Annotated in this window: 43 protein-coding genes (2 of these 43 running past the window's edge); 5 read left to right on the top strand and 38 right to left on the bottom strand. The window is 62.6% G+C overall.

What is annotated here, in order from left to right:
* The 3 genes in view from WQQ_RS00965 to WQQ_RS00955 are tightly spaced (each overlapping or abutting the next) and all read left to right on the top strand, a layout consistent with a single transcriptional unit that may run on beyond the window.
* On the top strand, positions 1–749 hold the 3' portion of the coding sequence (locus WQQ_RS00965) for a PepSY-associated TM helix domain-containing protein (RefSeq protein ID WP_007183161.1). It extends 409 nt beyond the left edge of the window; the window shows 749 of its 1,158 coding nt (coding positions 410–1,158); its start codon lies beyond the left edge, outside the window; its stop codon occupies positions 747–749.
* Entirely contained in the window at positions 746–937 is a 192-nt protein-coding gene (locus WQQ_RS00960; RefSeq protein WP_007183160.1) for a hypothetical protein, read from the top strand. Before WQQ_RS00965 ends, WQQ_RS00960 begins: the two co-directional genes overlap by 4 nt.
* Positions 934–1,950: a PNPOx family protein gene (locus tag WQQ_RS00955; protein ID WP_007183159.1), complete on the top strand. Its 1,017-nt coding sequence runs from the start codon at positions 934–936 to the stop codon at positions 1,948–1,950. Before WQQ_RS00960 ends, WQQ_RS00955 begins: the two co-directional genes overlap by 4 nt.
* Positions 1,951–2,028: 78 nt before the next feature.
* Here the strand turns inward: WQQ_RS00955 and WQQ_RS00950 are convergent, their stop codons facing one another.
* The 7 genes from WQQ_RS00950 to prpB form a co-directional block, all read right to left on the bottom strand.
* Positions 2,029–2,433, bottom strand: a complete 405-nt coding sequence (locus WQQ_RS00950) for a YMGG-like glycine zipper-containing protein (protein ID WP_007183158.1) — start codon at positions 2,431–2,433, stop codon at positions 2,029–2,031.
* Between the two features lie 265 nt (positions 2,434–2,698).
* Positions 2,699–3,469 carry a DUF6683 family protein gene (locus WQQ_RS00945; RefSeq protein ID WP_007183157.1) on the bottom strand — a complete coding sequence of 257 codons (771 nt, stop codon included), beginning with the start codon at positions 3,467–3,469 and terminating at the stop codon, positions 2,699–2,701.
* A 144-nt stretch (positions 3,470–3,613) separates the two neighbouring features.
* Positions 3,614–3,775: a hypothetical protein gene (locus tag WQQ_RS24100; RefSeq protein ID WP_007183156.1), complete on the bottom strand. Its 162-nt coding sequence runs from the start codon at positions 3,773–3,775 to the stop codon at positions 3,614–3,616.
* 206 nt (positions 3,776–3,981) lie between these two features.
* Complete coding sequence (gene prpF / locus WQQ_RS00940) at positions 3,982–5,169, bottom strand: 2-methylaconitate cis-trans isomerase PrpF (protein WP_040452737.1); 1,188 nt, start codon at positions 5,167–5,169, stop codon at positions 3,982–3,984.
* Positions 5,170–5,246: 77 nt separating this feature from the next.
* Positions 5,247–7,859 carry a Fe/S-dependent 2-methylisocitrate dehydratase AcnD gene (acnD, locus tag WQQ_RS00935; protein ID WP_007183154.1) on the bottom strand — a complete coding sequence of 871 codons (2,613 nt, stop codon included), beginning with the start codon at positions 7,857–7,859 and terminating at the stop codon, positions 5,247–5,249.
* A 148-nt stretch (positions 7,860–8,007) separates the two neighbouring features.
* Positions 8,008–9,174: a bifunctional 2-methylcitrate synthase/citrate synthase gene (gene prpC, locus WQQ_RS00930; RefSeq protein ID WP_007183153.1), complete on the bottom strand. Its 1,167-nt coding sequence runs from the start codon at positions 9,172–9,174 to the stop codon at positions 8,008–8,010.
* Between the two features lie 60 nt (positions 9,175–9,234).
* Positions 9,235–10,119 (bottom strand): methylisocitrate lyase, encoded by an 885-nt coding sequence (prpB, locus tag WQQ_RS00925; protein ID WP_007183152.1) that lies wholly within the window; start codon positions 10,117–10,119, stop codon positions 9,235–9,237.
* Between the two features lie 241 nt (positions 10,120–10,360).
* Here prpB and prpR point away from each other — a divergent pair, with 241 nt between their 5' ends.
* Entirely contained in the window at positions 10,361–11,983 is a 1,623-nt protein-coding gene (gene prpR, locus WQQ_RS00920; RefSeq protein ID WP_007183150.1) for a propionate catabolism operon regulatory protein PrpR, read from the top strand.
* Positions 11,984–12,001: 18 nt separating this feature from the next.
* Here the strand turns inward: prpR and WQQ_RS00915 are convergent, their stop codons facing one another.
* Positions 12,002–12,493 (bottom strand): methylated-DNA--[protein]-cysteine S-methyltransferase, encoded by a 492-nt coding sequence (locus WQQ_RS00915; protein ID WP_007183149.1) that lies wholly within the window; start codon positions 12,491–12,493, stop codon positions 12,002–12,004.
* Positions 12,494–12,571: 78 nt separating this feature from the next.
* A complete protein-coding gene (locus WQQ_RS00910) occupies positions 12,572–14,971 on the bottom strand; it encodes a TonB-dependent receptor (RefSeq protein ID WP_202800591.1) in 2,400 nt (799 codons plus the stop codon).
* 198 nt (positions 14,972–15,169) lie between these two features.
* Between WQQ_RS00910 and WQQ_RS00905 the strand changes: the two genes are divergently transcribed.
* On the top strand, positions 15,170–19,573 hold the full coding sequence (locus WQQ_RS00905) for a DEAD/DEAH box helicase (RefSeq protein ID WP_007183147.1): 4,404 nt from the start codon (positions 15,170–15,172) through the stop codon (positions 19,571–19,573).
* 77 nt (positions 19,574–19,650) lie between these two features.
* Here WQQ_RS00905 and WQQ_RS25160 read toward each other — a convergent pair whose 3' ends face one another.
* The 29 genes from WQQ_RS25160 to WQQ_RS00765 all read right to left on the bottom strand — a co-directional run.
* Positions 19,651–19,971, bottom strand: a complete 321-nt coding sequence (locus WQQ_RS25160; RefSeq protein WP_083844378.1) for a MoaD/ThiS family protein — start codon at positions 19,969–19,971, stop codon at positions 19,651–19,653.
* Positions 19,972–20,325: 354 nt separating this feature from the next.
* Positions 20,326–21,327: a GTP 3',8-cyclase MoaA gene (gene moaA, locus WQQ_RS00900; protein ID WP_007183333.1), complete on the bottom strand. Its 1,002-nt coding sequence runs from the start codon at positions 21,325–21,327 to the stop codon at positions 20,326–20,328.
* Positions 21,320–21,928, bottom strand: coding sequence for an NTP transferase domain-containing protein (locus WQQ_RS00895; protein WP_007183332.1), 609 nt, complete (start codon positions 21,926–21,928; stop codon positions 21,320–21,322). Before WQQ_RS00895 ends, moaA begins: the two co-directional genes overlap by 8 nt.
* 68 nt (positions 21,929–21,996) lie before the next feature.
* Positions 21,997–24,729, bottom strand: a complete 2,733-nt coding sequence (locus WQQ_RS00890; protein ID WP_007183331.1) for a nitrate reductase — start codon at positions 24,727–24,729, stop codon at positions 21,997–21,999.
* 2 nt (positions 24,730–24,731) lie between these two features.
* Positions 24,732–25,979 (bottom strand): NAD(P)/FAD-dependent oxidoreductase, encoded by a 1,248-nt coding sequence (locus tag WQQ_RS00885; protein WP_007183330.1) that lies wholly within the window; start codon positions 25,977–25,979, stop codon positions 24,732–24,734.
* A gap of 4 nt (positions 25,980–25,983) precedes the next feature.
* On the bottom strand, positions 25,984–26,352 hold the full coding sequence (nirD, locus tag WQQ_RS00880; RefSeq protein ID WP_007183329.1) for a nitrite reductase small subunit NirD: 369 nt from the start codon (positions 26,350–26,352) through the stop codon (positions 25,984–25,986).
* A gap of 46 nt (positions 26,353–26,398) precedes the next feature.
* Entirely contained in the window at positions 26,399–28,966 is a 2,568-nt protein-coding gene (gene nirB / locus WQQ_RS00875; RefSeq protein ID WP_007183328.1) for a nitrite reductase large subunit NirB, read from the bottom strand.
* 77 nt (positions 28,967–29,043) lie between these two features.
* A complete protein-coding gene (locus WQQ_RS00870) occupies positions 29,044–30,387 on the bottom strand; it encodes an MFS transporter (RefSeq protein WP_007183327.1) in 1,344 nt (447 codons plus the stop codon).
* A gap of 672 nt (positions 30,388–31,059) precedes the next feature.
* Entirely contained in the window at positions 31,060–31,848 is a 789-nt protein-coding gene (locus tag WQQ_RS00865; protein ID WP_007183324.1) for a 4'-phosphopantetheinyl transferase family protein, read from the bottom strand.
* Between the two features lie 13 nt (positions 31,849–31,861).
* Positions 31,862–33,241 carry a hypothetical protein gene (locus tag WQQ_RS00860; protein ID WP_007183323.1) on the bottom strand — a complete coding sequence of 460 codons (1,380 nt, stop codon included), beginning with the start codon at positions 33,239–33,241 and terminating at the stop codon, positions 31,862–31,864.
* Complete coding sequence (locus tag WQQ_RS00855) at positions 33,225–34,031, bottom strand: outer membrane lipoprotein-sorting protein (protein WP_050997542.1); 807 nt, start codon at positions 34,029–34,031, stop codon at positions 33,225–33,227. Before WQQ_RS00855 ends, WQQ_RS00860 begins: the two co-directional genes overlap by 17 nt.
* Positions 34,009–36,384 (bottom strand): efflux RND transporter permease subunit, encoded by a 2,376-nt coding sequence (locus WQQ_RS00850; protein ID WP_007183321.1) that lies wholly within the window; start codon positions 36,382–36,384, stop codon positions 34,009–34,011. Before WQQ_RS00850 ends, WQQ_RS00855 begins: the two co-directional genes overlap by 23 nt.
* Positions 36,369–37,709 (bottom strand): protoporphyrinogen/coproporphyrinogen oxidase, encoded by a 1,341-nt coding sequence (locus tag WQQ_RS00845; RefSeq protein ID WP_007183320.1) that lies wholly within the window; start codon positions 37,707–37,709, stop codon positions 36,369–36,371. Before WQQ_RS00845 ends, WQQ_RS00850 begins: the two co-directional genes overlap by 16 nt.
* A 12-nt stretch (positions 37,710–37,721) precedes the next feature.
* Complete coding sequence (locus WQQ_RS24095) at positions 37,722–38,393, bottom strand: class I SAM-dependent methyltransferase (RefSeq protein WP_040452812.1); 672 nt, start codon at positions 38,391–38,393, stop codon at positions 37,722–37,724.
* Between the two features lie 17 nt (positions 38,394–38,410).
* Positions 38,411–42,382 carry an SDR family oxidoreductase gene (locus tag WQQ_RS22740; protein ID WP_007183318.1) on the bottom strand — a complete coding sequence of 1,324 codons (3,972 nt, stop codon included), beginning with the start codon at positions 42,380–42,382 and terminating at the stop codon, positions 38,411–38,413.
* Positions 42,383–42,881: 499 nt separating this feature from the next.
* Entirely contained in the window at positions 42,882–46,064 is a 3,183-nt protein-coding gene (locus tag WQQ_RS00830) for a type I polyketide synthase (RefSeq protein WP_157534467.1), read from the bottom strand.
* A 251-nt stretch (positions 46,065–46,315) separates the two neighbouring features.
* Positions 46,316–47,332, bottom strand: coding sequence for an FAD:protein FMN transferase (locus tag WQQ_RS00820; protein ID WP_007183316.1), 1,017 nt, complete (start codon positions 47,330–47,332; stop codon positions 46,316–46,318).
* A gap of 32 nt (positions 47,333–47,364) precedes the next feature.
* A complete protein-coding gene (locus WQQ_RS00815) occupies positions 47,365–48,258 on the bottom strand; it encodes a PepSY-associated TM helix domain-containing protein (RefSeq protein WP_157534466.1) in 894 nt (297 codons plus the stop codon).
* A 42-nt stretch (positions 48,259–48,300) separates the two neighbouring features.
* Positions 48,301–48,897, bottom strand: coding sequence for an FMN-binding protein (locus tag WQQ_RS22735; RefSeq protein ID WP_007183314.1), 597 nt, complete (start codon positions 48,895–48,897; stop codon positions 48,301–48,303).
* Positions 48,898–49,135: 238 nt separating this feature from the next.
* Positions 49,136–49,606: a group I truncated hemoglobin gene (locus tag WQQ_RS00805; RefSeq protein ID WP_157534465.1), complete on the bottom strand. Its 471-nt coding sequence runs from the start codon at positions 49,604–49,606 to the stop codon at positions 49,136–49,138.
* 73 nt (positions 49,607–49,679) lie between these two features.
* Positions 49,680–50,759 carry a DUF3034 family protein gene (locus WQQ_RS00800; protein WP_007183312.1) on the bottom strand — a complete coding sequence of 360 codons (1,080 nt, stop codon included), beginning with the start codon at positions 50,757–50,759 and terminating at the stop codon, positions 49,680–49,682.
* Between the two features lie 336 nt (positions 50,760–51,095).
* Positions 51,096–51,218, bottom strand: a complete 123-nt coding sequence (locus WQQ_RS25055) for a hypothetical protein (protein ID WP_272942414.1) — start codon at positions 51,216–51,218, stop codon at positions 51,096–51,098.
* A 68-nt stretch (positions 51,219–51,286) separates the two neighbouring features.
* On the bottom strand, positions 51,287–52,288 hold the full coding sequence (locus WQQ_RS00795) for an AgmX/PglI C-terminal domain-containing protein (protein ID WP_007183309.1): 1,002 nt from the start codon (positions 52,286–52,288) through the stop codon (positions 51,287–51,289).
* A 138-nt stretch (positions 52,289–52,426) separates the two neighbouring features.
* Complete coding sequence (locus WQQ_RS00790; RefSeq protein ID WP_083844376.1) at positions 52,427–52,933, bottom strand: ExbD/TolR family protein; 507 nt, start codon at positions 52,931–52,933, stop codon at positions 52,427–52,429.
* Positions 52,930–53,508: an ExbD/TolR family protein gene (locus WQQ_RS00785; protein ID WP_007183307.1), complete on the bottom strand. Its 579-nt coding sequence runs from the start codon at positions 53,506–53,508 to the stop codon at positions 52,930–52,932. Before WQQ_RS00785 ends, WQQ_RS00790 begins: the two co-directional genes overlap by 4 nt.
* 7 nt (positions 53,509–53,515) lie before the next feature.
* Positions 53,516–54,097: a MotA/TolQ/ExbB proton channel family protein gene (locus WQQ_RS00780; protein ID WP_237714994.1), complete on the bottom strand. Its 582-nt coding sequence runs from the start codon at positions 54,095–54,097 to the stop codon at positions 53,516–53,518.
* 129 nt (positions 54,098–54,226) lie between these two features.
* Positions 54,227–54,508 carry a hypothetical protein gene (locus tag WQQ_RS00775; RefSeq protein ID WP_007183305.1) on the bottom strand — a complete coding sequence of 94 codons (282 nt, stop codon included), beginning with the start codon at positions 54,506–54,508 and terminating at the stop codon, positions 54,227–54,229.
* Complete coding sequence (locus tag WQQ_RS00770; RefSeq protein WP_007183304.1) at positions 54,505–55,185, bottom strand: tetratricopeptide repeat protein; 681 nt, start codon at positions 55,183–55,185, stop codon at positions 54,505–54,507. Before WQQ_RS00770 ends, WQQ_RS00775 begins: the two co-directional genes overlap by 4 nt.
* Positions 55,169–57,671, bottom strand: partial view of a tetratricopeptide repeat protein gene (locus WQQ_RS00765; protein WP_007183303.1) — the 3' portion only. The gene runs 365 nt beyond the window's last position; only the last 2,503 of its 2,868 coding nucleotides appear in the window; its start codon lies off the right edge, out of view — the gene reads right to left on this strand; it ends in the stop codon at positions 55,169–55,171. Before WQQ_RS00765 ends, WQQ_RS00770 begins: the two co-directional genes overlap by 17 nt.

Here is a 57,671-nt window from a genome sequence, read left to right as displayed (position 1 = left end):
GCCTTCTGCTCGAGCTGCATGCGCAGTGGTTTCTCGGGCCGGCGGGCGAGCTGCTCGGCGCGCTGATCGCGCTGTTCGTGCTGCTGTCCCTGCTGTCCGGGCTCGTCGTCTACGCGCCTTACGTCAAGCGCATCGCCTTCGGCGTCCTGCGTCGTGGCAAGGATGCGCGTCTGCTGCAGCTGGACCTGCACAACTTCATCGGCATGGTGGTGCTCGGTTGGGCGCTGGTGGTGACGATCACGGGTTTTCTGCTCGGCTTTTCGACGATCGCGATCGGGGTCTGGCAAGCGACCGAGCTGCACGACTTGCAGCGCATGGCCGATGCGGCCGAGCCGGTCGACGTGCTGAATCCGCCGATCGACCTCGATCGCGTATTCGCGGCGGCACGCTCCACGGCCGAAGCGGGCTGGCACGTGGAGACGGTGATCTTTCCGGGCACCACGTTCTCGACGCCGCGCCACTACACCGCGCTGCTCGTCGGCGACGAAGGCATTCAGCAGCGCTTGTTCCGCGTCGCGGCGATCGATGCGGCAACCGGCGAAGTCGCCGCCGCCGTGCAGCCGCCCGCATATCTGAAAGCCATCGTGCTGTCGCAGCCGCTGCACTTCGGCGACTACGGCGGCTTGCTGCTCAAGCTGCTGTGGACGCTGTGCAGCTGGCTGACCCTGTTCATCACCGCGAACGGCGCCTGGCTCTGGTGGGATCGGCGTCGCAGGCGCGTACCGAAAGCGGCCGGAGCGCCGGCATGAGCGCGCGGTCCCGTCTGTTGCCGCTGCTCGCGCTTTCGCTGCTGAGCGCGGGCGCCATCATCGGCATGCTGCTCGTTGACGGCGTCTGGGACTATGCGCTTCTGCTGTTCGCGGCTTCGCCGCTGATCGTGGGCGCGGAACGCGCCTGGTTGCAGCGCAAGGCGCGAGCGAAGGAGTCGAAAGCATGAGCACGGACATCGCCGACGTCGCCGGTCTCGAAGCCTGCATCGGCAAGACGCCAGGGCCGATGCATCTCAAGGTCATCGATCATCTCGACGCCGGTGCGCAGCGCTGGGCGGCGAGCTCGCCATTCTGCTTCGCCGCATTTGGAAATCGCAGTGGCGAAAGCGATCTGCGCATCAGCGCATGCGGCGGTGAGCCTGGATTCACGCATGCGATGGACGCCTCGACGCTGGCCTTGTCGCGGGCCGCGATGGACGATGCGGGCATCGCGCGGATCGGGCAGGGTTTCGGCGCCTTGTTTCTGACGCCCGGCATCGGCGAAACCTTGCGCGTCAATGGCCGCGTCGCAGGCATCGATCGCGACCGCATCGAGATCGCGGTCGAGGAATGCTTCGTGCATTGCGCGAAAGCCTTGATTCGCTCGGGCTTCTGGTCGGCACGGCCGGCGACGCCAGCGACGAACGGCGACGAGGCGTTTCTGTTCGCAAGCCGCTTCATGGCGCTCGCGACGATGGATGCGCAAGGCCACGCCGACGTGAGCCCGAAGGGTGATCCGCAAGGCGCCCTGCTGCGTCTGCACGAAGGCGCGGTCTGGTATGCGGACAGGCCCGGCAATCGTCGTGCGGATGGCTTTCGGAACATCCTCACGCAGCCGCGCATCGCCGCGGTGGCGCTGATCCCGGGCTCGACGCGGATTGCGCTCGTAAGCGGTATCGGGCGCATCGGCACCGATGCACGCATGCGCGAGCTGTTCGCTGTGGAAGGCAAGACGCCCATCGTGGCGACGCGCGTCGAGCATCCGCGCATCGAATTGCGTGAGAGCCAGGCCGTGGCGCGTGCGCGCTTGTGGCCGGTCGGAGAGGTCGCCCAAGGCATCGATCCGGCGGCGCTGATGGTGGCGCACGTCAAGCACAGCAAGCATAAAGGCCTGCAGGCGAGTCTCGTGCGTGCCGCGATCTCGATTCCGGGCTTCATGGAGAAAGGCCTGGCGATCGACTACAAGCGCAATCTGTACTGAAGGCTTCGCCGACAGCGGCCCAACAAAAACGCCGCCCTTGCGGGCGGCGTCTGCATCTGCATCGGTTCGAGTCGGGCTTCAGCGGTGATAGCGCACCTGCTCGTAGCGGTCATGCTTGTGATCATGCTGGTGGTTTTTTCGATGATCGTAGCGACGGTTGTCGCGGTGGTCGTGACGATGGTCATGGCGATGATTGTCATAGCGCGAATAGCGATAGTCGCGGTTGCGCTGATCGTAGTAGCGAGCCTCGTTGCGACGATCCTTCTTGTCGTCGTAGTGATCGCCAACCGCCACGCCCAGGCCCGCGCCGGCCACCGCGCCGATCGCAGCGCCCTGGTTGCCGCCGACGCTGTGGCCGACGACACCGCCCAAGACCGCGCCGATCACGCCGCCTGTGGCCTTGTCGCTGGCGGAGCTGGGGGCCGACACCCCGGCCATCAGAACGGCGGCCAGGACAATCGCGGGCTTGAAGATCTTGTTCATGACGTTGCTCCTTTCTGCATTGAACCTCTCTTGAGGTCGAGTCCAGACTAGGCCTGGACTGCGCAGACAATGTGCAGCGAATGTGGAATCGAGATGCGGGGTGCGGACAGCCGAGATTCAGTGGCGAACTGTCGGGGATAGACGGGCAGGCATTGCGACGATGCAAGGTTTTGACTGCCCGATCATGTCCGTTCGCATCGGCTTGTCAGGAGCGTATCGCCGTCGAGCCGGCAGCTGCGTACACGATCGGGGTCTTGGCCCGGTTTCAGCGCTGCGTGAATCCACGCGCGGTGATGAACAGTCTTTTGAGATCCACGCCCTGCGCCATCAGTGATTCGTAGACCGCGCTCTGCAGGGCCAGCAGGCCGATCTGGTCGCCCTGTATCGTCAGCGACTGGCGGTTGGCGTTGGTCACCGCAGTGACGATGCCGAGCGTCTCGGACGAACGCTGTTTTTCGATATCGGACATCAGCATGATTTCGGGGCTGCGCGATAGCGAGCGCGCCACTTGGTTGCGCACTGCGCGCCAGCGATCAGGCGTGACCACCGACTGGTTCACGATCTCCCAGGAGCCGATGTAATACGAGGTCAGCACGTCGGCGACGTTACGGCCTGAGTAGCCGAGCCGATTCAGCAGCGCATCGTAGTCGCGCCAGATCGCCCCGCTGAGCATCAGCGATTGGATGCGCGGCGCCTGCTTGGGATCGTAGCGCATCATGCGGCCGGCGATCTGCTCGTGCAGCGTGCGGCTGATGCTGTCGTTGGCCATGTAGAACAACTGCGCCGAAGCCACCGGCGCCAGTCCCATGGCCTGAACCGTCGAGGCCGAGGCCGGGGCACTGTTGCCGAGCACGCTGCGCTGTCCGGCTGCGAGCATCGGTCGTCCGACTTTCTCCAGCAGATCCTTCTGGCAGGAAGCCGACAGATAAAGCGCCGCCTGATCGGTCAGCTCGGGCTGGTTGAACGGTGAGGGTGCAGACCTTGCGGGGCCGACGACGAGCGCGGCGACGACAGCCAGCACATACGAAATTTTCATGGTTCTTCAGCGGCGGCGCTTGGGGGATCATCGCCATTGACGATCCTCGAAGTTTCAATGCAAGCGGTTTGCCGACTCGTGACGGCCCGGTGCTCGCCGGTGATCGGAGCCGGATTTTAAATGCTGAGGCCGCTGGAGGGCGATTCAGGCGGCTGCGAAGCTCGACATCAGGCCGCACAGCAGGGCCGCGAATACGATGGCTCGGGGGAATCGTCTTTGATTCAATGCCTTGCGGCGCACCGGAATGGCGACCGTAACGGTTCCCTGCACGCCGCTGACGATTTGGACGGTGGTCAGACCGATCATGGCCGTTCGCTCCCTTCGGCTTCGAAATCCGGGCCGCCCGAGGCGGCGTCGCGTGGTGATGCCCAGATGCTGTAGCCCCGACGCTCTGAATTCAAGCTGACCTCCAGCCAAAGCCGAGCCCACTCCGTCGAATCCGCGCCGCCGCGTCCAGAAAAAAGCCCGGTACGAGTCCGGGCTTTTTTTGCGGCTGAAGGGTCTGGCGCGGCTTAGAACGAATCGCCCGGCACGCGCACCCAGCCTTCCATCAGCACGCGCGCGGAGCGGCTCATGATGGCTTTCTTGACGACCCACTGGCCGTTCTCCTTCACCGCCGCCGCGCCGACGCGCAGCGAGCCCGACGGATGGCCGAAGCGCACCGCCTCGCGCTCGCCGCCGCCCGCCGCGAGATTCACCAGCGTTCCCGGAATGGCGGCGGCGGTGCCGATCGCCACTGCGGCCGTGCCCATCATCGCGTGGTGAAGCTTGCCCATCGACAGCGCGCGCACGTTGAGGTCGATGTCCTCGGCATTCACCTGCTTGCCGCTCGACGACAGGTAGCTCGCCGGCGGGGCCACGAACGCGACCTTGGGCGTGTGCTGACGCTTGGCGGCTTCGGACACGTCCTTGATCAGGCCCATGCGCAGCGCGCCATAGGCGCGAATCGTCTCGAACTTGAGCAGCGCCTCGGGACTGGTGTTGATCGCCTCGCGCAGCTCGGTGCCGGTGTAGCCGATCTCCTCGGCCTTGATGAATACGGTCGGGATGCCCGCATTGATCATCGTCGCCTTGAGCGTGCCGATGCCGGGCACTTCGAGATCGTCGACGAGGTTGCCGGTCGGGAACATCGAGCCGCCCTCGTCGCCTTCTTCGGCCGGATCGAGGAATTCGATCTGCACTTCGGCGGCCGGGAAGGTCACGCCGTCGAGCTCGAAATCACCGGTTTCCTGCACTTGTCCGTCGGTGATCGGCACGTGCGCGATGATGGTCTTGTTGATCTGCGTCTGCCAGATGCGAACGATGCAGATGCCGTCCTGCGGAACGCGCGCCGCGTCGACCAGACCGTTGCTGATCGCGAACGATCCGACCGCCGCCGTGAGGTTGCCGCAGTTGCCGGACCAATCGACGAAGGCCTTGTCGATCGATACCTGGCCGAAGCGATAGTCGACGTCGTGATCGGCCTTGTTGCTCTTGGACAGGATCACGGTCTTGGACGTCGAAGACGTGGCGCCGCCCATGCCGTCGATCTGCGCGCCATACGGATCGGGCGAGCCGATCACGCGCAGCAGCAGCTTGTCGCGCGCTTCGCCGGGGACTTGCGCCGCTTCGGGCAGATCGCTGAGCTTGAAGAAAACACCCTTGCTGGTGCCGCCACGCATGTAGGTGGCGGGGATTTTGATCTGGGGGACGCGGAGCATTGGTCTGTCCTCAATTCTCAAAGAAAAGAGGCGGCGCGTTGCCGGGCCGCCTCGGGAATCACCACTGTGGGGCCAACTCAGGCGGCCTTGTTCGAAGCCAGGAAGTCCACCGCGAAGCGTTGCAGCACGCCGCCGGCTTCGTACACCGACACTTCTTCGTCCGAATCCAGGCGGCAGGTCACCGGAATCTCCACCTTCTCGCCGTTCTTGCGCGTGAACACCACCGTCAGCGTGGCGCGCGGCGTGAGCTTGCCGATCACGTCGTAGGTTTCGGTGCCGTCGATGCCGTAGGTGTTGCGGTTCTGGCCCGGCTTGAACTCCAGCGGCAGCACGCCCATGCCGATCAGGTTGGTGCGGTGAATGCGCTCGAAGCCTTCGGCGACGATCGCTTCCACGCCCGCCAGGCGCACGCCCTTGGCCGCCCAGTCACGCGAGCTGCCCTGGCCGTAGTCGGCGCCGGCGATGATGATCAGCGGTTGGCCGCGATCCATGTAGGTTTCGATCGCTTCCCACATGCGCATGACGGTGCCTTCCGGCTCCACGCGAGCGAGCGAGCCCTTCTTCACCTTGCCGTCGACCACGGCCATCTCATTCACCAGCTGCGGGTTGGCGAAGGTCGCGCGCTGAGCGGTGAGGTGATCGCCGCGATGCGTGGCGTAGCTGTTGAAGTCCTCTTCCGGCACGCCCATCTTGTGCAGGTAAGCGCCGGCGGCGCTGTCCATCATGATCGCGTTCGACGGCGACAGATGGTCGGTGGTGATGTTGTCGGGCAGCACGGCCAGCGGGCGCATGCCCTTGAGCGTGCGCGGACGCGCGGCGAGCGCGCCCTGACCTTCCTTGTCCCAGTACGGCGGACGGCGGATATAGGTGCTCATCGGGCGCCACTCGTACAGCGGGCTGACCTTGTCTTCGATGACCTTGAACGTGAACATCGGGTCGTAGACCTGGCGGAACATCTCGGGCTTCACGCTCTTGGCGATGATCGCGTCGATCTCCTCGTCGGTCGGCCAGATGTCCTTGAGCGTCACCGGCTGGCCGTTGCCGTCGAGGCCCAGCACGTCCTTCTCGATGTCGAAGCGCACGGTGCCGGCGATGGCGTAAGCCACCACCAGCGGCGGGCTCGCGAGGAAGGCTTGCTTGGCGTACGGATGGATGCGGCCGTCGAAGTTGCGATTGCCGGACAGCACGGCCGTCGCGTACAGATCGCGGTCGATGATTTCCTGCTGGATCTTCGGGTCCAGCGCGCCGCTCATGCCGTTGCAGGTGGTGCAGGCGAAGGCGACGACGCCGAAGCCGAGCTGCTCCAGGTCGCCCAGCAGATTGGCTTCCTTCAGGTACAGCTCGACCGCCTTGGAGCCGGGCGCCAGCGAGGTCTTGACCCACGGCTTGCGCGCGAGGCCCTTGGCGACCGCGTTGCGCGCCAGGATGCCGGCGGCGACGACGTTGCGCGGGTTGCTCGTATTCGTGCACGAGGTGATCGCCGCGATGATCACCGCGCCGTCGGGCATCTTGCCATCGGCCGGCAGCTCCCACGGTGCGGCGATGCCGCGCTCGGCCAGGGCCGAAGTGGGCAGGCGCTTGTGCGGGTTCGACGGGCCGGCCATGTTGCGCACGACCGTCGACAGATCGAACTTGAGCAGGCGCTCGTATTCGGCGGTTTTCAGCGCATCGGCCCATAGGCCGGTGTGCTGCGCGTAGGTCTTCACGAGCTTCACCTGCTCGGCTTCGCGGCCGGTCAGCGTGAGGTAGTCGAGCGTGTTCTGGTCGATGAAGAACATCGCCGCGGTGGCGCCGTATTCGGGCGCCATGTTGGAGATGGTGGCGCGATCGCCGAGCGTGAGCGCCGCGGCGCCGGGGCCGTAGAACTCCAGGTAGTGGCCGACGACTTTTTCCTTGCGCAGGAATTCGGTCAGCGCGAGCACCACGTCGGTGGCGGTGATGCCGGGGTTCGGCTTGCCGCTGAGTTCGACGCCGGTGATGTCGGGCAGGCGCATCCACGACGCGCGGCCGAGCATGACGTTCTCGGCTTCCAGGCCGCCGACGCCGATCGCGATCACGCCGAGCGCATCGACGTGCGGCGTGTGGCTGTCGGTTCCGACGCAGGTATCCGGGAACGCGAGGCCGTCCTTGGTGTAGATGACCGGCGACATCCGCTCCAGATTGATCTGATGCATGATGCCGTTGCCGGGCGGGATCACGTCGACGTTCTTGAACGCGCCCTTGGTCCAGTTGATGAAGTGGAAGCGATCGTCGTTGCGACGGTCTTCCACCGCGCGATTCTTGGCGAATGCATCCTTCTCGAAACCGCCGTGCTCCACCGCGAGCGAGTGATCGACGATCAGCTGCACGGGCACCACCGGATTCACCTTCGCAGGATCGCCGCCCATGTCGGCGATCGCATCGCGCAGGCCGGCGAGGTCGACGAGCGCGGTCTGGCCGAGGATGTCGTGGCACACCACGCGCACCGGGAACCACGGGAAGTCGAGATCGCGCTTGCGCTCGATCAGCTGGCCCAGATAAGCGTTGAGCTGCGCAGGATCGGCCTTGCGGACGAGGTTCTCGGCTTTGACGCGCGAGGTGTAGGGGAGCTTGTCGTAAGCGCCCGGCTTGATGGCGTCGACGGCGGCGCGCGCATCGAAGTAATCGAGCGTCGTGCCGGGAAGGGATTTGCGAAAGGCGGTGTTGGTCATGGCTTGCACTTTAAGCTGGCAACAACAGTGAATGACGCATGGTGAGTCGCAGCGCTGGTGCCTCTCTACGCGAGGCACCAGCGGCGCAGACTCGCGACGCTAGGATCCCAGCGCTTGCGCGCTGGGGCCCTCCACGCTGCTCGCTGCGCTACTTGCGATCCTTGATCGGCACGAACTTCAGATCTTCCGGGCCCACGTAGTTGGCCGAAGGACGGATGATCTTGCCGTCGATGCGCTGCTCGATGATGTGCGCGCTCCAGCCGGAGGTGCGGGCGATCACGAACAGCGGGGTGAACATGTCGGTCGGCACGCCCATGACGTGGTAGCTGACGGCGGAAAACCAGTCGAGGTTCGGAAACATCTTCTTGATGTCCCACATCACCGTTTCGAGACGCTCGGCGATGTCGAACATCTTGGTGCTGCCGGCTTCCACCGATAGATCCTTGGCCACCTGCTTGATGACCTTGTTGCGCGGATCGGCGATCGTGTAGACCGGGTGGCCGAAGCCGATCACGACTTCCTTCTTCTCGACGCGGGCCTTGATGTCGGCTTCCGCTTCGTCGGGGTTGTCGTAGCGCTTCTGGATTTCGAAGGCGACCTCGTTGGCGCCGCCATGCTTGGGACCACGCAGAGCGCCGATGCCGCCGGCGATGCACGAGTACATATCCGAGCCGGTACCCGCGATTACGCGCGAGGTGAAGGTCGACGCGTTGAACTCGTGTTCGGCATAGAGCACCAGCGAGGTGTGCATCGCCTTGACCCACGAAGCCTTGGGCTTTTCCTGATGCAGCAGCTCCAGGAAGTGACCGCCGATGGAGTCTTCGTCGGATTCGTCGACTTCGATGACCTTGCCGTTGTAGGCGTAGTGATACCAGTACAGCAGCATCGAACCGAGGCAGGCCATGAGCTTGTCGGCGATGTCGCGAGCGCCGGCGTGGTTGTGATCGTCCTTCTCGGGCTTGACGCAGCCGAGTACGGAGACGCCCGTGCGCATCACGTCCATCGGATGCGAGGACGGCGGCAGCTGTTCGAGCGCGGTCTTGACCGCGGCGGGCAGGCCGCGCAGCGACTTGAGCTTGGTCTTGTAGGCGGCCAGTTCGGCCGTGGTCGGCAGCTTGCCGTGCACGAGCAGGTGGGCGATCTCTTCGAATTCGCACTGGGCGGCGACGTCGAGGATGTCGTAGCCGCGATAGTGCAGGTCGTTGCCGCTGCGGCCGACGGTGCACAGCGCGGTATTGCCCGCAGCGGTGCCGCTCAGCGCGACGGACTTTTTGGGCTTGAAGCCGCCTGCGGCGGGTGCGGTGGTTTCGCTCATCTTGATCTCCGTTGGATGTTTGTCTTTACGGTGAAAGCGCAAAGCGGTGCTGCAGAGTCCTTACTTCTTCTTGGCGGCGAACAGCGCGTCGAGCTTGTTCTCGAAGGCGTGATAGCCGATGCGGTCGTAGAGTTCGGCGCGCGTCTGCATGAGGTCGAGCACGTCCTTCTGATGGCCCTGCGTGCGGATCGAGGTGTAGACCGCTTCGGCCGCCTTGTTCGCGGCGCGGAAGGCGCTCAGCGGATACAGCTGGATCGCGACGCCGACGCTGGCGAGTTCGTCGCGCGTGAACAGCGGCGTGGCGCCGAATTCGGTGATGTTGGCGAGCACCGGAACCTTCACCGCATCGACGAACTTCTTGTACGTCGGCAGATCGTAGGCGGCCTCGGCGAAGATCGCGTCGGCGCCGGCTTCGACGCAGGCGATGCTGCGCTCGATCGCCGCATCCACGCCTTCGGCCTGGATCGCGTCGGTGCGCGCGATGATGAAGAAGTCCGGATCGGTCTTGGCGTCGGCGGCGGCCTTCACGCGATCGACCATTTCGTCCTTCGACACGATCTCCTTGCCCGGACGATGGCCGCAGCGCTTGGCGCCGACCTGGTCTTCGATGTGGCAGGCGGCCGCGCCGGCCTTGATCAGCGTCTTGATCGTGCGCTCGATGTTGAACGCGCTCGCGCCGAAGCCGGTGTCGATGTCGACGAGCAGCGGCAGGTCGCAGACATCGGTGATGCGACGCACGTCGGTCAGCACGTCGTCGAGATTGTTGATGCCGAGGTCGGGCAGGCCCAGCGAGCCCGCGGCGACGCCGCCGCCCGACAGGTAGATGGCCTTGAAGCCGGCGCGCTTGGCGAGCAGGGCGTGATTGGCGTTGATCGCACCGATGACCTGCAAGGGTTTTTCGGCGGCGAGGGCGGCGCGGAAGGCTGCGCCGGCGGAAGTCGTCATGAGCGGCTCCGATGGTTGAGGGGCAAGGCGGCCGGCCGGACCGTGCGGGTGGGTGACCGCAGGTTCGCGGGTGCCGTCGGGTTTCAAGGCTTGTGCCACGCCCGGCCCGCGATATCCGCGACTGCTAACTGACTGAATCTGAAATGACTTTGTCCTCGCGCAAGTCCATCGGACATTCAGCTGGCGTTTCATTCTGAGTTTCATGAAACAATGAAACGTCGATTGCGACATAATCCGAAACATGCAAACCCAGGACAGCAGCCTGCCCATCATCTGGACGGTCAGCGTGACCCGGCTTTCGAGCCTGCTGCGCGACGTCACGCCCGAGTTCGACGGACGGGCTCAGATCGACACGATCAATCTCGGCTTCGAAGAGGCCGTCACGCTGATTCGCGAGCGCCTGCGCACCGAAGACTGCGACGTGCTGCTGTCCGCCGGCGCCAACGGCGAATACCTGCGCAATCGCATCGACAAGCCCCTCGTGCTGATCCAGCCCGATGGCTTCGACCTGATGCAGGCGCTCGCGCGGGCAAGACGCCACTCGAATCGCATCGGCGTGGTCGTCTACGGCACCGATCTGCCGGCGTTCACCGCGTTCAAGCAGCAGTTCGGCCTGCAGATCGAGCTGCGCTCGTATACGAACACCGAAGAGGCGCGCGACCTGGTGGCCGAACTGATCGCGCTGGGCTGTGGCGCGATCGTCGGCACCGGCTTCATTTCCGAGCTCGCCGAGCGGCTCGGCGTGGTCGGGATCCTGATGTATTCGGCCGATTCGATCCGCAAGAGCTTCCAGCAGGCGATCGATCTCGCGCGCATGCTCTCGGCGGCTCGCAGTGGTCCGCGTCGCGCGCTCGCGGCGAAGCCGGCCGACTCGAAATTCAGCCTGCGCCGGCTGATCGGCAACAGCGAATCGACCACGGTGCTGCGCGACCAGATCCGCCTGTATGGGGCGAGCGATCGCACCGTGCTCGTGACCGGCGAAACCGGCACCGGCAAGGAACTCGTCGCCCAGGCCCTGCATGGCGCGAGCGCGCGTCGTTCGTCGCCGTTCGTGGCCGTGAATTGCGGCGCGATCGCCGAATCGCTGCTCGAATCCGAGCTGTTCGGCTACGAGGAAGGCGCGTTCACGGGCTCGCGTCGCGGCGGGCGCGTCGGCCTCATCGAAGCGGCCAACGGCGGCACTTTATTCCTCGACGAGATCGGCGAAATGCCGCTGGCCTTGCAGACGCGTCTGCTGCGCGTGCTCGAAGAGCGCGAGGTACTGCGCGTCGGCAGCGTGCGACCGACGCCGGTCGACGTGCGCGTGATCGCGGCCACACATGTGGAACTCGATGCACGCGTCGCCGACGGGCGTTTTCGTCGCGATCTTTACTACCGTCTCAACGTGCTGCGCATCGCGCTCGCTCCGCTGCGCGAACGGGTCGACGACATCCCGCTGCTGCTGATGAACTTCCTGCGCGCGGCCGGCGCCGGCGCGATGGTGCTCGACGGTCCCGCGCATGCTTTGCTGCAGCGCCACGGCTGGCCCGGCAACCTGCGCGAGCTGCGCAATCTCGCCGAGCGCCTCGCCGTGCTCGCACATGCCGAATCGCCACTGTCCGCGATCACGCGTCCGCTGCTGCTGCGCTGCGCGCCGGAGCTGTTCGGAGGCGCGCAGACGATCGCGGAGCCGGCCGGCTCGCTGTCGAACGACACGGCGCGCCTGCAGGCCCACGCACTGTCCTCGCGCGTCGTCAGGCCCGACGCCGCGAGCTTGCAGCGTGCGCTCGCCGCCGTCGGCGGCAGCCGCGAAAAGCTGGCCGACCAGCTCGGAGTTTCGCGCACCACGCTGTGGCGTTGGCTGCGCGAGCGATCGCTGGGATAGGCCGCTTACGAAGCGCGATCAGAACAGCTGGGCTTCGCCGCTTTCGTGCGCGAGCAGCCAGCGCTTGCGCTCGATTCCGCCACCGTAGCCGGTCAGCGAGCCGGTGCTTCCGACCACGCGATGGCACGGCACGATGATGCTGATCGGATTGCGCCCGTTCGCGAGCCCGACCGCGCGTGAGGCCTTGGCATCGCCGAGCGTTCTGGCGAGTGAACCGTAGCTCACGGTCTCGCCGTACGGAATCCTCAGCAGCTCATCCCAGACGCGTTTCTGGAACGGACTGCCGACCACCGACAGCGGCAGATCGAAATCGCGCAGCTCACGGCCGAAATAGGCGCGCAACTGCTGCTTGGCCCGGGCAAAGCGGGCCTCGTCGTGTTGCCAGTCGGCCGCGATGGGCGGATAGCGGCGGTACTCCATGTAGAGCGCGCGCAGCCCGAACTCGTCGGCGAGCAGCAGCAGGTCGCCGACCGGGCTTTCGAGCGTCGATGCGAACAGGGCGCTGCTCATTTGCGGACCCCCAACAAAAAAACCGGGGCGCAGGATGCCATAGCGGCATCCCGGCCCCGGTGGGGTCAAGCGAAAGACTTAGAAGCGGGCGCGGATCGTCAGACCGTAGGTCTGCGGGTCGCCGGGCTGGCCGACGTACAGGCCGGTGCTACCCGAAGCGGCGGCCAGCAGTTCGAAGTAATCCTTGTCCGTGAGGTTGCGGATCCAGAACGAGAATTCCCAGCCGTCGTTGGCGCGGAAACCGGCGCGGGCGTTGTACAGCGTGTAGCCGCCCACGTTCAGATAAGCCGACTCCGTTGCCGCCGACGAGAAGTCGGAACGCGAGCTCGCATCGGCCCCGATGTAGTAGTCGCCAGCGCGACCGAGCAGGCCGCCCGTGATCACGTATTCGCCGCCGAGCGACCCCGCCCACTTCGAAATGCCGGGCAGGCGCGTGCCGGAGGCATCGACGACCTGGGTCAAGGGGTCGCTGCCGCCGCTGCGCTCCAGCGGGGCCGGCGCATCCTTGAACGAGCGGTACTCGCCGTCGGTGTAGGCCGCGTTCGCGAACAGGCTGAAGGCGCCGAGGCGGGCGCTGCTGTCGAACTCGACGCCGCGCACGCGCACCTTCTTGGCGTTGGCGAGGTAGCCGCGCAGCGCGCCGACCGCGTTGTTCTGTACCTGCGCCTGGAAGTCCTCGATGTCGGTGTTGAACACCGACAGGTTGGCGGTCACGCCGGGCAGCGGCTGGGTCTTGATGCCGACTTCGTAGTGGTTGACGTCTTCGGGCTTGACCGTTGCCGCGCTCAGCACCGGAACTGTTTCACCCGTTTGCGCATCGGTGACGGTCGGCAGGGCCGCACTGTTCATTCCCACCGACTTGTAGCTCTTGGCGTAAGTCGCATAGGTATTGATGGTGTCGGTCACCGAATAGGCGAGCGTCAACTGGCCCGAAACGTTGGTGTCGTCGACATCGGCTTTATAGGCCTGCGGCGACAGCACGCCGAGAAGCAGTGTGCGCTCGGCAGGCGTCGGGTTGGCCGGGCCACCATAGGTGGTGGCCGCGAAGTCCATCTTCTTCTTGTCGTAGTTGAGGCGCAGGCCGGGCAACAGGTGCAGCTTCTCGGTGATGCTCCAGTCGAGCTGGCCGAACAGCGCGGCGCTCTCGGTATCGAAGTCGATCTTGGTGTTCTGACCGTAGCCGGTCAGCAAGTCGGCGCGATAGCCCGCGGCGCCTGGGTTCAGCAGGAAGCGCGCAGCGGCGGCGCCCTGCTCCTGCACGTGGACCGGGTCGGACTTGATGTTCTGGTAGAAGCCGAACACGCCGACGACGTAGTTCAGGCTCGGCGTGATGTCGCCGGTGAGGCGGACTTCCTGCGTCCACTGTTCCTGGGTCGACGGAGCGGCCGAGATCGTCGTGATCGGCAGGCCGAGGTAGTCGCGGTCGTTGGACGGATCCCAGTTCCAGAAGCGCCAGGCGGTGATCGAAGTCAGCTGGCCGATGGCGGTCTTGTAGTCGGCGGTCAGCGAGATTCCGCCCATGTCCTGGCGCGAGCGCCAGGCGGTGTCGGTGTCGGTCAGGCGATCGAACGGGTTGGTGCTCGGCACCGTGTAACCGAGATCGGCGGTGATCGCGGCGTACTGGCGGTTGGGTGCACGCAGTGTCGGCGCGACGCCGGCGTAAACCTGCGCATAGCCTTCGGGACGCTGGCGGGTGAGGTCGCCGGCCAGGATGAACTGCAGATCGTCGCTGGCGTTGTAGAGCAGCTGGCCGCGGAAGCCGAGGTTGTTCAGGTCGTTGAGGTCGTCATCGGTGGCGACGTTGTGCAGGAAGCCGTCCCGCTGGGTGCCGGCGAACGACAGGCGCGCGGCGAGCTTGTCGCTCAGGCCGCCGGTGATCGAAGCCTTGGACTGGATGAATCCGTAGTTGCCGAACGACTGTTCAAAGCGCGTTTCGGGCGTGAAGCTCGGCTTCTTGGTGGTGACGTTGATCGCGCCGGCGGTGGTGTTCTTGCCGTACAGCGTGCCCTGCGGGCCGCGCAGCACTTCGATCTGCTGCACGTCGATGAAATCCAGCGTCGCGGCGGCCGGGCGCGCGTTGAACACGCCATCCACGTAGAGGCCGACGCCCGGTTCGAGGCCGTCGTTGGTGAGACCGTATGGCGCACCGAGACCGCGGATGTTGATCGCCGAATTACGCGGATTGGTGGAGTAGAACTGCACCGTCGGAATCAGCTCCTTCAGGCGGTTCACGTTGAAGGCGCCGGTCTGCGTCAGCAGGGCGTCGTCGACGACCGAGATCGGGATCGGCACTTCCTGCACGCTTTCTTCGCGACGGCGTGCGGTGACCAGAATCTCCTCGACCTGTGAGCTGGCCTGGACGGCCTCCGGGGCCACGGCGACTTCGATGCCTCCTGCGGAGCTTTCCTGGGCGAGACCCGGCGCGGTCCAGAGGGACAGCACGGCGACCGAGGCCATCGAGACGAGCGACGGCGTCACACGGTTCGTGAATTCTTTAGTAATAACTTTTTGGTATTTCAAAGTGCTCATCCCCAATAAAAATGATCTTCCCACTGAGGCGCGCACTCTAGGTATCTAAGAATTTTTCGAGAAATAACTTATCGAGCTATCTAAAGAGCCGGGAAACAGCGCGGGCCGCTGCCTCGGCCGCGATCGCCACGGGCGCATAATCGGAACATGCAATACCGCCTCGATCTCGCTGCCCTGCGGCAAGGCCGGGATGGTCCGTTCCATCCCGCCGTCACCCGATGGCTTCACTCCCGCTTCGGCCAGCCCACCGAGGTGCAGCAGCGCGCCTGGGCGGTCACCTCGCAGAACCGCCATGCCCTGATCGCGGCCCCGACCGGCTCGGGCAAGACGCTCGCCGCGTTCCTCGCCGCGATCAACGATCTCGTCGAAGAAGGGCTCGAGCAGCCGCTGCAGGATCGGGTCTATGTCTTATATGTGTCGCCGCTCAAGGCGCTGTCGAACGACATCCAGAAGAACCTGCAGGAACCGCTGAGCGGCATCCGCGCCCAACTGGCAGCGATGGGTTTGCCCGATGTCGGCATTCGCGATGCCGTGCGCACCGGCGATACGCCGATGTTCGAGCGCGAGCGCATGCGCAAGACGCCGCCGCACATTCTCGTGACCACACCGGAGTCCTTGTTCATCCTGCTGACCTCGCAGGGCGGCCGCGAGATGCTGCGCTGCGTGCGCTCGCTGATCATCGACGAGTTGCACGCGGTCGCCGGCGGCAAGCGCGGAGCGCACCTGATGCTCACGCTCGAACGGCTCGCCGCCTTGTGCGACCGGCCGTTCGTCCGCATCGGCCTGTCGGCGACGGTCAAGCCGCTCGAGGCGATGGCGCGCTACCTGATCGGTGGGCGCGATGAACCCGTCACCATCGTCGACACCGGTCATGTGCGTCAGCGCGACATCGCGATGGAGCTGCCGAAGTCGCCGCTGACCCCGGTGATGTCCGGCGAAGTCTGGGGCGAAACCTACGATCGTCTCGCCGAACTCGTCGCCGCGCACAAGACCACGCTGATCTTCGTCAACCAGCGTCGCATCGCCGAGCGCACCGCGCGTCACCTGGCCGAGCGCATCGGCGCGGAGTTCGTCACCTCGCACCACGGCAGCTTGTCGCGCGAGCATCGGCTGCGTGCCGAGCAACAGCTCAAGAACGGCGAGCTCAAGGCGCTCGTCGCCACGAGTTCGCTCGAGCTCGGCATCGACATCGGCGACGTCGATCTGGTCTGCCAGCTCGGCTCGCCGCGCGCGATCAATGCGTTTCTTCAGCGCGTGGGCCGCGCCGGCCACGCCATCGGCGCGATTCCGAAAGGTCGCCTGTTCCCGCTTACGCAGGACGACCTGCTCGAATGCACGGCCTTGCTGTCCGCGGTCAGCGCAGGCGAGCTCGACCGCATCCGGCTGCCGCAGCGGCCGCTCGATGTGCTTGCGCAGCAGATCGTCGCCGAGATCGGTTGCGGCGAATGGGGCGTCGACGAGCTCTATGCGCTGGCTCGCCGCGCTGATCCTTATCGAACCCTGCTCAAGGAAGATTTCGAGCAGGTGGTTCAAATGCTCGCCGATGGCTATGTCACGCGGCGCGGCCGGCGCGGCGCCTATCTGCATCTCGACGCGGTGAATCGACGCCTGCGTGCGCGGCCCGGCGCCAAGCTTGCGGCGGTCATGAACGCCGGCACGATTCCCGATCAGTTCGACTACGACGTCGTGCTGCAGCCCGAAGGCCACCGCGTCGGCTCGCTCAACGAAGACTTCGCGTTCGAGAGCATGGCCGGCGATATCTTCCAGCTCGGCAATACCTCGTATCGCATACTCAAGGTCGAAACCACGCGCGTGCTCGTCGAGGACGCGCAAGGCTTGCCGCCGAGCATTCCGTTCTGGTTCGGCGAAGCGCCAGGCAGAACCGATGAGCTCAGCGCCGCGGTTTCCAAGCTCAGCACGCAGGCCGAAGCGAGGCTCGCGCAAGGCATTGAGGCTTGCGCGCGATGGCTCGCGCAGGAGCTCGGCGTCGCCGAAGCCGCAGCGCAACAGCTCGCCGAATACTGGGCGAGCTCATACGCCATGCTCGGCGCCTTGCCATCCGAGAACTGCGTCATCTTCGAGCGCTTCTTCGACGAAGTGGGCGACACGCATCTGGTGATCCATTCGCCGTTCGGCTCGCGCGTGAATCGCGCCTGGGGCCTCGCGCTGCGCAAGCGCTTCTGCCGCACCTTCAACTTCGAACTGCAGGCCAGCGCGCTCGAAGACAGCATCGTGCTGTCGCTCGGCCCCACGCACAGCTTTCCGCTCGACACGATCCAGCATTACCTGAAGTCGGCGACGGCGCGTGACGTCTTGATTCAGGCGCTGCTCGATGCCCCGATGTTCGGTACGCGCTGGCGCTGGAACGCTACCGTCGCGCTCGGCATTCGGCGCATGAACGGCGGCAAGCGCGTGCCTCCGCAATTCCAGCGCTCGGATTCGGAGGACTTGCTGACGCTGGTGTTCCCGGACCAGGTGGCCTGCGCCGAGAACCTCGTTGGCGAACGACAGATCCCGAATCATCCACTCGTGCAGCAGACCATCGACGATTGCCTGCGCGAAACCATGGATGTCGAAGGCTTCGAGCGCGTGCTCGCGCGCATGGAATCCGGCGAGATTCGCGTGATCTGCTGCGATCTCGCATCGCCATCACCGCTGTCGCAAGCGATCCTGAACGCCAAGCCGTCGGCCTTCCTCGATGACGGCGCCGCAGAAGAGCGACGCACGCGCACGCTCGCGATGCAGCCGCTGATGGATCTGCCGACCGCCGAGCGCATGGCCAGACTCGATATCGAGACGATCGAGCGCGTGCACGGCGACGTCTGGCCGCTGATCCGCAACGCCGACGAGCTGCACGATGCGCTCGTCGTGCACGGTTTCCTGCTCGAGGGAGAGATGCTCCAGGGGCGCGTGGGCGGTGTTGGCCGGCTCGATGAGACGAACTGGGCCGGTCGTGCCTGGCTCGACACGCTCGTCGCTCAAAAACGCGTGACGCGACTGCATCCCGCGGGCGGCGAGCCGCTGTGGCTTGCAGCGGAACGCTGGCACGAGGCGCGTGTGGTTTGGCCCCAAGCCACGCCATCGCATCCGATTCGCGCAGTGACGATGGCGGAGCCCGATGCCGGATCGGCATTGCAGGAGCTCGTGCGCAGCCGGCTCGAACTCATTGGCGTCATCAGCCTGCAGCAGCTCGCCCGCCCGCTGGGCCTCGATGTCTCTGCAATCGAAGCCAGTCTTTATGCACTCGAGGCGGAAGGCGCGATCGTGCGCGGATACTTCACCGGAGCGGGGATCGAGGAGTGGTGCGATCGCCGATTGATGGCGCGCATCCATCGGCAGACACGCGACAAGCGCCGCTCGGAGATTGCGCCGGTGCCGCCAGCGGGCTTCATGCGCTTTCTGTTCGCATGGCATCGGCTCGCGGGCAGTGCGGCCGAGATCCGATATCAGGGCGACAACGGGCTGCTCGCTTCGCTGCAGCAACTGGAAGGCTATGCGGGCGCGACGGCTTCGTGGGAGGACGATCTGCTGCCGACGAGAGTCGAAGCGTACAACCCGATGATGCTCGATCGCCTTTGCGCGAGTGGCCGCATCATTTGGCAGCGCCCGGCGAGTGAGCTCGACCCGGGCAAGAAGCGCAGCGGCCCGGTTCGCAGCACCCCCATTCTGTTTTGTGAGCGCGAGTTCCTGCCCATGTGGCAGCTCGCAGAAGAAGCGCCGCCTGGCGAGCGCAAGCTTTCGTCGAGGGCCGAGCGCCTGCTCGAAGCCTTGCAGCAATGTGGTGCGAGTTTCTTTGCCGACTTGCTCGCAGATAGCGGATTGCTCGGCGCGGAGCTCGAAGAGGCGCTCGGCGAACTCGTGAGCCAGGGGCTCGTGAGTTGCGACACTTTCGCCGGCTTGCGGGCGCTCACGATGAGTGGCGACAAGCGCGATCGCCTGCGCCGGCATTTCGGTCGCGGAGACGTCGCATTCGACGATGCGGGTCGCTGGGCGCTGACGCGCCATCGGCGCAAACCCGCTTCGCAGCTCAACGTCAACGCTTTGGCCGATCCGCGCGTCGAGCATGTCGCGCGCGTTCTGCTGCGCCGCTACGGCGTCGTGTTTCGCGCACTGCTCGAGCGCGAGACCGGCTTGCCGCCGTGGCGGGAGCTGCATTACGTCTATCGGCGGCTCGAGGCGCGTGGCGAGGTGCTCGGCGGACGTTTCGTCAGTGGATTCGCCGGGGAGCAGTTCGCCTTGAGCGAAGCGGCTGGCGCGCTGCGCCGTTACGGACAGCAAGCGCAAAGCGGGCGGGGGGCGATCGAGCGCGTCTGCATCGGAGCGAGCGACCCCCTCAATCTGGTCGGCGTGATCGTCCCGGGCGAGCGGGTGCCGCGGGTGGCCGGCAACCGCATCCTGTTCGAAGACGGAGTGCCCGTCGCCGTTCAGTCAGGCGGTGACACCCAATACCTGAAGTCGGCCGATCTCCATGATCAGTGGGAGATTCGCAATCTGCTGCTTCGGCAGCAGAAGTCGATCAGCTACCTGGCCCAGCCGCGGTTGCCCCAATAAACGAGACAGATGAGCGGAAAATGACCAAAGTGGCCGGATCGAGGCATTTTCAAGCAGCGGGGATTCTTCTGTCCGTGTCATTCCTGAACTAAAAAACCTTTGCATTCATGTAATTGCAATATTCGGCGAAATCTCCTGTTGACGCACTCCGTCACTTCAGGTCCACCGCTGACCGGGGGCAGCAGAACCAAGGGGGCGTCACCCGTAACCATCTCGGACCTCGGTATCACCTCGTCGCCAACAGCGCATGCGATGCGGGGAAGATGGCTTTGGAGGGCCGGGATTTGTTCTCCAAGTTCCTCTAGTATATGAGCCACGCGCGATGGGGCATCGATTGGTAGTTCTAACGCCTCACGCCCTGCTGCTTCTTGAAGCACCCCATAGAACTCGATCCGCATGCGGGAGAGGGGACAGCAAGCCGCAGCCGCGATCTGTTTTTTCTTTGCCGTTTGCCTTACCGGGTTCCCTTGTGGCGCACCGAGCAGCGCAGCGCGCGCAGGGGACGGCGGACAGGGATGTCCGCCGTGCTTCGTCGCGACAGGATGTCGCGTCGAAGCGTTGCCCCGAGCACGTGAGCAGCGCAGGGAACTCTCGCGTAGCGAGAGGGCGTCACCAGGGTGTGCTTTCTCTTGGTTACTTCTCTTTGCACAAGCAAAGAGAAGTAACGCCCGACCGGCGAGGTCAAAACTCCCAGCGTCGAGCGGACTCATCGCGAAGCCGCAACGCCCCGCAGCAGTGGCAAGAGCCACTATTCAACCACCCAACCGATGCATCGTAATCGGTCGCTCGACATACCCGCGCGGTGCCGCGAATCCAGACTCCTTCTTCCACACCGTCGTCCGAATGCGCTCCGCGATCGCCGCATCGTCCGCGCCTTCGCCCAGCAGCTCGCGCAAGCTCGTGCCCTGGCTCGAGAACAGGCAGGGAAACAATTCACCGGTCGCGGTGAGTCGCACGCGATCGCAACTGCCGCAGAACGGATTGGACACCGTGGTGATGATGCCGAGCCGATGCTGCCCGCCGATCACGTATTCGGTCGCCGGATCGCTGCCGCGCGCGAGCTTCTCCACGCGCCCGAAGCGCGCGCCGATGCGGGCCAGGATTTCGTCCTCGGTGACGACGCGGTCGCGGCTCCATTGCTGCGCGTTGTCGAGCGGCATGAACTCGATGAAGCGCAGTTCGAGCGCCTGTTCGAACGCCCATGCGGCGAGCGCTTCGATCTCGCCGTCGTTGTAGCCGCGAATGACCACCGCATTGAGCTTGAACGGAATGCCGGCCGCTCGCGTCGCCGCGATGCCGTCGAGCACCGGCTGCAGCGGGCCGCGCGTGAGTTTTTCGAACAGGGCCGGATCGCGCGCGTCGATGCTGATGTTCAGATCGTCGAGCCCGGCTTCGCGCAGCGGCTGGGCGAGCTCGGCGAGGCGCGTGGCATTGCTCGTCATCGAGATGCGCTTCAGGCCGCTGTCGCGCAGGGCCTGGAGCTCGCCGACCAGTGTGTCGACGCCGCGGCGCAAGGTCGGTTCGCCGCCGGTCAGGCGGATGTTGGTGATGCCGAGCGTCTGCACGAACAGGCGCGACATCTGCGCGAGCTCCTCGATCGTCAGCAGCTCCTTGCGCGGCAGCCACTGCGGATGCTCGGGCATGCAGTAGGCGCAGCGCAGGTTGCAGCGATCGGTCAGCGAGAGCCGCAGCTTGCGCTTGCGCCGGCCGTGCTGGTCGACCAGTTGTCGAAGCTCGCGAAAGCCGTCAGCCATGAGCCGGACTCCCGCAGGCCAGGGTTTGCGCGTAGCGATTCAGGGCGAGCGGATCGTTGACGTTGGCGAGCACGCCATCGCTGCGCAGGCGGACCGTGCGATGGCGGGACTGCCAGTCCTTCACCGAATGCCGCTCGCTGCTCAGCAGAAACTGTTCGAGATCGGGCGCCAGCGCGCAGCGCGTGAGGCTCACGGTCGGATGCACGCCGTCGTCGTCTTCGAGCACGACGATGTCGGCCTGCGTGGCCTGCTGTCGCGCGAACAGTCGCTCGGGCAGCGATTCGGGCAGGGCCAGCGCGTCGCAGGGCAGGCTCAGCAGCCAGTCCGTGGCCGCGGTTTCGAGCAGGCGCAGCAGGCCGGCGAGCGGGCCGGCGCCCAGGCGATCGCGGAGCACCGGAACGCCGAGGCTCCCGTAGCGATCGAGATGGCGGTTCGCGGAGATGCGCAGCTCGCTCGCGAGTGGGCGCAGATGATCGAGCGTGATCTCGATGAACGGCCGGCCGGCGTGTTCGAGCCAGCCCTTGTCCAGCCCGCCGAAGCGACGTCCTTCGCCACCGGCGAGGACGCCTCCGCTGAAGTTGGGCAGCTTGGCTGGACTCATGGCCCCATTCTAATGAAATCGGATCGGGCCGAACCGGCTCCAAAAGGCCGATTCGGCTTCCGAGCCGTTCAGCTTGCGGTACTGGCAGCCTTCGCGCCTGCCTGGGTCTTCGACAGGATCTTCTTGAGCTCGGGCACGCAGGAGCCGCAATTGGTGCCGCATTTGAGCAGCTCGCCGAGCTTGACCACGCTGTCGGCCTGGCCCGATTCGATCGCCGCGACGATGCGCTTCTGGCCAACGCCGAAGCAGGAGCAGATCGTCGCGCCCTCGTCGGGTCCGGCGGCCAGCGGCTCGCCCGCGAGCAGGCCGATGCGCGCTTCGTCGTCGAGCTGCCCGGCCGCGAACAGGCTCGCAAGCCAGTTGCGCGAGGGCAGGTCGGGCCGAGGCGCGACGAACAGCACGGCCTCGATGCGGCCGTCGACCACGTGGGCGGCGCGATAGAGGCCGCCGGCGCCGTCGATGTATTCGAGCCAGTCCGCGTCGGCCGAGGCGCCGAGCAGCACGCGGCCGAACTCCGGCCAGGGCAGGCTCGTCGCATCGCCCGCGAGCTCGTAGCGCGTGAAGCTCGCCCCGGTCACGCGCGTCCACCAGGCCAGGTGGCGGATCGCGAGCGGCTTGCGGCTCAGGATGAAGCCGTGCCAGGCCGGCACGAAAGCCTCGACCTTGGCCGGCGTGTGCTTGAACTCGGGCTCGCCCGAAACCGGATCGACGACCGGGTTCACGAGCGCGCCGACGCGCGCGTCGGAGGCGAACTGCGCGTTCCAGTGGATCGGCACGAACAGGCTGCCGCGCGCGTGCTCGTCGGCGACCACGGCACGGCCGACCAGGCTGCCCCAGCGCGTCGACACGCGGGCCAGCGAGCCGTGCGCGATGCCGGCGGCTTCGGCGTCGGCCGGATTCAGTTCGACGAAGGGCTCCGGAATGTGCGACGACAGCGTCGCCGACAGGCCGGTGCGCGTCATCGTGTGCCAGTGGTCGCGCACGCGGCCGGTGTTGAGCACCAGCGGGTAGTCGGCATCGACGGCGTTGGCCGGCGCGCGCGCGGGCGTGGGGACGAAGCGGGCGAGGCCGTCGGCGTGATAGAAGCGGCCGTCGGCGAATGCCTGCAGATGCCGCGCATCGGCCGCCGTGCGCGGTACCGGCCAGCGCAGCGGAGCGAGCGCGTCGTAGGCATGCGCGTCGAGTCCGGCGAGGCCGCCGATGTCGAAGTAGCGCGCACCCTCGTTCTCAAAGGCCGACAGGCGCGCGTGCTCGTCGAAGATCTCGTGCACGGCCCGGTACGGGAACTGCGCCGCATGGCCCCAGCGCCGCGCGACTTCGCTGAGCATCCACCAGTCCGGCCGTGCCTCGCCGAGCGGCGGCACGAAGGCGCGCTGGCGCGAGATGCAGCGCTCGGAATTGGTGACGGTGCCGTCCTTCTCGCCCCAGCCCTGCGCGGGCAGCAGCAGGTGCGCGTAGGCCGTGGTGTCGGTCTCGGCCATCACGTCGGAGACGATCACGAGCTCGCATTGGTCGAGCGCGCGCCTGACCTGGTCGGCGTCGGGCAGGCTCACGACCGGATTGGTCGCCATGATCCAGACGGCCTTGATCTCGCCGCTCTCGATCGCCTTGAACAGGTCGACCGCCTTCAGGCCCGTGCGGCTCGCGATCGCCGGGCTTTGCCAGAAGCGCTGCACGAGTTCGCGGTGCTCTTCGCGCTCGAGGTCCATGTGCGAGGCGAGCATGTTGGCGAGCCCGCCGACTTCGCGCCCCCCCATCGCATTGGGCTGGCCGGTCAGCGAAAACGGCCCGGCGCCGGGCTTGCCGATGCGGCCCGTGAGCAGGTGGCAGTTGATGATGCTGTTGACCTTGTCGGTGCCGGCCGAGGACTGGTTCACGCCCATCGAGAAACAGGTGATGACGCGCTCGGTGGCGGCGAACAGCGCGTAGAAGCGTTCGAGCGCCTCGACCTCGAGGCCGCAATCGGCGGCGATGTCGGCGAGCGAAGCGTCGCGATCGGCCGCGGCGAGGGTTTCGTCGAGGCCCAGCGTGCTGCGCTCGACGAAGGCCGCGTCGGTGAGTCCGAGTCGGTGCAGATGCGCGAGCAGCCCGTTGAACAGGCGCACGTCGCTGCCGGCGCGCAGGCCCAGGTGCAGGTCGGCCATTTCGGTGCTCGCGGTCTTGCGCGGATCGAGCACCACGATCTTCATCTGCGGCCGCGCCTCGCGTGCGCGCAGCATGCGCTGGAACAGGATCGGATGGCACCAGGCCGTATTCGAGCCGACCAGCACGACCAGATCGCAGCGATCGAGATCCTCGTAGGCCACCGGCACGATGTCCTCGCCGAAAGCGCGCTTGTGCCCGGCGACCGCCGAGGACATGCAGAGCCGCGAGTTGGTGTCGATGTTGGCGGTGCCGACGAAGCCTTTCACGAGCTTGTTGGCGACGTAGTAGTCCTCGGTCAGCAGCTGGCCCGAGACGTACCAGGCCACCGATTCGGGGCCGTGCGTGTCGATGATGCGCCGCAGTTCGCCGGCCGCGTGGTCGAGCGCCGCATCCCAGCTCAGGCGCTGCAAGGGCTGGCCGGGCGACTGCTTGTCGCGCAGCTGCGGATGCAGCAGGCGGCCCTGCGGAACCACCGTGTCGCCGAGCGCGGAACCCTTCACGCACAGACGCCCGGCGTTGGTCGGATGCTGCGGGTCGCCCGCCACGCGCACGAGCTTGCCGGACGGCGTCGCCTCGACGCCGCAGCCGGTGCCGCAGTACGGGCACGTGGTCTTGATCGGCGTTGAAGCCGGCATGGACAGGTTGCCGTCGGCCATGGTCACGCTGCCAGCGGCGCGATGGCCGCCTCGCAGTAGCGTTGCCCGAACAGCAGCTTGGGTCGCATCGGGGCGATGTCGACCGCGTTCTTCATGAGGTCGAGATACCACGGGCCGTCCTTGACGTCGCCGTAGAGCACGGCGCCGACGATGGTGTTGCCCTTGACGACGATGCGCTTGTAGACGCCGCGCCGCGGATCGCGCAGCACGAGGTCCTCGGTCTCGGCGTCGCCGATGAAATCGCCGGCCGAGAACAGATCGATGCCGGTGACCTTGAGTTTGGTCGAAACGGTCGAACCCGGATAGCGCTTGTGGCCGAGCCCGGCCAGATGCGCGGCGCAGACGCGCGCCTGTTCCCACAGCGGGGCGACGAGCCCGTAGACCGCCTTGCGATGCTCCACGCATTCGCCGACCGCGTAGATGCGCGGATCGGACAGCGTCTGCAAGGTGTCGTCGACCACGATCGCGCGCTCGCAATGCAGGCCGCAGGATCTGGCCAGATCGATGTTCGGGCGAATGCCGGCCGCCATCACGACGAGATCGGTCTCGACTTCGCGGCCGTCCTTGAAGCGGATGCCGGTGACGCGGTCCTTGCCGAGAATTTCGGTGGTGCCGGCCTGCATGAGGAACTTCAGGCCGCGTGCTTCGAGCGCGGCCTGCAACAACGCCGCCGCCGGCTTGTCGAGCTGGCGTTCCATGAGGCTGTCCATCACGTGCACGACGGTCACCTCCATGCCGTTGCGCGCGAGCCCGTTGGCGCATTCCAGGCCGAGCAGGCCGCCGCCGATGACCACCGCGCGCCGGTGCGTGCGCGAGGTCTCGAGCATCGCCTCGACATCGTGGATGTCGCGAAACGCGACCACGCCGGGCAGCTGATGGCCCGGCACCGGAATCACGAATGGCTTGGAGCCCGTGGCGATCAGCAGGCGATCGTACGGAACATCGACGCCCTTCTTCGAGGTGACGATGCGGCGCAGGCGATCGATCTTCACGACCGGATCGCCCGCATGGAGCTGGATGCCGCGGTCGGTGTACCAGGCGCGATCGTTGAGCATGATGTCGCCGATGGTCTTCTCACCGGCGAGCACGGGCGACAGCAGGATGCGGTTGTAGTTGCCGTGAGGCTCGGCCCCGAAGACCGTGATGCTGTACTGCTCCGGGTCGAACTTCAGCAGCTCCTCCACCGTCCGCATGCCCGCCATGCCGTTGCCGATCACGACCAGGTGCAGCTTGGGTCGGATATCGTTCACGGCGCTAAACGGCTACCCAGACTTGCCCATCTTCGACGCGAACCGCATACGCGCGGACCGGCGTCGCCGGCTCTTCGAGGCATTCGCCGGTGACCAGGTCGTAATGGTGCTTGTAGATCGGCGAGGCGACGACGATGCGACCGCCGAGCGAACCGGTAAGGCCGCGCGACAGCACGTTGGCGTCGGATTGCGGATCGAAGTTGTCGATCGCGTAGAACTGGTCGGAGCCGTCGCGCTGGCGCACGCGGAATACCGCGATCTGCCGGTCGTCGACGAGGGCCGCGACGCCGAGGTTCGGCACGATGTCGCCGGGGGCGCAGATCGCGTGCCAGGTGGTTGCAGAGAGAGTGGAGTCGGGAGCGCTGCCGTCCATGATGTGTTTTCGTTCTGAGGCTGGAGAGGTCATACGGCCGTTTCGGTCACTCGGATTCCACGGCGGACTCGACGGCCAGGGCGATGCCCTTGAACGTCCGCGGCTCGCCTTTCTCCTCGAGACGCGCCGGACGGATCTGGCCGCGCTCCTTCACGAACTTCACATTGCTGTCGGTGGCCTTGCTGTTGACGAAGGTGCGGAAGCGCTTGAGCGTCTCCGGTGTTTCGATCGCGGTCTTCCACTCATCCTGATAAGTGTTGGCGACGTGCTGCATCTCGGCCTCGAGCTCGGCGCAGATGCCGAGCTTGTCGTCGATGATCACGCTCTTGAGGTAATCGAGCCCGCCTTCCATGTTGTCGCGCCAGGTGCTCGTGCGCTGCAGGCGATCCGCGGTGCGGATGTAGAACATCAGGAAGCGGTCGATGTACTGGATCAGCGTCTTGTCGTCGAGGTCGCCCGCGAGCAGTTCGGCGTGGCGCGGCTTCATGCCGCCGTTGCCGCAGACGTAGAGGTTCCAGCCCTTCTCGGTGGCGATGACGCCGAAGTCCTTGCTCTGCGCCTCGGCGCATTCGCGCGTGCAGCCCGAGACCGCGGACTTGAGCTTGTGCGGAGAGCGCAGGCCCTTGTAGCGATGCTCGATCAGCAGCGCCATGCTCACCGAATCGAGCATGCCGTAGCGGCACCACGTCGAACCCACGCAGCTCTTCACGGTGCGCAGCGACTTGCCGTAGGCGTGGCCCGATTCGAAGCCGGCATCGGTGAGCTCCTTCCAGATCAGCGGCAGCTCGTGCACCTGCGCGCCGAACATGTCGATGCGCTGGCCACCCGTGATCTTGGTGTAGAGCCCGTACTTCTTCGCCACCTGGCCGATCACGATCAGTCCCTCGGGCGTGATCTCGCCGGCGGCGACGCGCGGCACGATCGAATAGGTGCCGTCCTTCTGGATGTTGCCGAGGTAGTAGTCGTTGGAGTCCTGCACCATCGCGTGCTGCTGCTTGAGCACGAACTCGTTCCAGCACGACGCGAGGATCGAGCCGATGGTCGGCTTGCAGATGTCGCAGCCCAGGCCGCTGCCGTGCTTGTCGAGCATCTCGTCGAAGCTTTCGATCTTCTGCACGCGGATCAGGTGGTACAGCTCCTGGCGCGAATACGCAAAGTGCTCGCAGAGATGGTTGTTGACGGCCACGCCCTGCTTCTTGAGCTCGGCCTTGAGCAGTTGCGTCATCAGCGGCACGCAGCCGCCGCAGGACGTACCGGCTTTCGTGCAGCTCTTGAGCGCGCCGATGCTGTGCTGGCCGTCGGCGACGGCCGCGCAGAGCTCGCCCTTGCTGACGTTGTTGCACGAGCAGATCTGCGCGGTGTCGGGCAGCGCGTCGACGCCGATGCCGGCCGGCGCCTTGCCGTCCGAGCTCGGCAGGATCAGGAATTCCGGGTGCTCGGGCAGCGCCATGTTGTTGAGCATCATCTGCAGCAGCGTTCCGTATTCGGTGGCATCGCCGACCAGCACCGCGCCGATCACGGCCTTGCCGTCCTCGGAGGTCACGAGCTTCTTGTAGATCTGCTTGCGCTCGTCGGTGAACACGTAGTTGCGTGCGCCCGGGATGGCGCTGTGCGCATCGCCGATGCTCGCGACGTCGACGCCCATGAGCTTGAGCTTGGTGCTCATGTCGGCGCCGTTGAACTCGGCGGCCGTTCCGCTGAGATGCTGGGCGACGACGCGCGCCATTTCGTAGCCGGGCGCGACGAGGCCGAAGATGCGGCCGTTCCAGAGCGCGCATTCGCCGATCGCGTAGATGTCCGGGTCGCTCGTCAGGCAATGCTTGTCGACCACGATGCCACCGCGTTCGCCGGTGGCGAGGCCGCTCTTGCGCGCGAGTTCGTCGCGCGGGCGGATGCCGGCCGAGAACACGATCATGTCGGTTTCGAGCTGGCTGCCGTCGGCGAACTTCATCGCGTGGCGACCGCCGATGCCCATGCCGGCGCCATCGACGATCTCGAGCGTGTTGCGCTGCGTGTGCACGTCCACGCCGAGTTCTTCGATCTTCTTGCGCAGCACGCGGCCGCCGCCTTCGTCGACCTGCACGGCCATCAGGCGCGGGGCGAACTCGACGACATGCGTCTTCAGGCCCATGTCCTTGAGCGCCTTGGCGCATTCGAGGCCGAGCAGGCCGCCGCCGACGACCACGCCGATCTTCGAGCGCGAGCCCCAATCGGTCATCGCCTCGAGGTCTTCGATGGTGCGATAGACCAGACAACCCGGACGATCGCGGCCCGGAACCGGCGGCACGAACGCGTACGAACCCGTCGCGAGCACGAGCTTGTCGTAGGTGATGCGCTCGCCGCCCGAGGTGATGACGACCTTGGCTTCGCGGTCGATGCTCGTGGCCTTGGCGTTGAGCTTGAGCAGCAGGCCTTCCTGGTCGAAGAAGCCCGGCGCCACGAGCGACAGATCATCGGCCGTCGAGCCGCTGAAGTAGGACGACAGGTGCACGCGATCGTAAGCCGGACGCGGCTCTTCGCAGATCACGGTGATGTCGTGGGGGCCGGGCTGTGCGGTCAGCAGTTCGAGCAGCTTGTGCCCGACCATGCCGTTGCCGATGACGACGAGTTTCATGGCTGGTGAATTTCCTGAGTTTCTTTGAATGACCTTGGTTTTTTCGAACCTGGGTTATGTCCTGGCCGCGCGTCGTCTCAACCGACGGCGAGGCTGCGTTCGCGCACGGCCTGTTGGTACAGCTCTTCTTCCTGCGTCTTGTGTTCCTGGGAGAAGCGCACGGCGATCGCGCAGAGCGAGGTCAGCGTGACGACGATGCCGAGGATGAACAGGCAGTCCTGCGTGTTGGCGCTCGCTTTCATGAGGAAGCCCGCCGCCACCGCGCCGACGTTGCCGCCCGCGCCGATGATGCCGGCCACGCCGCCGAGCGCCTTGCGATCGATGAAGGGCGTCAGCGCGTAGGTGGCGCCGCAGGCCATGTGCGTGCACAGGCCGAAGCTCAGCATCGCGATCACCGCGAGCGCCACCGACTGCGCATGCGAGAACCACAAAAGACCCAGGCCTTCGCCGACGATCAGCACGAACAGCCAGACGCTGCGGCCGTCGAGGCCCTTGGCGCGGGCGATGCGATCCGAGACGATGCCGCCGAGCGCGCGCGCGAACAGGGCCAGCAGACCGAAACTGCCGGCCGCCAGGCCCGCGGTTTTCAGCGACAGGCCGAAGCTGTCGACGTAATAGCTCGCGACGATATTGTGGATGAAGATCTCGACGCCGAAGCACGCGCCGTAGGTCAGGAACAGCATCCACACGCGATAGTTCTTGCAGGCGCGCACGAAGCTCTCGCGCGCCACTTTCTTGCCGGTGTCGGGAATCAGGCCGCTGGCGCGCAGCGTGGAGAAATCGCCGGCCGGGCTGTCCTGCGTGAACTTCCAGTAGGCCCAGGCGGTGATCAGCATGAGCACGCCCGGCACCAGCAGCGCGAGGCGCCAGCCCAGCGCCTGTTCGACGCCCAGCAGCACGATCGCGGTGAGGATCAGCGGCATCAGCGCCTGCGTCGCGCCGCCGCCCGAGTTGCCCCAGCCGGCGCTCGCCGCATTGGCGGTGCCGACCACGTTCGGCGCGAACATCACCGAGGTGTGGTACTGCGTGATCACGAAGCTCGCGCCGATGGCGCCGATCAGCAGGCGAAAGAACAGGAAGCTGCCGTAGCTCTGCGATGCGGCGACGCCGAACACCGGGATCGCGCCGAGGATCAGCAGGCCCACATAGGTGCGACGCGGGCCGTAGCGATCGCACAGCGGACCGACGATCAGGCGGATCAGGATCGTCACCGCGACCGCCGCGATGTTGATGTTGGCGATCTGGTCTTTGCTGAGCCCGAACTCGTTCTTGATGAGGGGCATCAGGGGCGCCGCCGCGAACCAGGCGAAGAAGCAGACGAAGAACGCCACCCAGCTCATGTGAAACGCGCGCATCTGCGGCGTGGAGAAGCTGAACAGCTTGATCGATGTCGCTTTGGATGGGCTATTGGAAATCGTCATGGCGGATCGGAGCGGAAACTGGGTCGGGAGCGTTTTCAGCGGCCTTCAGGAAAGGCGAGAACGCGTGAGAAAAGAAAAGACCGGCGGGCGCAGGAAAGGGAGTCAACCCGCCGGTGAATAAGCGTTGCGCAGGAGCGCGTGATCGAAGCGGCCATCTCGATGGATGCCGTCGCTCTGGAGCGGCGCCTGCGAAGCCGGGATGAGCAGTTGTGTCACGGACAGCCTCCTGCGAATCAAGAAAAACAAAAAAGGCGTCCACCCATCGGCGGGAAAACCCGCCGGGATGGACGCCTTTGTCCAGAATCTATGTTCGTGTGGCACTGCTTGCCGGATCGATCCGGTGAAGCTGCCCCACCTGCGCTATCGCAATCCTGCAGTCATGGCCGCTGCCCTCGTTGGCGGCTGACCCGGGTTACAAGACCAGTGCTTAAAGACAGCAATATTCACGCCATCCGCAGGAAGCCGTTCAGACAGCCATTAGTCGAGTCGAAGGCCCCTGAGCAGCTTGTAGCCCCTGGGCCAGACGTTTGTCGGAATGCGATCGGCTTCTGGTAGGCGCCGCCTTCGTTTCCGGCAGCGCAATCTTCAAGGCCGTCGAGATGTTCCATTTCGGTGCGCCGTTCTTCAGCGGTCCAGGAGCTTTTGCCAAAGGACGTGACTGATATTGGGGCGTTATATGAGCTGCGATGTCGGGCGTGACGCTGCTTTGCCCGGGGCGGAGGGCCAGACGGCAGAGCCAAAATGTCGGTCGAAGTTAATCGTTTTGAAGCCGAGGGAGACCAATCCCGAGGGCGTCCGGAGGCGCAGCGCATAGGTGGCGCCCGAATTGCTGCCGCTGAAAGCTTCGATCAGCCCCTTCATGTCGAGTTCGACGATGGTTATCTGTCTCAGATTGGTGCAACCCGAACTGAGAGAGACGGCTTTGAAACATGCCTCTTTCAAGGTCCATAGAGCCGTAAGTTTCGCGTGTCGGCTCACTGGCGGTTCGAAGGCTTTTGCCAAAAGGAGCCCGCTTTCGGCTTGCAGAAAATGGTTGACGAAGTCGTCGCTGAATGCGGTGGTTTCCTGGATGTCAACGCCAATCGCTCCGCAGCAACTGATGCCGGCCGCCACGTAAGGGTATTGATGGGAGAGCGACAGCGAGCTGACGAGCTGCTTGCGACTGGAGTCCCATAGGATAGGGGTGCCAGTAGTTTGCGGTCGTTCGATCCACAGTGCTCGCATTCTTGACTCGGGAACTTCGTGCAAGGCTTGGTCTGATAGCACCGACCAGACCCCGGTTGTGGCCGGGGAGCCGATGCTTCTCAAATAAGCAAACTTCGCCACGACTCGTGCGCCGATCCACTCCTGTCTTCTCTGCAGGGAGCTGATTTGCAGCGAGCGCTCTTCCTCCTGTGTGGCCATGCGAGACGTCAGGGTGTACGGGGACGTCAGCTTGAAGATAAATGCCGAGGCGCTCATGGCGAGGCTGCGATCAGAAGTATCGCGTCAGCTGTAACCGAACGTAGCTGTCTTGCTTGAAGTTGTACAAGGGGTCCAACACGGGAACGTCGAAGTATGCCGTTGCCTCCAGAGTCAGTCGCCACCGTTCACCGAGTCTTCGCCCCCCTTTTACGGTGGACATCTTCGCGCCTGTTTGCGTGTCGATGAACACGCCGGCAAGTGCTTCAGTGGACGCAGTGTCGTTGAGCGCAAGGCGTCCTCCGAAAAACACGTCATCTTGGAAGGGTGAATATGAAAGTATCTGGAGGTTTCTCAGCTCAGGGAGCTGCTCGAGCCTGAATGTGCCGTTTGATGCAAGCGTACTTATGGCCATCCCTTGAGGTGAGCCGGGCGAAAGTGTGCCGCGGCTATCGCGGTAATATTCCAGCAGTAGCGTCCAATCCCATGCCGAGCTTGAGACGGCTCCCAGGTTGTACTCTAGCCCCGCTGCCGTTGCCCAGAAGCTTTGGGGGGTGGAATGCTGGTGTACGGCCTCCGCCTTGAAAATCCACTGCTCTGCGGTGTAGAGAAGTTCCACTCCATATTGTTCCATCTGATCGTATATCGGCACCAAACGAGGGTCGATTGGACGATAGCTCGGCAGAATGGAGCAGCTTGGTTCCAGCAAAGAGCATCCGCTGAACTGGATGCCAACGCCGCTGTACTCGAAGTCGAATCTCGGCTCTCGCTTCGTTCCACGAAAGTAGGAGAGAGCAAAATCCAGGTCGTTGATGTTGATGGATGCGCGGGCGGCGTAATCAACGTGCCGGTTGCCCTCGTCGCTTTCGTAGCGGGCTTGCGCAGCGTCAACGGGGATGAATGGGCGCAGCCGACCTTGGCTGTCGGGGTATTCACGCTCTCTGAAATAAGGCAGCGCAAAGAGCTCGAGCGTGCCTTGTTCGAACGAATGCGAAACACTGATGGCTGGCTGTCCTAGTTTCTGCTGCCCGTCCGGGCTTTCCAGCCAGTCGCTTTGATTGACGACATCGACAAGGTGGACCGCTTCTACGCTGCCCCAGAATAGCTGCCGGATGCCAGCGTTGACGGTCAAATATTCTCCGGAGTAACGGAGGTTCAATTCTCGGACGTCTGCGTGACTCCGGCTGGAATCCTGTTCATCGATGCGCCCGAATATCGTTGCCTGCAATGACCAGGCTTGCGATGGCCACCGCCCTAGGTAATCGAGCTGCATCGCCAATGAAAGATCGTTGTGATCGTCGGTTTGGCCTGGCCAGCGTGCATGTTGCACGAAGCTTCGGCTTTCAAGCTGCAAGCCCCCGTCCCAGTCAGAGGCTTGCAAAGCAGGAGCAATGACGAGCAGCAGTAAGCTGGCTAGTGCCGCGCGACACATCGGGCTACTGACCAGCTCCAAGTGAACTTTGCTCGAAATCGCGAGGGTTGTAGCCGTTGGCGAAGTGATAGTTGTTGAAGATCAAAGTGGTAACGGCACCACTTTGATTGTTCGTCATGACCAGTCTGTCGGCACGCCAATACTTTCCTGAATACTGCTTGTAGCCTTCGAATACGAGTGTCTTGAGAAGCGACTGTTTACGGTCGTAAAACTCGATTTTCATGGGGCTCAGGGAGAGTTTTTCCGTCCATACCTTTTGCCTGGAGTATGCGGAATCAGAGTCGTTGGGTATGCGCTCCGAAATCCGGCAAGTCGTGCTCCCGCAGGCTTCTTCACCAACAAGCCGATAGCGATACTTGGCCACGTGCTGGGAGCCGATGTCCTCGAACGCGAACTCACTGCCCATGAAAGGCCCGGTTTTGTTCCCGGTAACGATGCGCTTGACGCGCTTGGCCGCCGGCATGTACAGCCATCGATCGTCTTGTCCGTTCGAGTGTGAGTGTGTGAGGAGTGCGGTTCCTCGCACGTCTCCGGGGTCATCGAACAGAATAAGCGAGCGTTCGCCGTCGCTCGGGACTTCAAGAATCCTGGAGTGCATCCTTCGTGTCGATTCCTGCCCTCTAGGATTGCGCAGAATCATCAGCATCTCGACCGAAACGTCGCCAAAACCGGAGTCACGCTGGTTGGCTTCCTGCGCCAAAGAAAGACCCGCTTGTTCCGGAGTCTGCGCGGCTACGCCATTGAGGCTTGCCAAGATCAGAATCATCGAGGCAAGAGCAATCGGCAATCTACGAGCGGGGTGGATTGGCATGGGTGGTATCGTGCATCAGCGAGTTTGGATGAAGATTGCGTCGGCCATCGATCAGCACCAGCAGTCCTGGCAGGACCAAGAGATCGATGGGCCACGCTACAAATACGGTGATCGCGGCCAGTTGGGCCATAGTGGCGTTCGGCTCGAAGGTGGACTGCGCCATTACCAAAAAGCCCGCCTCCAGGATCAACGTGTTGGCGATCATGGCGGCTCCGGCTTCGCGATAGGCATATCGGATCGCCTCCTCGACGTGCATCGCCAGATTTCTCCGGGCGCGCTGATACTTCTCTAGGAAGTGAATGGTATCGTCCACCACGATGCCAACTACCACGTTGAGGACAACGGCCATCGTAAAGATGATTTGTCCGTCCATGAGCGCCCAAATGCCGAAGGCCATTCCTAGAGGTAGCAGGTTGGGAATCAGAGAAAGTAGTCCCAGTTTTGCGCTGCGCAAGCCAGGCAGGAGCAACAACGATATGGCGGCAAGCGAGAGAGGGAGCGATTGAAAGTTGCTCCGAATGTTTCGCTCTGCAATATGCGAAAACATAACCGAAGTGCCGGTTCCTTTCGCATGCAATGTAGGGGCGTTATCAAGTAGCCAAGCGTTACCGGCTGCTTCCATCTCACGAACCTGATCTGCCCCCACATCGTCGAGTACGACACTCATTCGGGAGGCCGATTTGTCTACGGTTATCCAGTCGTTAAGGTCGTGCCCGAAAGGCAACGACATTTCGAACAAGAGCAGGTATTGCGCTGCCGCCTTTGGATCGTCGGGCAGTTTGTGCATGGCTTGGGAATCGGCATGCATGGCCTGGTTGAGGCGTTTGAAGATGTCGGCGACGCTTCCGACGTATACCACATGTGATCGATAGGGGCCGTTCTTCCACCATTCGGAAAACGCGTCGATTTTCTGCAGGTACAGCGGATCTGTCACTCCTTCCGTTGCAGTACTCCGCAGTGAGTATTCGATCGAGTAGATTCCTGTGAGTCCATTCATGACCTTGTCGGAATCTGCACGGAATTTTGAGCTGGGCTCCAGATAGTGGAGGAAGCGATCGTTTGTATCGTTGAGTGTGGCCAAGCAGGAAAGGGCCACGGATAAGCCGATCGTCGACGCGAGGATGACACGATGTTTGGCCATGACCAGCCGGGCTAGCCGATCGAGAGCCGGTTTCAACCAGTCGCCGCCATTCCCTCTAGATTTCAGCGGCAGCACGGCCAGCGAAGCGGGCAGCAGTGTCATGCTGAGCAGCCATGACAGAAGGCCTCCTAGAGAGCTGATGTTTCCCAGGAGGGTCAGAGGCGGTGAGTCGGTGAAGTTAGTGCCCAGAAAACAAATTGATGTGGTCGCATTGGTGAGAAATATGGGAACGAAGTTCAGGCGCAGAGACTCGACGATTGCGTCTTTCCGGGCCAGACCTTTACGCATCTGAGAAAGCAGCGTCAGGCAGATATGGACCGCATCTGCGATGGCGAGCACAGAAATGATCAAAGGAGCCGCCACGACCGGCGGTGTTAGCTGTACTCCGGCATAGCCGGCGACGCCCATGGCGGAAGTCGATGCCAGTAGAACCATGAACAAGGTGGCGAGCGTGGCCTTGACCGACCTCAACAGTACGAACATGACCAAGAATGAAAGCACGTACATCGCAGGCGCCAGCGTCGACATATCACGCATGGATGCTTCCGTGAACGCGTAGCTCATTGCGGTGGAGCCGGTGACGTGGCAATGCAGAGAAGGGTGTTTCTTCTCGATGTCGCCGCAGGCGTTTCGTGCAGCGAGTACCGCTGCTTTCTGTTTTTCGGCCGAAGGACCGGAAAACTCGTTGATGACGTTGATGCCTGCCATTCGCCCATCGGGGGAGACGAGGCGTCTCAGCAATGCCGGTTCCTGCAAGGCGATACGGCGTATGCGTGCCCCTATTTCTGCCGTGGGGTGGACACTGTCCGAGAGAAGTGGGGTGACGTTAATATCATCGCCCAGCGTTTCCACATGTTGATGATTGGTCAGTGAGTCGACTCTGGCGCTGTACGGGAAGGCCCAAGCGGCCGTTGTCAGCTCTCGTATCGCGAGAAGGATTTCGGGTTCGAATACGTCCCCATTTTGGGGCTCGATACCGATGAATACGTTGTCCGCCACGGCATAGTCGGACTGTAGCTGATCGAAAACTTGAAGCTCAGGATTCCCTTTGCCGAAATAGGCACGAAAATCGGTATCGAATCCGAGTTTAAATGCGCCGAGGCTCATCACAAGCGAAGCCACGACCGTCGCTGCCATCACGAACCATGCATGGTTTACCAGCCAGCGCGAGTAGGAGATGAGCAGCGGCTCCAGCCTTATGGTGAAGGACATGGGAGCCCGGATTGCTTGAGGAATTCGGCTACTCGTTTGCCGCTGTGAGCGGCGCTATCCGAGTAAGGAAACCCCATGTAGTCTCCTGCGAGCAGAACCGTGCTTCCAGGATCGAGATGTCGCCAGTACTGGTTGACTTCCTGGCTGCGGCCTACGGGAGAGTCGGCTGCCGCGTGCTCCCAGCGCACGACATGCGCCAGACGCAAAGCTGCGAACGCGCCGGGAAAGTACCGCTCGAACTCGGGTCGTATCTGCTCGAGGATGGCAGCATCAGACTGCTGCAACAGGTCTCGAGAACTTCCCGCCAGGATGATGTCGAACAGCTGTCCTTCTCGTGTGCGAGCACCTCCCTTTTCAAGTTCGATCCCAATGCTCGCTATGGAGGTTCGCTCTCGGGCTGGGATCAGTACCCCATAGATTCCCTTCCAATGTTCTGGCAATTGCCACCCAGGGTGAGTTGCGATGCCGATCTTGAGTGTGGAACTGTATTGGGTGGCGATCAACCGATTGCTGACTTTATCGTCGGTTCGGTAAATGCGATTCGCGACAGGAGCGGGAATGGCCAGTACGACCTTGTCGAATTTCTCCGTGCCATTGTCCGTTCCCACTTCGACTCCGCGTTCGAGTTTGATGACTGAGTGAACCGTACAGTCGAAGTGGACATCGAGCGACTGTGCGATGCGATCCGGTAGTGAGCCCATCCCGGTTTTGAGCGTCATCAGACGTTGCTGCTCACTGCCGATCTTGAGTATCGACATGCCCAAGGCGGCGGAAGCCGTAGCAGGAGATTGGTAATAGAGTGCTTGGAGAAAGGGTTCTACGATGTAATCGAGCGCCGCTGATCCGAGAGTGCGGGTCAGCATGCTTTCGCAATCTTCGCGATCGAAGGCAGACCAGCCTGCATAGTCGTCGAATGGCAGTGAGGCCAGTTGCCGATGCAGTGGCAGATAGCCGCGCAGGAATTTCAACGCTTCTCGGGGGCGCAGACACTTGAGCACCATCGCCAGGCCTGGCGGGAGGCGGCCGATGCTGAGTGCCTTGATTCTGCCGTCCCGCACTAGAGCGCTACGAGGTGTTATGGAGACGATCTCGTCCGCCATGCCGAACTCGCCCAACAGCGGCAATAGCGTGTTGTAGTTTCCCGACAAGAACTGGACACCCCTGTCGATCAAGCAGTCTTGCACGACGTCGGTGCTCATGCGCCCGCCTGGTCGGTGGCTGCTTTCATAGACCGTTACATCGAATCCGTAGATACGAAGATAGTGTGCGGCCGTGAGTCCGGCTATTCCGGCACCGACGACGGCGATCTTGTGCGGGCGATCCACGTGTCAGTTCCGCTAGGACAGAGCTTCGTCTGAAGCACTGAACAAGGCTGCTGCACCTTGAACCTCTATGCGATAGTGCCGAAAGTTCTGAGCCAAGGCAGTCCGAAGACCATCGAGGCCATCATCGCTATTGTTGAAGATCCCCATGCGATTGAAGGCTTTCATCAGGAGGCTGCCGAACAGGTTTCTTTTCACTCCGATTGATAGAAGTGTGCTGCCGAACAGCACGCCGCCTGGGCGCAAAAGATGTTTCAAATGCGAGAAAGCGACCCCTTTCTGGGGAAACTGACCAGGTACCACGTGCAGAACATAGTTGATTCCGATGGAGGTGACAGGCTCGGCACTGCCCTCGAAGGGATGCAGAACGTTGTGTTGTATCGGCTTCGGCTGGCAATGTTTCAATTGGTCGGCAGCCTTGCTGAGGCAGTCGGGATTCAGATCCATCAGCTGAAGGTTCTTGAGTCGGCTGGCGGGTAACGCGCGCTGAAGGTAGTACGTGGAGACGACCCCTACCTCGAGGTGCTCATCAGTTACATGGCGCCGATAATGGCTTACGAGCTTCTCTCGTGGGCAGTTCCATGCGAAGCGATTGTTGAAGTAAGTGACATAGAAATCGTAAACCGCCAGCATGGTTCTGCTGCTGTATACCTGTACCGATTTCTTCGCTCTGGCATCAGTATCCATTGTCGAGTTCTCTGGGCCTAAATTCTGATCGTGATTCCGCCGTCCATGAGAAGTACCGCTCCACTGATTGCATCGGCAGCACCGCTCAACAGAAAGTTTGCGACGTTGGCAACTTCCTCCGGCAGCATCAGGCGGCGGGGCAAAGTCTTTTCTTCCCAGAGTTCAATGGCTTTTGCGCTGTTTGGAATCTTTGTCATCAGCTCTCCATAGACGGCACCGGCGGAGATGCAGTTGACGGTTACGTTGTACTTTTGGAACTCCACGGCCATCGTTCTGGTGAGCGATTCGACAGCGGCTTTGAGTGCTCCCATGCAACCAAAGTCCGGGGTATGGCGACTGCTGATCGGAGATGAGAGCGTAATGATCCTGCCGCCGCCTCGGCGGGCCATGAGTTTGACGGCGTGCAGTGCACATTGGTGCAGGCCAATGACGTTGGTTTGAAAGCCTTTGGCCCAGTGCTCGTCTGTTATCTGATCGAAGTCGCCGATGATTCCGTTGGAGGCGTTACTGACAAAGAAGTCGAGGCCCCCAAAGCGGCTTTCGATTTCATCGAACAGAGCTTGACGGTGAGCCTTGTGAGCTACAGAGCCCCAGATGAAATGCGCTTTGCCACCGGCGTCGACAATTGCTTTTGCGGTTTGCTCGCCGGCATCCCGAGAATGGAATGCGTTGACGATCACGGTGGCGCCAAGGCCAGCGAGTGAGGTGGCGAACTGTCGTCCGATGCCTCTGCCGGAGCCGGTTACGAGGGCGACCTTCCCGCTAAACGGTTTGGCATCGCCTCCAAAAATCTCGCGTAGATCTCTGACCCGCGCCTGGGCGCCGGTCTCCGGTGCTTGGGCACGAGCCGCTTGGAATAAAGGAGGAGCAATCACGGAAGGCGCCGATATTCTCTTCTGTAATGCCGACTGAAGGACTTCAGCGGCCGCTCGAATGGTGCGGAAGCGGCCGATATCCAGTTCAGCATCGTCAGGGATACCGAAATGCTTGCGAGTGGCGACGAGAATCTCGCCCAATTTGACTGAGTCGATGCCAAGGTCGTATTCGAAGTCCGCGTCGGGTGTCAGCACCTGGGCAGGAAAGCGCGTCACTTGCTGAACGATTTCCGTCAGTGCGGCCAGTACGGAACTCGGTGTGATGGCAGGGACGGTTGTGGAGGCAGCGGCGGGTTCGGATGTTAGAAGCGTTGCCGGGGAGGGCAGAGAGCTACGGGGTTCAGTCTGTTGGAGTGCATGTTTCAAGACTTCTGCCGCGCCCTGAATGGTGCGAAAGCGGCTGATATCCAACTCTGCATCGTCTGGGATGCCGAAATGCTTGCGAGTGGCGACGAGAATCTCGCCCAGCTTGACCGAGTCGATGCCGAGGTCGTATTCGAAATCTGCATCGGGTGTCAGCACCTGGGCAGGGAATCGTGTCACTTGCTGAACGATTCTGGTCAGGGCAGGCAATACGGATTCTGGTTCGATCAAGGCGACGTTTGTCTTTGTCAGCGTCAAAGCGACAGCCGGCGCAGATGTGAGTGGTGTTGGCGGCGGCAGCGATGGGGCGGAGCCCGCTTGTGCCTGGTGGAGTGCACTCTTCAAGACTTCTGCTGCGCTTTGAATGGTGCGGAAGCGGCTGATATCCAACTCTGCATCGTCTGCGATGCCGAAATGCTTGCGGGTGGCGACGAGAATCTCGCCCAGCTTGACCGAGTCGATGCCGAGGTCGTACTCGAAATCAGCATCGGGCATCAGTACTTGTGCGGGGAATCGCGTCACCTGTTGAACGATATCGGTCAACTCACCTACGACGTTCAAGGGTGGCCGCATGATGATCGCCGTAGGCAGTTCGGCTGGGGCCATAGACGAAGCTAGGATGACGTTCATTTCGACCTTGGAGATGCTTCGAGCGAGATTTTCGGAGAAGCAGACGAGTAAGCGGCCGTCAGCGGTGGTTGCCCAGACACGGTCCATGACCACCGTGTCTGGAGAGCCCGGAAGGGGGCGGGGACGGGTCGCGTGCAGCCGGGCGCCACGCAGCAGGTCCGGAAGGGCGCCTGAGTAGAAGTCGAAATGCACGCTGGTCTGGCCGCAGGCAACGGGGACGTAGGACGGCATGCGCCCTTCGGTCGGTTGCATGACCGAAAGTCTCCAAAGAGCATCGATGAATATGGATGGAGTCAGCAGTGCAGCATGTCGATCGGATGCCAGGCTCAATGGAAGGTCGAGAAGCGCATTCTGCTGATGCTGGCTTACCCGAATCTGCCGTAGACAGTCGAAGGCTCCCTTGAGTGTGAGACTTCCCGGCGAGCTGATGTAAGGATCGAGGATGTAATAGCCCTCGGTCTCCGGAATTGGAGTTGATGCTGCCGGCGGATGGCTGCTCAGGGTGTCCGCGCATACCAGGATGGCTTCGCAATTCAGCGAGTCTTCCCTCAACACCCAGCCGTCCTTATGAACGAGGTCGGACAGCACGGTGACCTTGACCGTCGTCGAATCATGATCGTCCGATATGACTTCACCGACGATGCGAACACGATCACGACGGTGGTCGAGGGAACGCACGAACTGTTTGAAACTTGCACTTTGGATGCCGACGACATGATGTCGGCCGGATGTTTTTTGAGCGATGCGTATCGAGTGCGCAAGCAGTGCCGCCCCCGGCATGGTCGGAATGCCGTCGACCAAGTGGTCCTTCAAGTAAGGACTGGTTTCCAGACTCAAATCCAAGGGTTCGCCGTAAGTTCTTCCCTCGCGCTCAGGAGCTTCGCGAGTGGTTACCTCGTAGTAAGCAATTTCGTGAGGTGTGGCCAAGACGTTGATGGCCCGGAGAGGCTGCCCATCAAGTAATAGACGCGAGAAGATGTGCTGGCCCTCGGAACGCGTGACCGGATACAAGCCTCGTTGCTGAGCCAGCGAGGCATACTCGGAGCCGCGGGTCATGCCAATTCCCGCCCAGCCAAGCCAAGCGAGGGATGACCATTTTTCCATCGAGCTTTGGCTTGCCTGTGCGTCGGCAATGCGGTTCAGCGCCTCGTTTGCCGCTCCGTAATCTGGCTGTCCGTCGTTACCCCAGACGCTGAACGATGAGGTCAGAGTATGGAAGTGGACATTCGAGATCGATTGTGTGGCTTTCAAAGTTCTGTATACGTTGCGCAAACCTCGAAGTTTCGTATCGACGACGGAGGCGAACTCTTCAACACTCTTTTTTGCGATGGTCTTTGAAAGCTGGGTGCCTGCGCCATGAATCACCGCATCGACGGGGCCATGCTCGGCGACAATGCGCTGTATGGATTTTGTAGCGGCAATCTCGTCGACGATATCCGTCGCCACGTAGTGAAACGATCCGCCGAGTTGGTTCAGTATATGTACGTTTCGGTATATCTCGTTTGCCGCGACATAGTCTTGGTATCGTCGGCGTAGAATTCGAATGCTGCTTGCAGGGTCACGCGCCAGTTCATCCTGATAGAAGCGTTGTTCGTAGCGATCAAGCGCATCTGCGTCCATGCCGAGAATGTGTTCGGGGACATCATCCAGGCTGGTGCGACCGATTGCGATGACCTTGCAGTTGCGCTGCCTGATGAGCTCTTCGAGGAGCACTGCGGTGACGCCGCGCGCTCCTCCTGTGGCAAGAACGACAGCGCCTTGCTTGATGGCAGGCGGCTCCTTCTTGATCGAGATATCTACTATCGGAGATAGGGCGTGACGAAATCTTTTGCCCTTTCTGTAGAAAATTTCAGCGAACGTATCCGCGCGATTTGGTGCCTGCATTTCTGCGTGCAGGACAGTGTTTGACTCACTGAAGGCTTGGTCCGTATGAACGGCCCTGATCAAAGCGTTCGGATAATCGCGTGCGATTGATTTGGTCAAGCCGCCGAACAGTCCCGTGAAGGGAGATATCACCCCGGTGTCCAGCCAGGCGTTGCAGACGAGTCCGATGATGCGTGTTTTCCCGCTCGAGAGTTCAGCGTGGAAATGCTTTGCCAGGATGAACAGGACGTTGAGCAATTGCTGTTGCTCCTGCAGTCCTTCGTCGAGTAGCGAAGACGCGTGAAAATTCCGGGCATCGACTGCCAGGACGATTGCTTTCGGGGCTACCCCGGAATTCGCTAATGCATCTGATATTGGTACGGTTGATTCAGGGGATGACAGAGTGGCGATACGGGCGGAACTAGCACTGGTTTTGTCGATAGGCGGATGCAGTGCCCATACTCGATGAAGTCCCGGCAGTGTTGGTGTATTGGGTGACGATATCGATCGAGGCAGGATCCACAAAACGTCGTGAGGCTGTATCGATGTGTCTTCCTGCGATGAAGGCAAAGGAGCTTCTATCGGTATCGGCCGATAAAACTCGATAGGGGTAGGTGAAGCCTGTCCCCCGGAAACTACCTCTGCCGTACTCAGGAGTGCCGTCGAATGATGGCTCTGCAGTGCTCTGGCTATCGACAGGACGCCAGCCATATCCCTGTATATCGGTTCACCCATAAATCTTCTCCGACTTTTGTTGTCAGGCCGCAAGGTCCATTGAACGATGAGCAGAACCCGAATGGATTTGGCGTAGTGGCGCTATGATCGGAAGGTCGTACTTCTCGGCAATCTTTTTCGTCGCCACAGCAAAGACGACTATCCCTTCTGCTACTTCAGAGTCGTGGTGCTCGCCTAGCTCTGCGAAATGCTTGCCCAGGCTCATGCCGCCACAAACCACAACATCGGCGTTACCGAAGCGCACATAAAGACCTGCTATTTCCAGGGAATCTGCGGAGCGGGCGCTGCTCTCGCCGACGATGAAATTAGGCCCCTTTAGATCGTTTAGTTGCGCAACCCGGCCAGAGACGATGCTCGGCATGATTCCGGGAAGTGTGTAAGGCCCGGAAGGAAGGTGGGTTTTACGCAACGTGGTAAAGAAGCGATCGGTGGCTGATTCAAGCCAGGCGTCAGGTCCTGCCGTTGCTGAGATTTCACGAAGTAGTCGACGCAACCTGTCTTCGTAGATAAAGAGGTTGGTGACGCAGGCTCTATCGCACTTGTCATTGTGCGAGAGGATGACGGATATTCTTTCGGGATCGACACCTTTGCCCTTCAGCATGCTCAGGGCGTCCTCGCAACCCATGAGCGACAAGTACTGCGAGCGAGACATTTGCTCTGCGACATCGGGTAGCAAAAGCTTTCCGGCCGGGATTTTCAACGCTTGCGCTTTGAATCTCAGGAAGTGTGAGTCAAGATTGTCCGTTATGGAGTCGCCAAACGGAAAGATGGTCCGAATTGCGCATATCACGACGTCTTGATGATCGGCGCCAGCATGCTGGTCGCGCGGAACCGAGGCGATGGATGCCGGGCAATATTCTTCGATTACCACGTGCGCGTTTGTGCCCCCAAAGCCAAAGGAGTTGATCGCGCAGCGTCTGGGTTGCCCGGCCGTATTGGCAGGCCATGATTCATGAGTCGTCGTGACTTGAAACGGACTGCTTTCGATCTGGAACCGGCTATTGATTCTATGCAGAGCCGTTTGCCCAGGCATGATCTGATTTTTAAGTGCATACAGCATTTTCACGATCGCCGAGCCACCCGATGCCCATCCCGTGTGGCCAATCAGGGATTTTCCAGCGCCGAGCCTGATCTTTTCCAAATCGGGCTTGCGTGTTGAGAAGGCCCGAGTGAGAGACTTGAACTCGACGACGTCGCCTGCGGTAGCGGTAGCGTGGGCTTCTATGTATTGAATGGACTGACGATCCACGCTGCTGCCGGAATATGCGCGCTCTATTGCGAGATGCTGCCCGGTGACCGTCGGAACATTGACCCCTGGAGATTTTCCATCGCTCGACAACCCGATGGCTCGAATCACTCCATAGATGTGATGGCCTGCGTTGACTGCATCGCTCATGCGCCTCAGTAATAAGGTCACCGCACCATCGCTGAAGACAGTTCCTTCGGCGTTATCGTCCAGGGCGCGAACGGCGCTGGTGGCCAAGCCCCTGAACTGTGCAAAGAGAGCGCTGTTGCCTGCGCTTGCTGCGAACGCGCCGCCGCACAGGGCAAGGTCGGTCTGCCCTGTCATGAGAGATTTGACCGCCAGGTCGGTGGCGTACAACGAAGACGAACAGGCGGAATCAACGAGAATGGTTTTTGTCTCTGCGCGAAATAGATCGTTGAACACCACTTTGTAGGTCTGCGCCGGGGAAAAACTCTCGGGGTTTCCGGTTCCACCACCAAAACGGCGTTGTAGAAGCTCCAAGCGCTCTTTGCTGCTGGAGCTTGCTTCTGGAAGCTTTTCGATCCCTTCGCGAAAGTGCTTTAGAACCAGAGATTCGTCATATTCACGGATACCATCGGGTGTCGCCCCGTAGAAGCAGGCAACTTTTCCGAAGTTGTCGGAGACTCCGTAGCGCTCGAAGGCTTCGGTGCTCGCGACCGCGATCATCTTCTGTATTTTTGAGTATTGGCGGCTTGCTTTTATACCAATAGATGCAAAGCGCTGGTCGAGGAGAGTTTCGTCGACGTACCCCGCCAGAGGCGAGTAGGTTTTGTCGACCGTTACAGCTTCTTCGTTATACAAATCCTCAAGGAAGAACGGATCAACGGCATCGCAACGGCTGATCGTGCATCGCCCTTCCAGGATATTCATCCAGTATTCGTCGGAATCGAGAGCGCCTGGCAATACACATCCGTAACCGACAATCGCGACCGGCTCCATCTTGTCTGCTGGAATCTGTGCGTCGGGTGTCGAGGTTCTTATGCTGGTTGCTTGTGAAAATGGACTCATTTCGAGTGCTCCATGCAGGCTGATGTCGCTGTGTTCTCGGAGTGTTCTACGCACCAGATTTCGCAGCAGAGTGCCCCCGCCACATTCATAGAATGTGCGATAGCCGAGCGCATAAAGGTTTTGTACCGCGGAGGCGAAATCGAATGGGGTCGTTAAGTGGCGAGACAATGCGCCAGCGATATCAAACCCGGGCGATTGGACGCAGCTTTCGCTGGGGAAGTAGATGGGATAGGTTGCGTCTGCATAGCGGATGCGGCTGGCGCGCTCGCGGAATATCGGCACTGCAGGAAGCAGCTTCGTGCAGTGGAACGGATATTGACTCTTGAGCCGATGCATCGCCCGTTGCTCGAGTCGCAGCTTTTCATCGAGCCTTGCGAGATCCTGTTCACTGCCTGATACGACAGCTTGTTCTGGATGATTGATGACGGCGATTTCGAGATCATGGTCCTGCAAGTCCCGAAGATGATGTTCGAGTTGCTCGGCTCCCATTGATACTGCCGCCATCCGCCCAGCCTGCTCCAGGCCTTGTAATGCCTTGATTCTCTCGCAGACGAGTTGTGCTCCATCGGCGAAGCTCACTGCGCCGCCGACAGCCAATGATGCAAACTCGCCAAAGCTGTGGCCTAGCATGATATGTGGCGTGATACCTCGCTCGATCAGTGAGCGGCCCCATAGAAAGCCTCCCAGGTATATGCCCAACTGTTCGCAGGAAAATGGCGGCTTTTCACGGTCTCCAAGTGATAGGGAGGCATGAAAGTCCGTTCCGAATTCGGTCCCGCAGAGGTGCTGCACCAGTTGAAAAAGCGGGCGCACCCCGGCATTCGTTTCGAATTCGCTTTTTAGTGCAGCAGGATGGAACCCCCCTTGTCCTTGAAATAGAAAGACGGTGGTTCCACGAGGCACTGGCCGATCAGTTGCTGCTTTGCCCATCTTCACTTCGCTCCCCAGCGGGTGATTTGGTCCGGCGCGACGGCGATGCAAAAAAAAGCGCCCGATCAACCTTTTCGAGTTGATTGGGCGCCCTTGCCCCTAAGCATTGAAATTGGACGATCAAGCCATCGTTAGCTTGCATCGGACCCGGAGCCTGACTTGTGGTTCAGGGGCGGGGGCTAACACGAAGCAATCTTCGTGCTGGATCAATCTTCGACCGCTCCGAAGATCAGCAAAAGGCTTGCGTGAGTTTACGTAGCTGGAATTACTCTCCACGCGATGCCCGGCTCGGGCTGCAAACGCGCTGCCAGCTTGGGCGTGACGGCAATCTGCCCTCTATCATCGACAGCCAAAACCTGATCGATTCCCAGTTGTTTGGCGAGCGCGGGCCAATGGTTTGTACCCGCGACGAATAATGCTGCCCCGCCAGCTTCCGCAAGCGCCCCATCTGAGTGCACGACCGTAAGAGATCGAAGCCCACTGGCGCACTGTCCGCTGCGCGGATCAAGGATATGCGCGTAACGTTTTCCCTCGTGGATGAAATAGCGCTGATCGTCTCCATGGGTGTTCACGGATTCGTCTCGAGCATCGAGAATCGCGATCAAATCTGGTGCGTCGATGTCGTCATCCGGGGCCAGTGGCCTGCGAATACCGATGCGCCAGGATCGCTCGCGCCGTTGACCACGAACTGCGATGTTGCCGCCGGCGTCGATGGTTGCGTCCACGAAGCCTTCCGCCGCGAGCAGATCGAGCGCCTGATCGACGATGTAGCCCTTGCCGATGCCGCCGAAATCCCAACCTACGTTCGGAGCAGGGCCGTAGTGATCAGCATTGGGTGTGTAGTCGGGGGCTCTCGCGAGCGCCTGCATGAAGGCTGTGATTTCATCGGGGGGCGGAGGCTCGTTACGAATGCGCTCGACACTGTCGAAGCCCCACAGATACACCAGCGATGCGACGCGCGGCTCGAACAGGCCGCCGCTGGCCTGGCGCATCTCCCAGGCGCGATCGAACAGGGGGCGCAACGATGTCGGAATGGTCGGCGCCTTGCCGGCGCCGAGTTCGCGATTGAACTCGGCGAGTGCTCCGTAACCCCAGGCCCAGCCGTCGTGGCCGAAGTTGCGCAGCAGGATCTTGAGCTCGGTCATCGCACGCTTGACGCTACGGAACTGGCCCCGCCGCTGCGGGGCCAGTGTGACCGTGATTTCCGTGCCCATCGCCAGAAAATTTCTTCTGACGAGTGGTGGAGGACCGAACAATTTGACGACCATGGGCTACCTGCGGGTGGCCGTCGTTGTGGGGGTCAGCGTCGAGCGGCTTTACGCTGCTGGTTGGTACGCCAGATGATCCAGACGCCGGTGATGCTCAGCGCCATCGAGGCGAGGCCGACGAAGTTGATCAGCCAGGCTCCGCCGATGCCGAAGATGCGACCGCTGTGCGCGTCGACGAGGACGTGCTCGAGCGTGACCGAAGGTAGCGAAAACGGCATCGCCGCATTGCGCTGTGCCTCGGGCAGATCGACCGGCGCGGCCCACTCGACCGGCGAATTCACGGGCAGCTTTTCCCAGCCGAGGCCATCGCTGGTCACGTAGGCGTCGAGGTCCTGAATCACGACTTTCGACGGATTGCCCGGAATGGTGCCGATACGACGAACCTGCGGTGCCGGCAAGGTGTAGCCGCTCATTTCATCGACCAGATCACCGGTCGGTGAAAGCACGAATACACGTTCCGGCTCCGCAATGAACAGCAGTGGCTTGTCGGCCGAGCCGGCGACCGCCATGCCGAGCTGATGGCTGATGCGCATCTTCAGCGGCTTGCCGTCGAGCATCGAGGCGTCCTGCGCTTCCGCGAGCCAATGACCGCCGACGTTGTAGCCCTTGGTCGGAGGCTCGGGATGCAGGCCGTACAAGGCCATCACCCAGCTCGCGGTGATGGGTTTGACGTCATAGCCCCAATCCGCGCTCTGGTTGATCAGAAAGCCGCTGAAGCCGAGCCAGCCCATGAAGACGAAGGCGAACAGGCCGATGCGCTTGTGCCAGGTGCGCAGCGTCATGCTCAGGTTCGTCTTGGGACGAGCCTGCGTGTGCTGGCGGCGCGAGGACAGCGCTTGTTCACTGAAATGCCGCAGACGTCCGACCACGCCTCTCGGCTTGGTCGGCTGCGGGGTAGGGGACTTGGGTGAGGTCATGGTGGACATGTCAGTAGGACCTGATGAGTTGGGCCTTACCGGCACTCAGCCTCAAGCCGGAACCGACGCGTCCAGCGCCAGTGCTACACGCGCCATGCGTTTCATCAGGTTGACCGAGTAGGTCGCGCCCGAAACGTTGTCGACATTCTTGTCGATGCCCGCGCCCGATGACTTCGCGCCAACGAACTGCTGCAGGAAGCCGGCCGTGCCGATCTGATCCCCGCGCGATTCGCGGTAGATCAACACGCTGGCCGATTCGATGGCGCCGCCCTTGACGACGAAGCCACAGGTGGTTGGCAGATAGCCGGCCTTGCCGATCTCGTCGAAGATCCAGACGGTTTTGCCGTTGGCACGCCAGTAGCGCGTGCGCTGCGGCAGTGGCTGCAGCATGTCGCCGCTCTTGCCCGCGGTGTCGGCGACTTGCGGGGCCGGAACCTGGCCGCCGAAAACGCCCGAGAGATAGTCCTCGGGCTTGGTGTTGTACTTGTAGAACTTCTCGAGGCCTTCGGCGGCGCGAGCGCTCATGGACACGAAGCTGACAACCGGGAACGACAGGCCGGCAACGACCATCGAACGGCGCAGCGAAGAATGCTCGACGGCTGCCTTGCGGGAGCCGATGGAGAAGAGGTTCCTGAAGGTCGATTTCATTTCTGTATTCCTCTGAGAGGTTTCGTGGTTTTTTGTGCCGCAAAGTGCTGCAAAAATCAGACTGCAAAAAGTGATGTCGGTTACCGCGATGGCGAACAGCTGAACGGTGCAAGCAAAACAACGTAGACGCAGATAGAACGAATCGGAGGCCAGGCTGCCCCGGCCCCCGATTCGTAAAAACGCTAACCGCTTTCTGAGCTTTTCTTCGACAAAGAAATCGTCGGGAAACGAATCAGATTTAGCGCGTGACGATGTCGGCCGTGAACGGAGCCAGCGCGTTGATGAGCTGGTTGCAGGTGTGATACTTGATCACGTTGCGTTCGCAGGCGTTGTAAGCCGCTTCCACCACCGCGTTGAACTGCGTCATGGTGATGCCGAGGTCAGCGTGAGCCGCGCTCATGCTGGCGCCCTGATACTCGTTCGGACCGCCGAGCACCATCGTTTCGAGCTGCGTGTTGAGGAAGATCTGGCGTTCCGGGTTGCCGAATTCGCGGAAGATCGGAGCGATGCGATTGTCGAGCATGATGTAGTAGAACAGGCTCTCGACCCAGGCGCGGACGCCTTCGCGGCCACCGAACTCTTCGAGCGAAGAAGCCGGGATACCCATGATCGGGCTCGTCGGATTCTCACCGGCGAACGATGGGGCGGAGGACATCGCGGCGATCGACAGCGCAGCGCCAGCGAACAACTTCTTGGTGAAAACTTTCATGAAAATCTCCATCAGTTAAAGGTGCAATAGAGCTACGACGTGTGTCTTGCTACTGGATGCACTTTTAGATTTTTTAGAACGTGGCGTGCAGGGAGAAGTAGAGACCGTTCTGCTCGCGAGCAACCGCAATGTCACCCAGGAACAGATAGGCGAACGTCAGCGAGTAATTCTTGTTCGGCGCGTAGGCGAAGAAGAAGTCGTACCAGTCAGACTCATTTTGCGCGAGCGTATTGCGAAGTCCGGTTGCGCCTACTACGCCGCCAACGATACCTCCGATCAGCGGATTCAAGAGTGCGTCACCGTTGTCGTTGGTGGACAGCAGGTTGCCTGCATCAACTGGCTTGTTCTTCTGCTTGTTGCTGTGCTGCTGGTACTCACCACCGATGGCGAAGTTCTTCTGCAACAGATAAGCCGTCGAGAACTCGAAGCGGAAATCCTTGTCGTCATCGCACTCCGTACGGCCGTTGTTGCACTCGCCGAAGCCGGTCAGGCCGATCTGGTTGGCAGCGCTATAGCGGACCGTCAAGTTGACCAGCGTGCTGTAGCGGAAGAACACCTTGGTGAACGCAAGATAGGCTTCCCAGTCCTTGGCCTTGTCGGCGCTCAGAGTGCGAGTGAACTCCGGCGTGGTGTTGTTTTTGTACAGAAATCCGAGAGAAGTCTGCGGGATGAAGCTGTCGGAGGTGTAAACCGCATCGCCGAACAGACGCACCTTGGCGCCGTAGGTATCCATTTGCAGCTTGCTGCCGTGGGGGTCGAGGCCAAGATTCCCGGCAAGACCCAGGGCGTCAGCCGCCATGGCGACCGTATTGACGTTCGACAGGTCGGTCGTCAATTTGACGTTGACATACGAAAGCTCAAAGCGATCGTAGAAGCCGACCGAACCGCCGATCCAGTTGATGTCGTAGTTCGGCAGACGCACATACGTGAAGCCTACGCCGCCGTTGATGCCGTCACGGCTTTCATAGCCCGTAATGGTTGCCCACGGCACCGCGCCACCACCGCCCGCGCCGTCAACCGTGAACACACCGCCGGTCAGAAACACCTTGCCGTCGTTGTACATACCCGCCCAGGAACCCGTGGAGAACAAGCTCAACGCCGCGAACGCCGCCGACTTGATCCAACGAGATCCATTTGCCTTCGACCCTTTCATGCCTCAACTCCCTCTATTGGTTGCGTTACTGCTTGTTGGATGAAAAGCCTCCGCCTCCGGAACACTTTTCGTTCGTACCGCACAGCGACAGGACGTTCTGCTCGTTTTCCTTCGGCTCCCCACGCGGTCCACTGCGTTCATTGCCTCGGAACATCCTCCGGAGCCCAAAACAAAAAAGTCCACGTGCTGACCCCAGTAACAAGGTTGGGGGCCAAAACGTGGACTTCGGTATCCGGTAGATCGAGCGTCTTTGCTCGAAAACAACACGCGTTATCGTTGCGTGCCTGTCATACAGCAATCAGCATGCCAATACATGACCGCTGAATCAGTCGGCGTTCAGCTTTTGGAGTTCCGAACGCTGCAATCGGCTTCGGGGCTGGCCACGAGCATCGGAACCAGCCGGCTGAAGGCATAGACGCAGGCGCTCGCGACGGCCGCGAGCACCAGGCTGGCGATCACCAGATCGCGCAAAAGCCGGAAGCGGGCCCGCCTCGATGACCTCTCGCTGGCTCGAGGGCTCAAGGCGTTCACGGCGGCAGATAGGCGAGCGGATAGTTCGGATAGACGAAGACGCCGACGTTCTTCGCTCCGAAATTCATCAATCGCACGCGCTGCAGAATCTTTTCTTCGAGTTCCGGATCGCCGAAGCTGCTCGATACCAGTGCGCAATCGGACACCGAGCCATCCGCCTGGATCGTCAGGCGCATCACGATGGTGCCGGCGCCCATGTTTGGATTGCTGCGCGCCGCACGATTGAACAGCGCGAAGAAGGCGGTCTTGTTGCGATCGAAAACGAGCTGGATTTCTTGCGGGGTGCGCGTAGCCGCCGGGCCAGCGCCCGAACCCGCGCCGGCCGCGCTGCCCCCACCGTTGCCGCGACCATATCCGATGCCGCTTTGCACGGCTTCTGTGCGACGCGAGCCCAAACGGGTGCCGGCGTCGTTTCCGGCGATGCCGTTGGTGTTCGTCCCGCCGCCGCTGCGGGAAGCGGCCGCTCCGGCGATCGAAGCGCCCAGCGCCGAGGTGCTGGCGGCCGAGCGCGGATTCGGTGCATCGCTCGTCAGCAGCGCCTGATTCGCGGCCTCCAGCGCATCATCGGTGCGCATGGCCGACAGGCGATCGTTGAACTGCATGATGCCGGAGCGGCTTGCGAGTTCGCGGGCCGCATTCGGCGCGGCTGCGGCTTGCGAGGCCTGTTCCGCTGGCTTGGGCTTTTCGGCCGGCGTGGTCGGAAGCGGCTTGGTTTCGGCGCGCGCCTGCTTGGCCGGCTCGGCTTTGGGCTCGGGTTTTTCTTCGGGCTGCGGCTGGACCTTCGGCAGTTCGGGTTCGGGCAGCACGATGAGTTCGGCGACCGGCGTGATGACTTCCTGCTCCGCGATCTCGAAGTGCAGCCACGGAATCACGATCGCGCAGACCGCCACCGGCACCAGCACGCGGCCGACGATGCGCCTGAATTTGCGATCGCTTTCCTGGGCGATGCCCCAGGAGTCGAGTCCGAGGGGTTGGTTATGGAAGGTGGCGGCGGTCATAGAATGGGTACGGTTGTGCTGGCTGGCGTCATCCAGACGTGAGGGACAAGCCGCGATGGCGAAACTGGCTCAAGTCGGCAGCTCCCTCACCCTCGGTCCCTCTCCCGCAGGGAGAGGGAGGCAAAGCGAGATCGGGCTTCACAAGCTGCTGCCTTTCTTCTCGACGACAGCGAGCGAGATGCGAGCGAAGCGCGTGTCGGTGCAGGTGGCCATCACTTTCTTGAGCAGGCGATAGGGGATGGACTTGTCGGCGACGATGTTGACTTCTCCGCGGGTGAGGCGGTTCTGGGCATCGCCTTCGACCTGCATGAGCGGGGCGAGCAGCAGGGCGGACTTGAGCGGGGCGAGCAGCTTGACGTCGGCGGCCAGCGCCTGCGCGGTCGACATCACCGGCTGGTTGTCGACCAGGATGCTGTCGGGCGTGACGACGATGGTGACCGACAGGCGCGGCTGATCCTTGATGACCGACTCGGGCAAGGTCAGCGAGCGCGGGCTCGGAATCACTTCGACCACCAGCGCGTTGACGAGCAGGTAGAAGACCAGCATCGCGAAGATGTCGATCAGCGAGACGATGTTGATGACCACCGTCTGGCTCTTGCGGCGGACAGCTCGCTCGGTGCGGCGGTCTCTCCGGCGCGAGCTCATGGTGTAGCTCCCGGCGAAACCGGCGTGGTGCCCTGCGCATCGCCGAGCGAGATCAGCGGATACAGCTCGCGCGGCAGGCCCAGGTTGCGCGCCTCGGCCGGCGTCAGGCGTGCGGCGTCCATGACCTTCACGACATCGTCGTAGGGCACATCGGGCGCCACCAGCAGCGTCAGGCTGTTCTCCGAAGGCGCCGCCTTCTTGGTCTCGACGAGCACTTCGGACAGCGCCTGGATGTTGTAGCCGGCTGGCGTGTTGTCGAGCTTGCGAATCGCGCCATTGCGATCGGACACCACCATCGCACCGGGCAGCAGGCTCACCGTCAGCTGCAGCGGCAGCTTCTCGGGTGGCGTGGCCTGATCGTTCGACGGCAGGTTCAGCGACAGCACGTTCAAGCGCGCGGCCGCGATCGACGAACTCACGAGCAGGAAGAACACCAGCACCGCGAACACGTCGATCATCGAGACGATGTTGAGCTCCTCGTTGCCGCCGCGCTTCAGATGCCGCTCGAGCCGGCGCGTGCGCCGGGCCTTGCGGGGCGCCTGGTCTTCTTCCTCGAGAAGGACCGGAGTCGTCATGACCAACTCAGCGGCGCTTGCAGACGGCGGAGACGAAACGCGAGCAGACCGACTCGAGCGTGTCGATGAGCTCGGTGGTGCGGCTGCTGAGCCAGGCATGGGCGAGCAGCGACGGAATGGCGACCATCAGGCCGAAGGCCGTGCAGTTCATGGCTTCGGAAATACCCGCCGACAACAAGTCCGCCTTCTCGGCCGGATCGGCGTTGCCCAAAGCCGCGAACGCACCGATCAGACCGAGCACGGTGCCGAGCAGGCCGAGCAGGGTCGACATGTTGGAGAAGGTGCCGAGATAGTGCGTGCGGCGCTCGATGGCGGGCAGCACTTCCATGAGGCCTTCCTCGGTGGCGATCTCGACTTCGGAGCGACGGTTGTCGACGCGGGCCTGGGCGAAGCCGGTGGTCAGCAGCTTGCCGACGGCGGTGTCGGATTCGCTGGCCAGGCGCTCGGCCTCGTTCAAGTCGCCGGCCTTGAGCAGCGGCGCGATCTTCGCCCACAGGTTGCGATTCTCACGCTCGGTGCGACCCAGAAAGATCACCCGCTCCACCCCCACGGCCAGCGCCAGCGCCAGCACCAGCGCAATGGGATACATGAATGCGCCGCCAGCCTGGAAAAAACGGATGACGTGGTTGAACAACTCCATGGTGAGCGAGACCTCTGTGGTGGTTGAAAGATGGATGCGAGCGTTCGCGATGGCGGCGGGCCCTGAAGCGCGAAAGCTTCAGCGCGGATCGACGCTCGATCGGCGGAATGCGGAGATGGTTTGCTGCGTGCGCACGCGGCTCTTGAGCTCGGCGGCGTTGATCTTCTCGGCGCCGGGTTCGAGCAGCAGCGGCGGGCGATCCATCTCGACCGGGCTTTCCTCCTGCCAGGGCGTGATCGTGAGGCCGAGCGCGGCTTCCTCGTCGCCGATGATGCGCGTGCCGATGGCGTCGTCGGCAGCCTGTGCGACTGCGGTACAGCCGAAGCCGAAGACCGCTGCGAAGAACAGTGCGGTCTTCATCGTGCCGACTCCGCCGTAGCGGACGCGGTGCGCGTCGTCGTGCTGTCTTCGAGCTCCTTGATCCAGACGCTGACCATGAGGTTCTGGTTCTTCGGTCCGGCGATGCGCTGGTATTCGCGATAGGCGGCGAGCGCGTTCTGCGGCTGGCGCAGCGACACGTCGTAGAGAATGCCCAGATTGAGCTGGGCCGGCGCGTAGTCGGGCTTGGCCTTGATCGCCTTCTGGTAAGCCTCTTCGGCGCGTTTGAAATCGCCGTTCTCGCGATAGAGCGAGCCGAGCCAGTTCAGAGCGACCGCATTGTCCGGGTTCGCGGTGCTGGCCTTGGCGAAGCTGTCGAGCGCCTGCGAGCGCTGCTTGCCTTGTGCGTAGAGAATGCCGAGCGCGGTCAGCGGCCCCGAGAAGGCAGGGAAGTCCTTCGACAGCGACACCAGGGCCGCTTGAGCTTCGGTCTGCTTGTGCTCGCGCATGAGCTGCAGCGCCTGCTTGAAGCGGCGATCGGCTTCGACGCGGTCGGTCGACGTGGTCGACGCGCTGCTGCTCGCGGCGACCGGCGTCGAGCTCTTGCTGCTGGCACTGTTGCGTGCCGGCTGGCGCGGCGCCGTGCCGCAGGCGGCGAGCGCCAGGACGAGCAGCGCGACGGCGCCGCGGTTCGCGTGTGACTTAGAGAAGGGAGTCATAAACGGTATCGCGCTGATCCTGCTTGCCGTACTTGGCGGGTGCGAGTTCCACCAGAGCCTTCGCGCTCTGGCGAATCCAGTCGTTCCACAAACCTTGCTGTAGCCGGGCCAGATTGGCCTCGTAAGCCTTGATGGCTTTTTCTTCGAACGGGAAGGCCTGTTCTTCGAGCAGGATGTTGTACTGCTCGAGTGCATCGCCGTTGAGATTGGACGGGCGGCTCGACTTCATGATCGCCTGGCCGAATTCGCGATAAACGCTGCCGAGTTCGTAGGTCGCGGCCGTGGTGATGTCGGGATCGCCGAAGCGCGCCGCGCGCGTGAGCGTGGCGATGGCGGTTTCGGTGGCCGCCATGCGCTCGGGCAAGCTCTTTTCGACCGGCAGGCTCAGCGCGACGCGACGTGCCTGCAGGGCCTGATCACGACCAATCTCGAGGCTCGCCTGCGCGGCCATCTTCTGCGTGTCCTGGGTGCGTGCGCTGCCGGCGGCTGCGTCGGCGGTGACGATCTCCTGCAGCCAGCGCTGATAGTTCGCACGATCATGCAGATCGTCGCGCGCCAGATCGGCGAGCCGGCGACGCGCCTGCATCGCCCGATCGAGCGGCTGCGGGAAGCTGCTTAGGTAGAACTCGTAGGACTGGTTCGTGAGCGCCGGCTGGCGGCTCTTGTCGTAGAGGTTCGCCGCGAGCCAGGCCGAATCGCGACGCAGCGCCGGCGATTCGCTGTCACGGCGCGCGATGCGCGAATACGCATCGGCGGCCGGGCTCCACTTCGAATCCTGCTCGTAGGCGTAGGCGAGCCGCTTGTCGACATCGGCGATCAACGCATGCTGCGGATAGCGGCTGCGGAAGGCTTCTAGCGTGCTTTCGGTGGCCGGCCAATCCTTGAGATCGGCGAATGCGACGGCGGCGTCGTAGTCGGCGTTCACGCGGATAGACGAGGCCGGCGCGACCTGGCCGACGCGCAGGAACGTGCTCGCGGCGAGCTTCAGGTCGCCGGCCGTGCGCGCGGCTTCGGCCTGCTTGTAGACCGAGGCTGCGAGCCGATCGGTAACCGCGCCGCGCTGTGCATCGTTTGCGGGCATTGCGTTGAGCAGCGAGCCGTAGGCGACTTCGGCCTGGTCGAACTGCTTGAGCGAAAAGCGTGCATCGGCCATCACCGACAGGCTGCGACGGCGCTGCTCGTTGCTCGGCCTGGCATCGTCCGCGAGCACGCGGCCGGCGATGTCGATGGCCTTCTGGTCGTCTCCGATCGTCAGCAGGTCTTCGGCGCTTTGCGTGAGCACCGCGTTGCGCTGCGCGTGCCCGGGCATCTTGTCGGCGAGCTGCAGCGAGGCATCGACCGATTGCTTGAGCGCCGCATCACGCTGGGCGCTGCCGGCATCGCGCGCCATGCGCTGATAAACCTGCACGGCGGCAAACGCGGCTTCGGGGGCGCGCGTGTTGTTCGGGTATTCGTAGGCGGCCTTGGTGTATTCCGCAGCGGCCTGCTGCGGGTTGCCGCCATCGAGCAGGGCGTCGGCGTAGAGCACGTTGATCTGCGGCGTGCGCTCGTCGGTCGGGAACAGCTTGAGCGTGCGCTGATACCAGTCGGCCGCGGTCAGGAACGACTTCTGCCGCGAAGCCGCTTCGGTCTCTGGCGTGCGCTGGGCGAGTGCCTGGTAGTGACGCGCGATGTCGTCGTAATGGCCGCGCGTGGTCGCGAGCATTTCGGCGGATGGCTTGCGCGAGGCCCAGTACGGACTGTCCGGTGCGAATTCGCGTGCGTATTCTTCCTTTGCGAGCAGCACCTGATCGCTGAAGCCCCCGGCCTTGTAGGCATCGATCGCGAGCGTCTGGAATTCGGGCGAAAGCTCGCTCTGCGGGTGGCGCTTGCGATACGTGGTATAGAGGCTCGCCGCATCGGTATAGCGCTGTTTCTTGAGCAGATATTCGCCGGTGTCGCGGTAAAGCACCGGCGCATAGCGCGGCTCGCCGGCGCGTTCGAAGTAGCGATTGAGATTGTCCGCTCCGCCGAGTCCGACGACCGAAAGGCTGGCTGCGTGCAATGTTTCCTTCGCCGAAGCTTCGCGATTCTTCGGCACGCCCGCGAGTGCAGCTTGCAGATCGTTCGACGATCCTGCTGCAAAACTGCGATCGAGAATGCCGAGGAACGCCGCCAACGATTGGTCGTACTTGGCTTGCTGATAAAGCGCCCAGCCGTACTTGTATTCTGCGGTTTCGAAGTAACGCGTTTCCTTGCCTTGGGCGATGACCTTCGCGTAAGCCGACTCGGCCTCGTCGTAATGTCCGCGCATGAACAGCTGCTCGGCCGCGCGGAACAAGCCGTCGCCGACGAGCGCCGATTGCGGGAAGCGTTCGCCGAGCTGTTGCAGACTGCGGATCGAAGCATCGTTGTTGCCATCGAGCTGATAGGCGCGTGCGAGCTGGTAGAGCGCGCGATCGTTGCCTGGATCGTTCGGTGTCTCGGCGAGCAGCTGTTCGTAAATC

Origin of the sequence: Hydrocarboniphaga effusa AP103 (assembly GCF_000271305.1) — a bacterium.
In the GTDB taxonomy this organism is placed as follows: Bacteria; Pseudomonadota; Gammaproteobacteria; order Nevskiales; family Nevskiaceae; genus Hydrocarboniphaga; species Hydrocarboniphaga effusa.
The sequence above is the reverse complement of the archived record's forward strand: the minus strand, read 5'-3'. Positions and strand labels throughout refer to the sequence as shown.

What these genes read in the sequence shown, in the direction of transcription:
- WQQ_RS00870 (WP_007183327.1), bottom strand. Translation starts at nt 30,387, where the DNA reads ATGACGATTTCCAATAGCCCATCCAAAGCGACATCGATCAAGCTGTTC.
- WQQ_RS00795 (WP_007183309.1), bottom strand. Translation starts at nt 52,288, where the DNA reads ATGACCGCCGCCACCTTCCATAACCAACCCCTCGGACTCGACTCCTGG.
- WQQ_RS00895 (WP_007183332.1), bottom strand. Translation starts at nt 21,928, where the DNA reads ATGAGTCCAGCCAAGCTGCCCAACTTCAGCGGAGGCGTCCTCGCCGGT.
- WQQ_RS00945 (WP_007183157.1), bottom strand. Translation starts at nt 3,469, where the DNA reads ATGAAAATTTCGTATGTGCTGGCTGTCGTCGCCGCGCTCGTCGTCGGC.
- WQQ_RS00890 (WP_007183331.1), bottom strand. Translation starts at nt 24,729, where the DNA reads ATGGCCGACGGCAACCTGTCCATGCCGGCTTCAACGCCGATCAAGACC.
- WQQ_RS00830 (WP_157534467.1), bottom strand. Translation starts at nt 46,064, where the DNA reads ATGGGCAAAGCAGCAACTGATCGGCCAGTGCCTCGTGGAACCACCGTC.
- WQQ_RS00800 (WP_007183312.1), bottom strand. Translation starts at nt 50,759, where the DNA reads ATGAAAGGGTCGAAGGCAAATGGATCTCGTTGGATCAAGTCGGCGGCG.
- prpC (WP_007183153.1), bottom strand. Translation starts at nt 9,174, where the DNA reads ATGAGCGAAACCACCGCACCCGCCGCAGGCGGCTTCAAGCCCAAAAAG.
- acnD (WP_007183154.1), bottom strand. Translation starts at nt 7,859, where the DNA reads ATGACCAACACCGCCTTTCGCAAATCCCTTCCCGGCACGACGCTCGAT.
- WQQ_RS00950 (WP_007183158.1), bottom strand. Translation starts at nt 2,433, where the DNA reads ATGAACAAGATCTTCAAGCCCGCGATTGTCCTGGCCGCCGTTCTGATG.
- WQQ_RS00905 (WP_007183147.1), top strand. Translation starts at nt 15,170, where the DNA reads ATGCAATACCGCCTCGATCTCGCTGCCCTGCGGCAAGGCCGGGATGGT.
- WQQ_RS00785 (WP_007183307.1), bottom strand. Translation starts at nt 53,508, where the DNA reads ATGACGACTCCGGTCCTTCTCGAGGAAGAAGACCAGGCGCCCCGCAAG.
- WQQ_RS00790 (WP_083844376.1), bottom strand. Translation starts at nt 52,933, where the DNA reads ATGAGCTCGCGCCGGAGAGACCGCCGCACCGAGCGAGCTGTCCGCCGC.
- WQQ_RS00865 (WP_007183324.1), bottom strand. Translation starts at nt 31,848, where the DNA reads ATGAGCGCCTCGGCATTTATCTTCAAGCTGACGTCCCCGTACACCCTG.
- WQQ_RS00775 (WP_007183305.1), bottom strand. Translation starts at nt 54,508, where the DNA reads ATGAAGACCGCACTGTTCTTCGCAGCGGTCTTCGGCTTCGGCTGTACC.
- nirD (WP_007183329.1), bottom strand. Translation starts at nt 26,352, where the DNA reads ATGGACGGCAGCGCTCCCGACTCCACTCTCTCTGCAACCACCTGGCAC.
- prpB (WP_007183152.1), bottom strand. Translation starts at nt 10,119, where the DNA reads ATGACGACTTCCGCCGGCGCAGCCTTCCGCGCCGCCCTCGCCGCCGAA.
- WQQ_RS00850 (WP_007183321.1), bottom strand. Translation starts at nt 36,384, where the DNA reads ATGTCCTTCACCATAAGGCTGGAGCCGCTGCTCATCTCCTACTCGCGC.
- WQQ_RS00770 (WP_007183304.1), bottom strand. Translation starts at nt 55,185, where the DNA reads ATGACTCCCTTCTCTAAGTCACACGCGAACCGCGGCGCCGTCGCGCTG.
- WQQ_RS22735 (WP_007183314.1), bottom strand. Translation starts at nt 48,897, where the DNA reads ATGAAATCGACCTTCAGGAACCTCTTCTCCATCGGCTCCCGCAAGGCA.
- WQQ_RS00915 (WP_007183149.1), bottom strand. Translation starts at nt 12,493, where the DNA reads ATGAGCAGCGCCCTGTTCGCATCGACGCTCGAAAGCCCGGTCGGCGAC.
- WQQ_RS00955 (WP_007183159.1), top strand. Translation starts at nt 934, where the DNA reads ATGAGCACGGACATCGCCGACGTCGCCGGTCTCGAAGCCTGCATCGGC.
- WQQ_RS24100 (WP_007183156.1), bottom strand. Translation starts at nt 3,775, where the DNA reads ATGATCGGTCTGACCACCGTCCAAATCGTCAGCGGCGTGCAGGGAACC.
- WQQ_RS00960 (WP_007183160.1), top strand. Translation starts at nt 746, where the DNA reads ATGAGCGCGCGGTCCCGTCTGTTGCCGCTGCTCGCGCTTTCGCTGCTG.
- prpR (WP_007183150.1), top strand. Translation starts at nt 10,361, where the DNA reads ATGCAAACCCAGGACAGCAGCCTGCCCATCATCTGGACGGTCAGCGTG.
- WQQ_RS00855 (WP_050997542.1), bottom strand. Translation starts at nt 34,031, where the DNA reads ATGCCAATCCACCCCGCTCGTAGATTGCCGATTGCTCTTGCCTCGATG.
- WQQ_RS24095 (WP_040452812.1), bottom strand. Translation starts at nt 38,393, where the DNA reads ATGGATACTGATGCCAGAGCGAAGAAATCGGTACAGGTATACAGCAGC.
- WQQ_RS00780 (WP_237714994.1), bottom strand. Translation starts at nt 54,097, where the DNA reads ATGTATCCCATTGCGCTGGTGCTGGCGCTGGCGCTGGCCGTGGGGGTG.
- nirB (WP_007183328.1), bottom strand. Translation starts at nt 28,966, where the DNA reads ATGAAACTCGTCGTCATCGGCAACGGCATGGTCGGGCACAAGCTGCTC.
- WQQ_RS00805 (WP_157534465.1), bottom strand. Translation starts at nt 49,606, where the DNA reads ATGAAAGTTTTCACCAAGAAGTTGTTCGCTGGCGCTGCGCTGTCGATC.
- WQQ_RS00820 (WP_007183316.1), bottom strand. Translation starts at nt 47,332, where the DNA reads ATGGTCGTCAAATTGTTCGGTCCTCCACCACTCGTCAGAAGAAATTTT.
- prpF (WP_040452737.1), bottom strand. Translation starts at nt 5,169, where the DNA reads ATGCTCCGCGTCCCCCAGATCAAAATCCCCGCCACCTACATGCGTGGC.
- WQQ_RS00815 (WP_157534466.1), bottom strand. Translation starts at nt 48,258, where the DNA reads ATGTCCACCATGACCTCACCCAAGTCCCCTACCCCGCAGCCGACCAAG.
- WQQ_RS25160 (WP_083844378.1), bottom strand. Translation starts at nt 19,971, where the DNA reads ATGCGGATCGAGTTCTATGGGGTGCTTCAAGAAGCAGCAGGGCGTGAG.
- moaA (WP_007183333.1), bottom strand. Translation starts at nt 21,327, where the DNA reads ATGGCTGACGGCTTTCGCGAGCTTCGACAACTGGTCGACCAGCACGGC.